This window comes from Cryobacterium sp. TMS1-13-1 (assembly GCF_004403125.1).
GTDB classification, from domain to species: domain Bacteria; phylum Actinomycetota; class Actinomycetes; order Actinomycetales; family Microbacteriaceae; genus Cryobacterium; species Cryobacterium levicorallinum.
On record NZ_SOGX01000004.1, the window covers coordinates 401261 to 441645 of the forward strand.

Sequence of the window (40385 nt, forward strand, 5' to 3'; positions counted from 1 at the left end):
CCGTGCCAGCCCAGCCGGCCCGAGATTGCTTAGACTAGTTCCATGACTGAATTTCGCGCGAGCATTGCAGAACCCGGCCAGCCCGGCGGCGGAACGTCCACCCTCGACCGTGAGCTCGAAGAACTCATCAAGCAGGAGCAGCTTGAACCGGGCGACCACGAACGGTTTTCGCACTACGTCCCGAAAGACAAAATCATGGAGTCGGCCATTTCCGGCAAGCCGGTCAAGGCGCTGTGCGGCAAGAAGTGGTTGCCGGGGCGCGACCCGGAGAAGTTTCCGGTCTGCCCGACCTGCAAGGCCATCTACGAAAAGATGAAGGCCAAGTAGCAGGTAGTCCGGCCGCAGCTAGCGGTACGAGGTCGGAATAACAGCTTCGCCGCGCCCGAGCCGAAACGCTTCAATCGGCAGTTCCTGCATAACGGATGCATTATGCGCGCGAGCGCGCAGGGTCCCGGCAGATCCGAGGTAGCGTTCGTCGACGGTGCCGCCTTCGATGAGGGGCACGAGGAGTGTTCGTTCCAGTCCGCTGCGGGAATCGAACTGGGCAGCGGGCCCATGGTCGAGCACGACGATTTCTTCCTGCGCGATACCGGCGCCATCCACTCGGCGCAGTGCGCTCTTGCGTCCACCGATGGAGAGTTTCGCGGTTGAGGTCTTGGCAACGGAAATCCAGTCATCGCCGTGACCCTTGTGCGCGACGAGCTTGTAGACCAGGCCGGCGGCCGGCTCGCCAGAACCGGTGACCACCGAGGTACCGACGCCAAAGGCGTCGACCGGGCTGGCCGACAGAGCAGCGATGGCGAACTCGTCGAGATCGCTCGTGACCGTGATCTTCGTGTTGACCGCGCCGAGCGCGTCAAGCTGGGCGCGCGCGGCGGCCACGACGGTGGGTAGATCTCCGGAGTCGATGCGGATTGAACCGAGGTCGGGGCCAGCGACCTTGACCGCCCGGGCGATGCCGGCGGGCACGTCGTAGGTGTCGACGAGCAGCGTCGTGGCCGCACCGAAGGCATCCACTTGCGCCTGGAATGCTTCTTCTTCGCTGTCGTGCAGCAAAATAAATGAGTGCGCGGCGGTGCCCATCGTTGGCAGGCCCCACTGCCGGCCGGCTTCGAGGTTGCTGGTCGAGGCGAAGCCGGCGATGAATGCGGCGCGGGCGGCGGCGACCGCCGAATGCTCATTGGTGCGGCGTGAGCCCATTTCGGCGATCGGGCGGCCGAGGCTGACCGAGACCATGCGCGCGGCCGCGCTCGCGACCGCGATGTCGTAGTTGAGCACGCTCAAAATGAGTGTCTCCAGAATGACGCCCTCGGCGAAGGTGCTTTCCACCAGCAGAAGCGGCGACCCGGGAAAGTAGGCTTCCCCTTCCTGATAGCCCCAGACGTTGCCGCTGAAGGAGTAATTGGCGAGATAGTCGAGGGTGGGCGTGCGCACGACCCCGTTCTGCTCCAGCCAGGTCAGTTCTTCGGTTTCGAAGCGAAACTGCCGAATCAGGTCCAGCAGTCGGCCGGTGCCGGCGACGATGCCATAGCGGCGGCCCGCCGGCAGGCGCCGGGCGAAGGCCTCGAACATGCACTCGCGATCGGCGGTCCCGCTTTGGATTGCGGCGTCGACCATCGTGAGTTCGTAGCGGTCGGTTCGCAGTGCCGGTGAGTGCAGTGCCGGCGTGCGGGCGGCCGGGTCGCCATGCGCAGGAACGGAGAAAGTGGGGGACGGGGTCACCCGGCACAGCTTATCCGCTCGGTCGGGCTAGGCTTGATCTTCGTGACGGATGCACCGATTGGTATTTTCGATTCCGGAGTGGGCGGCCTGACCGTCGCCCGGGCGATCAAGGACCAGTTGCCGAACGAATCCATCCTCTATATCGGCGATACGGCGCACTCGCCCTACGGCTCGAAGAAGATCGCCGATGTGCGCGGTTTCGCACTCGACGTGCTCGATGACCTCGTCGCCCAGGACGTGAAACTGCTCGTCATTGCCTGCAACACGGCGTCGGCGGCCATGCTGCGCGATGCCCGCGAACGCTACAGCGTGCCGGTGATTGAAGTCATCCAGCCCGCAGTTCGGCGTGCGGTCGTGACCACGCGTAACCAGCGGGTCGGGGTGATCGGAACGGTCGGCACCGTCAACTCCCGCGCCTACAACGATGCCTTTGCTGCGGCGCCCCAAATCTCCCTGTTCAGCCAGGCCTGTCCCCGTTTTGTGGAGTTCGTCGAGGCCGGTGTCACGACCGGCGCCGAGCTGCTCGCCGTCGCCGAGGAATACCTCGCACCGCTGCGCGCGGCCGAGGTCGACACCCTGGTGCTTGGCTGTACCCACTATCCGTTCCTGCGCGGCGCGATCTCATATGTCATGGGGGAGGGCGTGACTCTGGTCTCCAGCGACACCGAAACCGCCAACGACGTCTACCGGGTGCTGGTCAGCCAGGGGCTCGAACGTGGCCGCACGAGTCCGCCGACCTATCGCTACGAGGCCACCGGTGACAGCGCCGAGGATTTTCTGGCCCTCGCTCATCGCCTGATCGGCCCCGAAATCAACCGGGTGGAACTGATCGAAACCGGCGCGATCAATCTGAGCGCACTCGCATCGCCACCCTTTTCCGTCTTGAACCCGAACCACTAGGAGTACACCGTGACCGAAAACCTGCGCGCCGACGGGCGCACCAACGACGAACTTCGCCCGATCACGATCGAGCGCGGCTGGAGCGACCAGGCCGAAGGGTCGGCACTGATCTCCTACGGGCGCACCAAGGTGCTCTGCACGGCATCGTTCACCAATGGCGTTCCGCGCTGGATGAGCGGCAAGGGCAAGGGCTGGGTCACTGCCGAATACTCGATGCTGCCCCGCTCGACCAACAGCCGCATGGACCGCGAATCGGTCAAGGGCAAGATCGGTGGCCGCACCCACGAGATCAGCCGCTTGATCGGCCGCAGCCTGCGCGCTGTCGTCGATATGAAGGCGCTGGGCGAGAACACCCTGGTGCTCGACTGTGACGTGCTGCAGGCCGACGGCGGCACCCGCACCGCGGCCATCACGGGCGCCTACGTTGCCCTCGCTGACGCGCTCGAGTGGGGTCGCAGCAAGAAGTTCATCTCGCAGAAGGCGCAGCCGCTCATCGACAGCGTCTCGGCCGTGTCAGTTGGCATCATCGGCGGTGTCCCCATGCTCGATCTGGCCTACACCGAAGACGTGCGCGCCGACACCGACATGAACGTGGTCGTGACCGGTCGGGGCAAATTCGTCGAGGTGCAGGGCACCGCCGAGGCGGCACCGTTTGACCGCAGTGAACTGGACACGCTGCTCGATCTGGCGCTGAAGGGCGCCGTCACCCTGACCGAGTTTCAGACCAGCGCGTTGGGGAACTGACAGGTGCAGATCGTTCTCGCCACGCACAACGCCCATAAGGTTGAAGAGCTGCGGCGCATCCTGGCCCCACAGCTTCCGGGCGTTGAGGTGCTCGCCTACGACGGCCCCGAGCCGGTCGAAGACGGCGTCAGCTTCACCGAGAATGCCCTGATCAAGGCCCGTGCTGCCGCGGCGCACACCGGGCTGCCGGCCATTGCCGACGATTCCGGCATCTGTGTCGACATTCTCGGCGGAGCGCCCGGCATCTTTTCTGCGCGCTGGTCTGGCCCGGCCAAAGACGCTGGCGAGAATCTGCGCCTGTTGCTCTGGCAGCTCAGCGACGTTCCCGAGCAGCACCGCGACGCGCACTTCACCTGCGTGGCAGCCCTCGCACTGCCCGACGGCACCGAACGTGCCGTGACCGGCGAATGGCCGGGGCAGCTTCTGTTCGAACCGGCCGGCGAGAATGGATTCGGGTACGACCCGATCTTTCTGCCGGAGGGCTATGCCATCTCGGCCGCCGAACTCTCGGGGCACGTGAAAAACCAGGTTAGCCATCGGGCGATCGCCTTCGAGGGTCTCGTTCCGGTACTGCGCGAGGTGCTCGGCAGCTGATTCACCGCCAACTCGCCGGGCGGCTGGCGAGCAGCCCACCACGGCCCTAACCTTGTGCCATGGGCCATGATCACGCGCACGGCACCGGATCGAACCGGAGGCGTTTGTCGATCGCCATCGCCATCGTGGGTTCCGTGCTGGTGCTCGAGGTGCTGGGAGCCTGGCTGACCGGCTCACTCGCCCTGTTGGCCGACGCCGGGCACATGCTCTCCGACCTGTTCGGGCTCATCGTCGCGTTGACCGCCACACTGGTCGCGGCAAGGCCAGCCACGGACCGGGCCACCTTCGGCTTTCAGCGCGCTGAGGTATTCGGCGCGCTCATCAATGGTCTGATCCTGCTCGTGGTGGCCGGTGTCGTCTCCGTCGCGGCGGTGCTGCGGCTGGTGCGCCCGAGCGACACGGAGGTGCTCGGCACTCCGATGCTCGTCGTTGCGATCATCGGTCTCGCCGCGAACGTGGCGGCTATGGTGCTGCTGCGTCCGGCCGCCGCCGGGTCGATCAACATGCGTGGCGCCTACCTCGAGGTGCTCGGTGACGCTCTCGGGTCGGTAGCTGTGATCGTCGCGGCCATCGTCATCCTTTTGACCGGTTTTGCGGGGGCGGATGCTGTCGCCTCGCTGGTCATCGCCGGAATGATCGTGCCGCGCGCCTACTTCTTGCTGCGGGACGTCGTGCGGGTGTTCAGCCAGTCAACACCGGCCGACACGGACGTGTCCGAGATTCGGCGCCACCTGCTCGGTACCGCTGGTGTCGTCGCCGTGCACGACGTGCACGTTTGGGCCATTACGAGCGGCGCGCACGTGTTCACCGCCCACGTCGTCGTCGAACCGACGGTGCTCGCTGCCGGCACGGGCACCCTGCTCGACGAGCTGTCGGGATGCCTGGCGAAGCATTTCGACGTCGCCCACTCCACCTTTCAGCTGGAACCGGCCGAGCACGCCGAGCACGAAGACCAGCAGCACCGTTGAGCTGATCAGAACCAGCTGATCAGAACCAGCTGATCAGACCTCGTGCCGGCCGGAGTGGTTCGTGTTGAACGTGTCGGGGTCGAGCAGGTGGCTGCCGGTGGCTTCGCTGGGCCGATCGCGCAGGCGACGGGCCTTCACGACCGACTGCACGTAGTGGTACACCGTCGGGATCAGGGTGATCACGACGGCACCGATTAGGATCAGGTCGATGTAGGCCGTCACAAAGTCAGCGACCGGCGGAATGTAGCCGAGAAAATAGCCTGCAAGGGTCAGCCCGGTTCCCCAGAGCAGGGCACCGATCAGGTTGTACAGGGTGTACTTGCGGTAGTCCATGTGGCCGACACCGGCGGCGACCGGGGCAAAGGTACGCACGATCGGCACAAACCGGGCCACGATGACGGCGACGCCGCCGAAACGCACGAAGAATGCATTGGTGCGGTCGACGTTTTTAATGCTGAACAAGCCGGATTCCTTGCGTTCGAAGACGCGCGGGCCGAACTTATGACCGATGAGGTAGCCGACCTCGCCGCCGAGAAATGCCGCAAAGCCGATGGCCAGTGCGACCCACCAGATGTCGATCTGAATCACGCCGGCTGCGGGGAACGCGAGTAGGCCGGTGATGATCAACAGCGTGTCCCCGGGGAGGAGAAATCCGACGAGCAATCCGGTCTCGGCGAAGACGATGGCACAGACGACGAGCAGCGCCCACGGACCGGCCGATTCGATGATCTGGGTCGGGTCGAGCCAGGGAATCAGTGCGGTGGGATTCATGCAGGGAACTCCAGTTGGCGGCGGGCATTTATCGGGTGAGTGCAGCGGATACCGAGCCCAGAGTATCGCGCAATCGTGGGAAATTGCCCGGCCGCTCCGCCCCGGCATTAGGGGGACGTTACGCCCGATGACCGTGTGCGGGAGAGGGGACTTGAACCCCCACGCTCGAAAGCACAGGAACCTAAATCCTGCGTGTCTGCCAATTCCACCACTCCCGCCGGTGTGCTCCTAGTCTAGATGGCCAGTTGCGCGGCAGGATCTCGTTGGCCGTCGTGATGACCAAGCAACGCCGCGGCATACGATTCCATCTGGGCACGCAGGGCGCCCACCAGTGCCGCCACGGCGGGCAGCCGCAGCGATTCGGTGCGCAATACCATCCAGTACGGCAGTCGCTCCTGAAAACTTTGCGGCAGCACCCGCACCAGATCAGCGTGCTGATCGGCCATGAAACACGGCAGGAAGCCGATTCCAGCGCCGGCCCTGGTGCCCTCGACATGCACGAAGACGTTCGTCGAGCTGAGCGACTCCCGCATCTGCGGCACCAGCCGCCTGGGCGCGTCGAGATCGTCGACCTGCAGCATCGAATCCACAAAATAGACGAGCGGATGCTGCGTCAGCTCCTCCACCGTCGTCGGAGTGCCGTGCTCGGCCAGGTACGGCCGGGAGGCGTACATACCGAGGTGGTAATAGCCGAGCAGGATCGATTCGGCCCGGTGCACCTGCGGCTCACCGACCACGACCTCGATATCCAGGCCGGAGCGGTGCTGCAGGGCGCGACGTGTCACGGTGACGATTTCAACTCGCAGCAGCGGATGCCGTCGCTGCAGCGCTGCCACGGCCGGGGCGGCGATGTAGGCGCTGAACCCGTCGGTGGCCGACATTCGCACCACTCCGGACAGCTGCGGGGAATCTGTCGCGGAGCTGCGCAGCAGGGTGAGCGCCGATTCGACGCCTTCGGCCGCAGTCAGGGCTCGGTGTCCGAGCTCGGTCAACTCCCAGCCGCCGACAGCGCGGGCCAACAGACGACCGTCGAGCGCCTTCTCCAGAGCGGCGATCCGCCGGGACACCGTGGTGTGGTTGAGGCCCAGGCCCTCGGCGGCGGTCGTGAAGCGCCCGGTGCGGGCAACGGCCAGAAAGATCAGCAGATCATCGGGGTGTGGGTCGGTACCAGCCGGTTCAAAGGTCATATCTGCAATTATGCACACGCGCTCTGTCATTTTGACTCTTGTTGACCGGCCGTCCTGCGGGAATACTCAGTCAGGTCGTGCTTCAGCCAGGCGGCCGAAATCTTCCGCGCACTTCTCACCGCACAGTACGTGTCATTGACGACACAAAGGAGACAGACAATGAGTGTCAATCAACGCGTTGGGGCTGCCGGTTCCGGTAAGACCACGGCAACCGCCGGCAGCGAAACTGAAAAGTCCGGCCTCAAGAAGATCGTCGCCGCTTCGATGGTGGGCACGGTCGTGGAATGGTATGAGTTCTTCCTCTATGCCACGGCCGCGAGCCTGGTCTTCGGCACGGTCTTCTTCCCGAACGCCGGCAGTGAGCTGGACGGCATTATCGCCGCCTTCCTCACCTACGCCGTCGGGTTCATTGCGCGGCCTTTGGGCGGCATCGTGTTCGGCCAGATCGGTGACAAACTCGGTCGCAAGCACACCCTGCAGGTGACGATCATCATGGTTGGTGCTGCCACCTTCCTTATGGGCTGCCTGCCCGGCTTCGACACCATCGGCTACTGGGCCCCCGCGCTGCTCGTGGCCCTCCGCTTCATCCAGGGCTTCGCCGTCGGCGGCGAGTGGGGCGGCGCCGTTCTGCTCGTCGCCGAGCACAGCCCGAACGCGTCGCGTGGCTTCTGGTCAAGCTGGCCGCAGGCCGCCGTTCCGGTGGGCAACCTGCTCGCCACCATCGTGCTGCTGATCATGACCTGGATCCTTCCGCCCGAGCAGTTCCTCAGCTGGGGCTGGCGCGTGGCGTTCTGGCTCTCCGCGATCATCGTCGTGATCGGCTACTACATTCGCACCCACGTCAGCGAAGCCCCGATCTTTCTCGAGGCCCGTGCCCAGGTTGAGGCCGAGAAGGCCGTCAACTATGGCGTGCTCGAGGTCGTGAAGAAGTACCCCAAGGGAATCCTCGGAGCCATGGGTCTGCGCTTCGCCGAGAACATCCTGTACTACATCATCGTGAGTTTCTCGATCGTCTATTTGAAGACGGTGCACGAGTACGACACGGGCCAGCTGCTGATCGCCCTGCTGATCGCCCACGTCGTGCACTTCATCGTGATTCCCCAGGTCGGCCGCCTTTCGGACCGCCTCGGCCGTAAGCCCGTCTACCTCGCCGGTGCCGTGCTCGGTGCCAGCTGGGCATTCTTCGCCTTCCCCATGTTCGACACGCTGAACCCGGTGCTCATCATTCTCGCCGTCACGGTCGGGCTCTGCTTCCACGCCCTGATGTATGCCGGTCAGCCCGCGATCATGAGCGAAATGTTCCCGACTCGGATGCGCTACTCCGGGGTATCACTCGGCTACCAGGTCACGTCGATTCTGGCCGGGTCGATGGCGCCGATCATCGCCGCCGCGCTGCTGCAGCAGTACAACACGTGGGTTCCCGTCGCGATCTACATCATGATCGCCTGCGCGATCACCGTGGTCGCCGTCGTCACCCTGAAGGAGACCAAGGGGGCATCGCTGCGCGAGGTCGACGCGGTCGACGCCCGCAAGCATGGGCTCGAGCCCGCCTCCTCCGGCAACTGACCGGCTCAACTCATTCGATCGTCAGAGGCGGGGCGCCGTGGGTGCCCCGCCTCTGACCGACCCACCCCTGCAGCGATCGCGCAACCAAAAGGAACCAAATGACTGATCTCACCGACGCCGTCAGCGCCAGCACCTTCCTTGCCAGCAGCGTCTCCGTTCGAACCCCGAGCCAGCCTCTCGCCGGTCGTCGCGCCCTCGTCACCGGCGGGGCGAGCGGAATCGGCGCGGCCGTCGTTCGAACGCTCGCCGCCCGGGGCGCGCACGTCGTCGTCGCCGACATCGACACAGCGGGGGCGACCTCCCTGGCCGAGGAGGTCGGTGGATCAATTTGGACCGTCAACCTGATGGCCACCGAGGCCCTCACCGATAACGCTCTTGCCACTGCTCTCAACGGCGTCGACATTCTGGTCAATAACGCCGGAATTCAGCGGATCAATCCGATCCAGGACTTCAAACCGGCCGATTTTCACAACATTCTCACGCTTATGCTGGAGGCCCCGTTCCTGCTGATTCGGGCCGTACTGCCGCAGATGTACGCGGCGAACTTTGGGCGCATCATCAACGTGTCCTCGGTGCACGGCATTCGTGCCTCGCCGTTCAAGAGTGCCTATGTCTCGGCCAAGCACGGGCTTGAAGGCCTGTCCAAGGTGACCGCCCTCGAGGGCGGGGCGCACGGAGTGACGAGCAACTGCGTGGCTCCCGGTTACGTGCGCACCCCCCTGGTCGAGAAGCAGATCACCGACCAGGCTCTGGTGCACGGCATTCCGGAGGCCGAGGTGCTCAGCAAGATCATGCTCACCGAGAGCGCGATCAAACGACTGGTTGAACCAGCCGAGGTCGGGTCGCTCGTGGCCTGGCTCGCCTCCGACGATGCTGCCATGGTCACCGGGTCGAGCTACACGATGGACGGCGGCTGGTCAGCGCGCTGACGCTGGGTCGATCGCTGATGGTCGCAACGGATGCCCGGCATCCGTTGCGACCATTTTTGGGGCTCGGGGCACCTAAAAACAAGCCCTGTGGATAACTTTTACGCAGAACGGCAAATGAGGCCATCATACGGGGATGACCGAAGCCGTTCGTATCATCACAGAGCAAGTGCGATCGCGGGTGCGCCGTGAGGGCGTCGACCTGGCGGCCAATAACGCGCTGGTCGAGCAGTACGTGCGCGACGAACTGCGCCGGTACAGCGAGCGGGCGCTCAGCGGGCTCGCGCCGATGATCGCCGACGAGCACCAGGCCGCCCGCGAGGTTGTGGCCGCGCTGACCGGTTTCGGCGTCTTGCAGCCGTTTCTGGATGATCCGGAGATCGAAGAGATTTGGATCAATGGTCCGGCCCGGGTGTTCGTCGCCCGCGACGGGGTCCCAGAGCTGACCACGCTGCTGCTCGGCGAGCAGGACGTGCGCGACCTCGTTGAGCGGATGCTGCAGGCCTCCGGTCGCCGCGTCGACCTCTCGTCGCCGTTCGTCGACGCCTCGCTACCCGACGGTTCCCGACTTCACGTCGTGATCCCGGATATAACGCGAAAATATTGGGCGGTGAACATTCGCAAGTTCACCCGGCGCATTCGCGATCTGAACCAGCTCGTCGGGCTCGGCTCACTCACCCAGCAGGCCGCCGATTTTCTGCGGATCTGCGTGCTCGGCGGCCAGAATATTCTGGTCTCCGGCGCCACCCAGACCGGCAAGACCACGATGCTGAACGCCTTGCTCTCGTCGACGCGGCCGGGTGAGCGCATCGTGACCGTCGAGGAGACCTTTGAACTCGATCTGTCGGCCCGAGACGTCGTCGCGATGCAGTGCCGGCAGCCCAGCCTCGAGGGCACCGGCGAGATCACCCTGCGCCGCCTGATCAAGGAATCCCTGCGCATGCGGCCCGACCGGCTGGTGGTCGGTGAGGTGCGCGAGGCTGAAAGCCTCGACCTGCTGATCGCCCTTAATAGCGGGCTCCCCGGAATGTGCTCGATTCATGCCAACAGTGCCAGGGACGCGCTGGCCAAGCTCTCCACCCTGCCGCTGCTGGCCGGGCGCAACATCGACTCGTCGTTCGTGCTGCCGACGGTGGCCGGCTGCATCGACATCGTGGTGCACTGCGAGATTGATCGGCACGGCCGTCGCCGGGTCACCGAGATCATTGCGCCGAGCGGCCAACTGGCCGGCTCGACGATCGAGGCTAGCCCCCTGTTTCTGTCCCCGCACGGGCACCTCGAGCCGACGGGCTCGCATCCCACCAAGCTCGCCAAATTTCGTGCCGCCGGCGTCGACCCGGCGCTGGTGTTGCGACAGGGTGCCGCATGACTCTCGTGCTGGGGTGCCTGCTCGGAAGTGGGCTCGTGCTGCTGCTGGCGCCGTTTCTCTGGCCGGCCGGCGCTGTATCCGCGGGAGGCCGGGCGGGCGCCGGGGAGCGGATGCGGGTGCGCCTGGTTCAGGGCGGGCTGCGGTCGGTGCCGGTGTCGGCGTTCCTGGCGGTGTCGACGATCGTGGGTGTGGCATCCGCTGCCCTGATGCACGGCCTGTTCGCCGTACAGGCCCTGAGCGCCGTCGCCGGACTGGCCGGAGTGCTGCTGCCGTGGCTGATCGTCTCGTGGCGGGCCGCGGCCCGGCGCCGGGCCAATCGCACGGTCTGGCCCGATGTCGTCGATCATCTCGTGTCCGCACTACGTTCCGGGCTGGCCCTGCCCGACAGCGTGAGCAGCCTCGCCCAGGCCGGACCGGTGGCTACCCGCACGGCGTTTGCCCAGTTCGAGCGAGAGTACCGGGCCACCGGCAATTTCAGCTACTGCGTCGACGAACTCAAACGCTCCCTCGCCGATCCGGTCGCCGATCGCATCCTGGAAACCCTGCGCATGGCCCGGGAAGTGGGTGGAAGCGACCTCACCGTGGTGCTGCGCAGCCTCGCAGCCTGGCTACGACAGGATGCCGCGGTGCGGCTCGAAGTTGAGGCGCGGCAGTCCTGGGTCGTCAATGCGGCCCGACTGGGGGTGGCCGCACCGTGGATCATCCTGGTGCTGCTCGCGTCCCGCCCGGAGGCTGCCGTCGCCTACAACTCGCCGGCTGGCGTCGCCGTGATCGCGAGCGGCCTGGCCCTGTCAATCGTGGCCTACCGGGTCATGCTCGCGCTCGGCCGGCTGCCGGAGGAACGTCGATGGTTCGCGTAGCCGGCGGGTGCAGGCCATGAGCGCGAGCCTGGGCTGGGCCGTTCTCTGCGGCAGCGGTCTCGGTGTGGGGCTGTGGTCGCTCGTGAGCCTGACGCCGCGGCTGACCCGGCCCCGTCTGATCGATCGGGTCGTGCCGTACATTCTCGACGTCTCCGCCGAAGCCCGCAGCATCGTCGCCCGGAAAACCGTCAACCCGATTCCTGTGCTGGGCAGCCTGTTTGCGCCGCTGTTCGGAGCGCTCACCCGCGGGTTGTCGAACCTGCTCGGCGGCAGCGAGTTCATCGCGCGCCGGCTCCACCAGTCAGGCTCGGCGAAGACCGCGCTGGAGTTTCGCTCGGTGCAACTGGTCTGGGCGCTTCTCGCCTTTGCCGCCGGCACGGTGATCACCATCGTCACCCTTCCGGAACTGCCGTGGCCGGCGCGCGTGGTAGTGCCGTTCGTGGCGGGAATCGGTGGCGCCGTGTTGCGGGACTGGCTCCTGCAGCGGGCCGCCACCGCCCGGTTGGCCCGCATGCGCAGCGAGTTGCCGACCATTCTCGAATTTCTCACCCTGTCGCTGTCGGCGGGGGAAGGCATCCTGGATTCGATCCGGCGGGTGTCCCGCACGAGTTCGGGGGAGCTGTCGCGAGAATTCGCGGGGGTGATCACCGAGGTGCACGCGGGGGTACCGATCGGGGTGGCGCTCTCGGCGCTGTCGCGGAGCATCCAGTTGCCGGAGGTGACCCGATTTGTCGATCAGGTCACCGGTGCCCTCGACCGGGGCTCGCCGATCGCCGAGGTGTTGCGCGCGCAGGCTCAGGATTCCCGCGACCAGAGCAAACGCTCGCTACTCGAGATAGCCGGCAAGAAGGAAGTTGCCATGCTCATGCCGCTGGTTTTTCTGATTTTGCCGATGACCGTTCTATTCGCTGTATTTCCCGGCCTGGTTGTTCTGCAGGCCGGCTTCTAAACGCACTGCCCGGTACCGTTCCGCTCACCAGAAAAGAGAATGCCATGTCCCGAATCATGCTTCGCCTCAAGGGTCTGCTCCGCGACGAGACGGGTGACGTGCCCGGCTGGGTGCTGATCACGCTTATGACGGCCGGATTGGTTTTGATCATCTGGGGCCTTGCCGGTCCGGCCCTCAGCGGGGTCTTCCAGCAGGCCATGGATCGCGTCAGTAGTTTCTGACCGACCCATGCATAACCGGATGCGGCGGCTCGCCTGGTTGCGCCTTCACGAGTTGCGCGACGAGGCGGGTTCCGCCGTGGCCGAGTTTGTCATGGTGGTGTCGTTGCTGACCTTTCTCACGCTCATGGTCATGCAGCTGGCGCTCGCGCTGCACATTCGCAACACCGTGCTCGATGCGGCGGCCGAGGGCGCCCGCTACGCCACGCTCGCCGACAGCAGCCTGCCCGCCGGAGCTGCGCGAACGCGCGATCTGATCACGACCGCCATCGGAGCAACCTATGCCACCGATGTGGTCGCTCGCTACGGCCCCCGTGCCGACTACCCGAGCGTCGAAGTGTGGGTGGTGGCGCCGCTGCCACTGATGGGCCTGCTCGGTGCCCCGCGCGGACTGGAGGTGGTCGCGCATGCCGCGGTCGAAACGCTGGAGTAGTCGCTCCGGGGCTCCCGGAAGTGAGGCCGGTTCGGCCTCGCTGGAATTCATCACGGCGGGAATGATCCTGCTGGTTCCGCTGGTCTACCTCGTGCTCGCCCTGTCGTCGTTGCAGGGCGGTGCGCTCGCCGTGGAGGGAGCCGCGCGGCAGGCAGCCAGGGTCTACGTGCAGGCGCCGGACCAGGCCACGGCGACCGAGCGCGCTCGGCGGGCAGTGGCCTTCGCGCTCGAAGACTACGGACTGGATGCCGGAGATGCCGAGGTGCAGATCGAGTGCTCCGGTGGGCCGAGCCAATGCCTCACCCGCCAGTCGCTCGTGACGGTCACCGTGCGCATCGGCATCGCCCTGCCGCTCGTGCCCGACCTGCTCGCGCTCGAGCAGAGCGCGAGCGTGCCGATGACTGCGGCATCCACGCAGATCGTGTCCCGGTTTGGCAGCCTCGAATGAGCCGGCGCCTGCCGCACGCCGGGGCCGAGGACGGGTCGACCCTGCTGCTCATCATCTTCTACGGCTTCCTCGCCCTGAGCCTGGTGCTCGTGGCACTCTCAGCGACGTCGCTTTACCTCGAGCACAAGCGGCTGCTGAGCCTCGCCGACGGGGCGGCGCTCGCCGGGTCCGAGGCCTTCACTCTCGGCGAGGTGCAGGTCGGCATGGTGGGCCCTCGGCCGCAGCTGCGCTCCGGTGACGTGTCGGCTGCGGTGGATGAATACCTGCGACTCGTTCCCCATCCCTCGTTCGAGGCGCTCGGCGTGACGAGCGCGGCATCCGCTGATGGGCAGAGCGCGTCGGTGACCCTGCGGTCGTGGTGGCGCCCACCCGTGCTCACCCTCGTGGTTCCCGACGGGGTGCCGCTCGAGGTGACGGGGGTGTCCCGGGCTGTGTTCCATTAGCAGCATCCCCTTTCGCGAGAGAGCGGGATAATTGCTGCCTCAGCACCCGTGAAGCAACACATTTCTCGCTCTCGAGGGAGAGGGCCGGGGTAGGCGGGGAGCGCTCACAAAGGCGCACTAGCTTTTTCAGGATGGAAGCGTACTATGCACAGACACGTAGCCGACACGGAGGCCTCTTACCCGTAGGGGGCTTCACATTTTTACGCAGTCGAAACTCGTTCCAGCCCCGGTCCCCGGTTGGTAGTGCTGGCGACCTTGGGTCGTCGTTCAACCGGGCTGGTCGCCACCGGTTGACGTGGCCCAGCATGGCGGCTGAGAATCACCGAGAACGGCTGTTAAATCATGGATGCATTATTAGACCGACACGAAGTCGATGAGCACAGTGTGGAGCAGCTCGACTTCGAGTCTCTTCTCCCCTGCGAGGGAGTGCATCACTACCGCGGATTGAGCGGTCACGATCCGGCCGAATCGGGTGGCTTCATGGTGATCTCGCCGTGCTGTGGGCCCAAGGTCATCCAATGCTCCTCCCGGGTCGACGCGATGCGCGTGTCCGGAGTGCTCTACTGCGGTGCCTGCCAGCACGAACATTTGACCAGCGAATACACCTTCGTTCCGCTGCAGCTCTAGGCCGCGGTCGTCCGCGCATTCTCAGAGCGGATGCCGCGCGCGGTACCCTCGCTAGGTGCCCTGACGGCGCCGACAGGAGCAGTGTGCGTACCAAGCGGGGGCAGTGGAAGGGTGCGGGAGCTCAACTCGCCACCGAAGTCAGCATCAATTTCGGTTCGTCGCTGGCCGGACTGCTCATTCCCCTCGTCGGCTCGCCGGTCGTCGTCGCGGCCCGACAAATCGTCATGGTCATCGTCGTGCTGCCGCTGGCCCGGCCCAGGCTCAAGAACCTGACCTGGAGCCGCATCTGGCCGCCGCTCGCCCTCGGCGTCGTGCTCGCCGTGATGAATCTCAGCTTCTACCAGGCCGTGAGCATGCTCGGGCTGGGCATTGCGGCGACCATTGAATTTCTCGGCCCGTTCACTCTCGCCCTCGTCACCAGCCGCCGCATCCTGGACTTCGTGTGCGCCGCGGCCGCCGCCGGGGGCGTGTTTCTGCTGACCTGGTCGGACGGCACGCTCGACTTGCTCGGCATCGCGCTCGCCCTGACCGCAGCGGCCTCCTGGTTTTGCTACATCCTGCTGACCCGCAGGGTGGCGACCGAATTTGCCGGCCTCGAGGGTATCTCCATTGCCAGCCTGGTCAGCCTCGTGATCGTGGTGCCGTTCGCCGTGCTCACCCTCGACCTGTCGGCGTTCACCTGGGGCGTTGTCGGGTTGCTCCTGCTCGTCGGAGTGGTTTCGTCAGCCTTCCCGTACACACTCGACACTTACATTCTGCGGCGGATCAGCCCTCGGCTGTACGCGATCATTACGAGCTTCGGCCCGGTGATCGCGGCCGGGTTCGGCGCGCTCGTGCTCGGCGAGACCTTCACGCTGCTGCAACAGATCGCGATCGTCGTGGTCTGCGTGGCCGCCGGGGCTGCCATCGCGACGCAGCGCGACCAGCCGAAGTCCGACCTCGAGCTGACCGCGGTCGCGATTCCCTGACGGGGCGACCCCGCGCGGGCGGCCGTACCAGGCCGGCCCGGGCATCCGCTTATCGAGCGGCGCCGAGGCCCTGCCTATTCGACGCGCAGGCCGAGGTGGGCGGCGAGAAGCCGCGCCAGCAAGCTGAGCTGGGCATCGTCGATCGTGGCACCGCGCAGGCCGTCGAGGCCGTGGACGGCCGAGAAGTCGCTGGAGCGCAGGTCGACGTCCTTGAGCTTGGCGCCGCCGACATCGAGGGTGCCGATGCGGCAGTTCTGCAGTTCGAGGCGCTGCACGGTGGCGCTGCCGAGGTCGAGCTCGTCGATAATGCAGTTGCTCAGCAGCACATCGGTCAGGGTCGCGTTGCGCAGATTTACGAAATCGAGCTTCGACCCGTCGATGTGCACCGAGCGCAGCGTCGCCTCGTAGGCCTCGACCGAGCCGAGTCGGGCGTGGTTGATCTGCACGTCACGCCAGTTCGAGCGCGGCGCGCTGAACACCGGGGCGTGCAGATCGGTGGCGAGACATTCCGAGAAGGATGCTCCGCGCAGCTTGGTCTCATGCAGCGAGACTCCCGCAAATTCACACTCCCCGAAGGAGATACCGGTCAGGTCGCGGCCGTCGAGGTTCACGCCGGTGTAGCGCTCGGCCTCGCGACCGTCGCCGGAGCAAAGCTGCGCCCCGTCGACGTCGGCGAGGTCGGGCAGCGTTATGCGGTCGATCGACGCCTTGCGGGTGGCTGCTTTCGCCACCTTTATTCGATGGGTTCGAGCACGAAAACCGGAATCTCCCGCTCGGTCTTGACCTGGTAGGCGGCGTAGTCGGGGAACGCTGCCACGGCGCGCTCCCACCAGACGGCCTTTTCGTCGCCGGTGATCTCGCGGGCGCGCATGTCCCACTTCTCGGGCCCGTCTTGCAGCTCCACCTCGGGGTGCGCGATGACGTTGGCGTACCAGACCGGGTTTTTGGGGCTGCCACCGAGCGAGGCTACAGCGGCATAGTGGCCGTCGTGTTCGACGCGCATGAGCGGTGCCTTGCGTAACTTGCCGCTCTTGAGGCCGACGGTGGTGAGTACGATCACGGGCATGTCACGCAGAGTCGTGCCCTCGGTTCCGCCGGACGTCTCGTACAGGTCGACCTGGTCGCGCACCCACTGGGCGGTGCTTGGCTCGTATTCTCCGATGAGGGGCATATTTGGCCCAACGCGCGAGCCGCCGGGAACATTCCACCCGGACAGGTCCGCCCTGTCAGAGCAGGCGGCCGGGGCGATGCGGGGCGTAGCGCGGAATGTAGCGGCGCAGCAGCATCGCGCCGCAGAGGCCAATTGCCCCCATCACCCCGCTGGCGACCGAGAGCGAGACCAGGGCGGTGATGCCGGCGACCGCCAGGGGAGCTGCGGCGCTGCCGAAGTCGGCCGTGAACCGCCAGGCGCCCAGGAACGGTGCGGGATTCGGCCGCGGAGCGAGGTCGGCGCCGAGCGTCATCAGCAGGCCGCTGCCGACCCCGTTGGCGAGCGAGAGGAACATGGCCACGCCGATGAACCACTCCACGTTGCTCGGCAGGTCGTGGGTGAACGCGAGTGCCAGGTGGCCGGCACCGAGGCCGATCATCGAGGGCAGAGCGCTCCAGATGCGGCCGAACCGGTCCATGATCTGGCCGCTGACATAGAACAGGGCGAAGTCGATGCCGCCGGCGATGCCGATGATCAACGCCGTGTCGGGGGCGCTGATGCCGATACTGACCGCCCAGAGCGGCAGCATCACCGTGCGGCTGGCCCGCATCGCACCGATCAGACCGGCGCCCGTACCGAGCCGCAAAAGCACTCCGCGGTGACTCCAAATGGTCTGGAACAATCCCTGCACCGGCACGGCCGGTCGCGCCGTTCCGGTGCTGCTGATCGCGCCGGTGCTCGTGTCGGTGGCGTCGAATATGGTCGTATCAGCGGAGGGAGTGGCAAAGGGTTTCGACGGGTCTGGCAACAACAGCAGCGTCGCTGATGCGGCGACGCAGCAGATGATGAACACCCAGAACACGGCCTGCGTACCACCGGTGAGGTGAATCAGGCCGGCCGAGAGAAAGGGGCCGACAAACCAGCCGGCACGAAACACGCCGCCGAGGGTCGACAGCGCGCGGGCCCGGTAGACCAGCGGCACATAGTTGGTCATGAAGGCATGCCGGGCGAGCGCAAAAATGGCTGTGGCGAGGCCGACCAGAAAAATACCGAGACCGAGCACGAGTGGATTGGGAGCGACAATGCAGACGATCACGGCACCGATGGTGAGAGCGGATGCCCAGATCATCGCGTTGCGTTCCCCGATGCGCGAGACGATCCAGCCGCTGGGAATATCGCCGACCAGCTCACCGAGCATGACCATCGCTGCAATCACACCGGCAATGGCCAGGGATGCACCGAGGTCAGTCGCAACTAGGGGAATCAACGGGATAATCGCGCCCTCGCCGATCGAGAACAGCAGGGTCGGTAGGAACGCGACCAGGGCGACCGAGCGCAGGCTGAAGGGGCGCTCGTGGTTGCTCATCGGTTCGATGCTACTCGCAGTGCAATCCCGACCGTGCTATCCCGACCCGTGCTGCTCAGACCCGTGCGATCCCGACCATGTTTTCCGGAGTGCTGTTCGAGTGGTGCTCCCACCAGCCCGGCAGCACCGCGCCTTCGCCCGGTAGGCTGAACAGAACATGATTGACTTGGATTTCTCAGTACAGATCGCCGCGCTGCGGACCACGTTTGGCGACATCCGCTCGGTGATCGACATTGATCGACTGCGCGCGGAGATTGACGACCTCAGCGGCGAGGCCGGTATGCCCGACTTGTGGGACGACACCGAGCATGCCCAGAAGGTGACGAGCGACCTCAGCCACCGGCAGTCGCAACTGGCCCGCATCGAAAGCATCGGAGCCCGCCTCGATGACCTCGAGGTGCTCGTGGAGATGGCCAATGACGGCCAGGGCGACCAGGAACTGGCCGACGAGGCCGGCGTCGAACTCGCCAGCCTGCAGAAGCTGCTCGGCGAGCTCGAAGTGCAGACCCTGCTCAACGGCGAATTCGACGAACGCAACGCCGTCATCACCATTCGCGCCGGCGCCGGGGGAGTGGATGCCGCCGACTTCGCCGAAATGCTGCTGCGCATGTACCTGCGCTACGCCGAACAGCACGACTACCGCACGACCGTGCTCGACATCAGCTACGCCGAAGAAGCCGGCATCAAGAGCGCGACCTTCGAGGTCGATGCCGCCTACGCCTTCGGCACGCTCAGCGTCGAGGCCGGAACCCACCGCCTGGTACGGATGAGCCCGTTCAACTCGGCCGGCAAGCGCCAGACCTCGTTCGCCGCGGTCGAGGTGGTGCCTTTGATCGAACAGACCGAGTCGATCGAGGTGCCCGACGGCGATATTCGAGTGGATGTCTTCCGCTCGAGCGGCCCTGGCGGCCAGTCGGTCAACACCACCGACTCCGCCGTGCGCATCACCCACCTGCCCACCGGCACCGTGGTGAGCTGCCAAAACGAGAAGAGCCAGATTCAGAACCGGGCCGCCGCCATGCGCGTGCTGCAGTCCCGGCTGCTGGTGCTCGAGCGCGAGAAAGAGGCCGCGACCAAGAAAGAGCTCGCCGGCAACATCACCGCGAGCTGGGGCGACCAGATGCGCAGCTACGTGCTCGCGCCCTACCAAATGGTCAAGGACCTGCGCACCGAGTACGAGGTGAACAACCCCAGCAACGTCTTCGATGGTGACCTGGACGGTTTCATTTCGGCCGGCATCCGCTGGCGCAAGAAAGCCCCGGAAGACTAAACGGATGCTGAGCCTTCCCCCTCTCGGGTATGTCGCAGTAGGGAAAACGCCAGCGGGTGCCTAGGCTCTAAGAGCTATGATCCGCTTTGATCACATAACCAAGAAGTATCCCGGCACCTCTCGGCCGGCCCTGAACTCGATCGACGTCGAGATTTTGCGAGGCGAATTCGTCTTTCTGGTCGGCGCCTCCGGATCGGGCAAATCGAGCTGCCTGCGGCTCGTGCTCAAGGAGGAGAAGCCGACCAGCGGCAGCATCCACGTGCTCGGGCAAGACCTGCGCTCGATCTCCAACCGCAAGGTGCCCTATTTTCGCCGCAACATGGGCGTGGTCTTTCAGGACTTTCGGCTGTTGCCGAACAAGACGGTCTTCGACAATGTCGCGTTCAGCCTGCAGGTGATCGGCAAGAGCCGCGGCTTCATTCAGGAGGCCGTGCCCGACACCCTGAAAATGGTCGGCCTGGCTGAGAAGGCGCAGCGCCTTCCGCACGAACTCTCCGGTGGTGAGCAGCAGCGCGTGGCCATTGCCCGCGCCATCGTGAACAAGCCCCAGATTCTGCTGGCCGATGAGCCCACCGGAAACCTCGACCCCACCACGAGCGCCGAAATCATGGCGCTGCTCGCGAGCATCAACGCGGGCGGCACCACCGTGATCATGGCCACCCACGAGGCCGGCATCGTGGACAAGATGCAGCGCCGCGTGATCGAACTGGTCAACGGCGAGATCGTGCGGGATGAACGCCAGGGCGGCTATGCCACCGCGTCCATCCCGACCATCGTGCCGACGTCTGAAGCGGATGCCGCAGCGAGCGACCCCGTGCCGGTCGCATCGGCCGCCGTCGCAGCGCGGGCCGCGGCCCAACCCTCGTTGACGCATCCGTCGGCGCCGGTTCCCGAAACCTCCGTGTCCCTGCACCAGGCGGCGGCAGCTGCGGTTGCAGCGGCGGCCGCGTCGGTTGTTCCGACACCGATTGAGTCGGCTCCTGCGGCCGAATCTCCGGCTGCTGTGGAGGAGGCCGGTCCCGCCGTGGCCACGCCGCCGATGGCGCGCCCGGTTCTTCCGGTCGCCCCGAACGACGCCCCCGAACAGCTCACCCTCGCCGAGAAACTCGGCCTGCGGGCGCCGGGCGAGAAACCCGACCAAACCGGCGAACAGAACGTGGGGCCCAACCGATGAGGCTCGGACTGGTGCTCTCCGAGGCCGCGAACGGTCTGCGACGCAACGCATCCATGGTCGTCTCCGTGGTGCTCGTGACTTTCATCTCGCTGACCTTCGTCGGCGCGGCCGTACTGATGCAGATGCAGATCGGCCAGATGAAGAACTTCTGGTACGACAAGGCGCAGGTCGGCATCTATATGTGCTCCGACATCTCGCCGGGCGAAACCTGCACCGGCGGCGACGCCTCGGCAGAGCAGATCGCAGCCGTCGAGGCCCAGCTCGAATCGCCGACCCTGGCGCCGTTCGTAGACACCTACTATTTCGAGACGCACGAGCAGGCCTTCGAGAATTTCAAGAAGCAGTTCGCTGGCAACCCGGTGGCCGACTACGTGACCGCGGATCAGTTGAACCAGACCTTCTGGGTCAACCTCAAGGACCCGTCCCAGTCCGCCGTGCTGGTCGAGAGTTTGTCCGGGGTGGCCGGCGTAGAAAACGTCGCTGACCAGCGCAAATACCTGGACCAGATCTTCTCGGTGCTCAACGTCGCGAGTTACACCGCCATCGGCATTGCCGGGTTGATGCTGATCGCAGCGGCGTTGCTGATTGCCACGACCATCCGTTTGTCGGCGTTCTCGAGACGCCGCGAACTCGGCATTATGCGACTGGTCGGCGCGAGCAACCGGTTCATTCAAACGCCGTTCATTCTCGAGGGCGTCTTCGCGGCGCTGCTTGGTTCGCTGCTCGCCGGCGGCGCGATTCTGGCGCTGGTGTACTTCTTCGTGCAGGGGTATCTCGGGGCCAGACTCACCGGCTTTGCCCTGGTCGGTATGGATGATGCGCTCGTCGTGGTACCCATCCTGCTGGTGGTCGGCGCGGTGCTCGCCGCGTTCTCAGCCAACTTCGCGATCACCCGCTACCTCAAGGTCTAAGCGTCAAGCGGATGCCCGCGCGCAGCGACCAGGCGCGGGGCCGGTAGACTGGTGGGCTGTCTGCCGGATCTTTCGGCGGCATCCACTTGACGAATAAGAATTGAGGTGAACACATGCCTAGGGAACGTGGCGAAAAGGTCGTGGCGACCAACCGCAAGGCCCGACATGACTACCTCATTAGTGACACCTACGAGGCCGGAATGGTCTTGAGCGGCACCGAGGTCAAGTCGCTGCGCGCGGGCCGGGCCACCCTGGTCGACGGCTACGCCTTCATCGAGGGCGGCGAGGCTTGGCTGGATGCGGTGCACATTCCGGAGTATTCCGGCGGCTCGTGGACCAATCACCCGCCGCGCCGCAAGCGCAAACTCCTGCTGCACAAGAAGGAGATCATTAAGATCAGCCACAAGACCAAGGAGGGCGGTTACACGCTCATTCCGCTGCGGATTTACTTCGCGGATGGTCGGGCCAAGGTTGAGATCGCCGTCGCCAAGGGTAAGAAAGAGTACGACAAGCGTCAGACTCTGCGGGAACGCACCGACAAGCGCGAATCGGACCGCGCGATGTCGGCGCAGCGCCACCTCGGTGACTAGGCAACTTCTGTAGTAGTATGGAGGGCTGCACCGAAACTGGTGCAGATTGGTAACTCAACAGCGTGTGACACGAACCCATCGCATGAGCTTTCATTTGTAAAGCGTGTGATGTGTATGGGGATGATCGGTTTCGACATTGTTTGCGCAATTGTGAGAAGCGGGTCGAGGATGCAGGGTTATCTCGTAAACGATCTCTGCAAAACAATAAGTGCCAATTCAAAGCGCACTGACTTCGCTCTCGCTGCCTAAGCGAAAGCACTAAAGAAGTCCGCCAGACCGGGAATGCTCTCTACCCGGATCCTGACGCCATTTAGAGAGATTGCTTCTACATTGAGCCACGGGGTGTAGAGGGACTTAAACGAAGGCTGGGCCTGTCGGAGTAGATGCCAGTGGCAAATTCCGGGGCCGAGAAAGCGATTTCACTGGATACACCCGTAGAAGGCATATGACCACAGCAGTGGACCGGGGTTCAATTCCCCGCATCTCCACCATCGGTTCTGTCACACGCTGTTTTGTCCTGGATGAGGCCACCCGTGGGTGGCCTCATTTGGTTTAAGCGGATGCTATGGTCAGCGCAGGCGCAGGCGCAGGCGCAGGCCGACCGACGGGCGGATGGGTTCGCGCTGGCCGCCGGAGTGCACGATGTCGTCGCCGTCGACACTGAGCTGGCTGGCGTGGCAGCGCAGGGCGGCCACAACGGTGGTGCGCTGGGTCTCGAGATCGAACCATTCCGCATCCGCTTCGGGCGTGTCGAGAATTTCGGCGTAGCGAATGGCGAGTGCTTGGCTGGCGGCGAGGGCGGCGTCGTGCACGCGCACGTGGTCCGGGTGGCCGTAGCCCCCGGTGGCGTCGTAGCTGATGACGAGGCTCGGTCGCACGTGCTGGAGAACGGCGACGAGGTCGGTGGTGACCTCGTCGAGCGGAGCGCGGGCGAGGGCATCCGCTTCGGAATCGGCGGCCGGGCCGGCCAGGCCGGCCCGGATCCACTCCATGCCGGAGTCGCGGTAGTGGCGCGGCGCGAGCCCGGGCGCGCGGGCCGGTGCCTCGCCGAGCCAGAATCCCTCGTTGATGCCGAGCGTCCGGGCGGCGCGCTCGAGTTCGCGCTCGCGTTCCTCGGCCAGGGCGGCAGTGCCGACGAGCGCCGCGAGCGGCCCCGCGACGACTTCACCGCGTTCACCACGCGTGGCCGTGACCAGCGTGATGTGGATGCCGCGGCTCGCGAGATACGCGATCAGGCCGCCGGTGCCGATGGTTTCGTCGTCGGGGTGCGCGTGCACGAACAGCACCGAGGTGACGGAGTCGAGAACGCTCATCGGGCAGAATCTCGATCGCTCTTCGGCGTGACAGTCGGGGGGACAGCGGATTCGAGAGCCATCCGTTGAGCCTATCGCCGCCAGCCCGTGGCGCCCCACGTACGCCATAGGGCGAAAGGTGGCACCTCGCGTAACACGCGCGTCGAACTGCGCGCGCTGCCTGGTACAGCTAGCCGCGGAGGACCGTTCGTGAAATGGAAGCGCTCCCCGGAGCTTGACTCGATGGCGATGGGGCTGGCGGGTTGGGGTCGACGAGGTCGTCATGGTGGATAGAGTCGCCGTGGATGGAGTCGACGAGGGTGTGCAGGGGTTCGTTGCTGCCGCCCCACTGCAATGAGATGATCTCGGCCGCTATCGAGACCGCTGTCTCTTCGGGCGTGCGGGAGCCGAGATCGAGGCCGATCGGACTGCGCAGCCGGGCCAGCTCGCTGTCGGTCACGCCGACCGCCCGCAGCCGTTCCAGCCGGTCGAGGTGGGTTCGACGCGACCCCATGGCGCCGATATACGCCACCGGCGGGCCGTGCAGGGCGGCTTCAAGCAGGGGAACGTCGAATTTCGGGTCGTGGGTGAGCACACAGATGACCGTGCGGGGATCGATGAGGCCGGTCGCGATCTGTTCGCGCAGGTAGCGGTCGGGCCAGCTCACCACGACCTCGTCGACCCCGGGAAAGCGGGCGGCGGTGGCGAACACGCCACGGGCATCGCAGACCGTGACCCGGTAGCCGAGAAAGGTTCCGAGCCGGGCCAGAGCGGTGGCGAAATCGATCGCTCCGAAGACCAGCAGGCGGGGTCTGGGCGCGTAGCTCGCGAAGAACACCCGCATGCCCTCGCCGCGACGCTCGCCGTCTGGACCGTAGGTCAGCGTCGTGTTGCGGCCGGCGGCGAGCAACCCCTGGGTGTCGTCGCCGATGGCGTGGTTGGCGCGGTCCGATCCGAGATCGCCCTCGAATCCCTGCGGCCGCACCACGAGGTGGCGGCCGATCCAGCCGGCATCCGGATGCTCGATCACCGTGGCGACCCCCACCGGGCGCCCGGCGTCCACATCGTCGTGCACCCCCTCGAGCAGTGCGAAAGTGTCGCGGGAGACGGGTTCGATGAAGACGTCGAGGATGCCGCCGCAGGTCAGTCCCACCGCGAAGGCGTCGTCGTCGCTGATGCCGTAGCGCACGAGCACCGGTACGCCGTCCTGCGCGACCTGGGTGGCCAGTTCGTAGACGGCGCCCTCGACGCAGCCGCCAGAGACCGAGCCGGCGACCGTGCCGTCGGCGCTGACCAGCATTGATGCGCCGGCTGGCCGAGGTGCCGACTGGAAGGTGCGCACGACGGTCGCGAGGCCCGCCGTCGCGCCGCCCTGCCAGCCAGCGAAGAGGGTAGTGAGAACTTCACGCATGCCGGGCTCCCTTCTGTCGTCGGTCGACTCTAACGGCCGGATGCCCGTCGACCGATTCGGTATGCGATGAACGCTACCGTGGCCAGCAGACCCACAAGTTTCACCGGGTCGCTCAGCTGGTCGGCAATGACGCCCTTGACCAGGCTCAGAGCGTCGAGGCTCGGGGCCGGCGCTGCCCGATACGGCGCCCCGCGATGGCCGTCTGCCGGAGCCGCGCGCGGTGGCACTGGGCGCGGCGGCACGGTGCTGGGCCTCCGGGCGGGGGCATCCGGCGTGACGTCGGGGAGAGTGTCGGCGGCCGGAGCATCCCCGGATGGAATATCACTCATGTCGGCGACGGCTCGGGGGGAGCCCTGGACGAGGTCGGCCGGGTCGTCGAGGTGGTCGCCTACGGGGGTGGCAGCGCTGTCGGCGGCCCTTGCTGCGGCATCCGCTTCACCGTCTGAATCAGCAGCGGAACCGCCCTCGATCAGGTCTTGCAGATTGCCGGCGAACAGCCCCATCATCTGCTCGGTGACGCTGCTGATGACGCCCTTGCCCATGGCCGCCGCCTTGCCGGAGAGGGACAAATCGGCGCTGACCGTGCCCTGGGTGACACCGTCGGTTTCGACCAGAACGAGGGTGACCGTGGCCTGGGCTGTACCCTGACCGCGGGTCTCCTGAGCCTTGCCGGAGAACACGGCCCGGTGTGCCTCGGCGTCGCGCTCGTCGACGTTCATCTGCCCGCGGTACTGCATCGTGACCGGGCCAAGCTTGACCTTCATCCCCACCTGGTAGTTGTCATCGCTGAGTTGGTTGATAATCTGAGCGCCCGGCACACACCCGGCGACACGTTCGAAGTCCATCAGGGTGTCCCAGACCGTGTCGACGGGGGCGATAACGGTGAAGGTGCTGTCAAGTTGCATCAGGGTGTCCTCTGCTCGGTCAGGTCGGTTGGTGGGAGATTGCTCGTCGATCGGATGCTGGCGGGTCGCCGCGAATCGCGGCCGCCACCTCGGCCAGGGCGGCGTAGCTGTGGCCGCTGACGAAGGCGTCGCAGTAGGGGAGCGCGGCGGCCATTCCGCCGACGAGCGGCCGGTAGTCGACGGCGACTTTGCGCGGGTTCACCCAGATGATGCGGTGTGCGAGTCGGCGCAGGCGTGCCATCTGGGCGTCGACGTCGACCGGGTCGTCCTGCGCCCAGCCGTCCGAGAACACCACGATCACCGCTCCCCGGGCCAGACCGCGTCGCCCGAAATCGTCGATGAATCGACGGATGCTCACGGCCAGCCGGGTACCGCCGGCCCAGTCTGTCGCGGTGGCGGCCGCCTGCGCGAGTGCCTGGTCCGGGTCGCGGAGCGCGAGCTGACGGGTCAGCCGCGTGAGCTGGGTGGAGAACACGAACGCTTCGGCCCGCGCGCCGGACGCCGCGCCCTGAAGCAGCGACAGGAACACCCGGGTGTAGGGCTCCATCGAGCCCGACACATCGCAGAGCAGCACGAGTCGGCGCGGCTTCGACCGGCGGCGGGCGTGGTGCAGGGCGATCGGATCGCCCCCGGTACGCTGCGCTGACCGCACGGTGCGGGCCAGATCGAGCCGGTCACGGCTGTGCCGCGACGGATGCCTGCGGCGGGTCAGGCGGGTCGGCGTCGACAGCACGATGCGGGCAACGAGCTCGCGCAGGCGGGCGAGTTCGTCGGGGGCGAGGTCGGCGAACGCCACACTGTGCAGGTGTTCGTCGCTCGAGGCCAGGGCGAGGATGGCGTCGCGCTCCGGGGCCACGTTATCGCTGTCGCTCGAGTCGGTGCCGGGCAAGGGGGCCGGCGGGCGATCGGCCCCAGGCTCGGGAGCTGCGGCCGGACGATTGGTCGGCGGGGCGGCCTGGGAACGGGTTTCCGAGCCGATCGCCGGGGGAGCATTGGGATCACCGCGGCTTTCGGCCGGGTCGAGTCGACCGTCGAAGACCGCGCTGAACACGGCGTCGAACCGGGCAAGGTGCTGCTGCTGGGAGACGAACACGATCCGGCAGGCCCAGTACAGGGCGGCGCGGTCGGTCGGGGGGACGAGGCGGAGCGCCTCGGCCAGCCGGGCCGCCCGGTCGGGCGACACGGGAAGTCCGGCGCGGTGCAGGGCCGTGCTGAACCCGGCGGCGAGGGCCGCAGCTTCGATCGGCGGGATCCGGCCCTGGGCCGGCGGCTTCGGAAGCCTCGGTGAGGCCGACTCGGTGTCGGGCTGACGTGCGTCGGGCTTGCTGGTGCCGGGCTCACTTCTGCCGGGCACAGGTGCGCCGCGGTCAGGCACCGGCGGCCTCGACGACCCAGGCGCCCCCGCGCGAGGCCGCCAGATCGAGGTCGTCACGGTTCTTCAGCACGGAGCCCCAGGTCTGCTCGACCGCCCGGCCGCTCAGCTGCTCGATTCCGAGCATCCCGAGCGCGCCCACCCAATCGATGGCCTCGGCGATTCCGGGCGGCTTGACCAGGTCAAGCGAACGCAGGCGGGTGATGGCCTGGGCGGCCTCGGTCGCGATGGCCTGCGAACTGCTCGGTACCCGGCGGCGCACGATCTGCGCGATCCGCTCCGGACCCGGGTAGTCGATCCAGTGATAGAGACAGCGCCGGGTCAGCGCGTCGTGCAGGTCGCGGGTGCGATTGCTGGTGAGAATAACGATCGGCGGATGCGTGGCCCGCACGGTTCCGAGCTCGGGGATGGTGACCGCAGCCTCGGCGAGCAGCTCGAAGGTGAAGGCTTCGAACTCGGCGTCGGCCCGGTCGATCTCGTCGAGCAGCAGCACGGCCGGCCGCGGGCCCGCGTGCTCGATCGCCTGCAACAGCGGGCGGCGCAGCAGGTAGTCGCGGCCGAACAGCTCGGTCTCGGCCAGTTCGACCCCGTGCGCCTCGGCCAAACGGATGCCGAGCAGTTGCCGCGGGTAATTCCACTCGTACAGTGCCTCCCCGGCCGAGATGCCTTCGTAACACTGCAGGCGAAACAGTTCGGTGTCGAGCAGTCGGGCGAGTGCCTTGGCGATCTCGGTCTTGCCGACCCCCGGTTCGCCCTCGAGTAGCAGCGGCTGCCGCATGCGGACGGCCAGGAACACCGCGGTTGCGAGCCCTTCGTCGGCCAGATAGTCCTCGGCATCGAGGGCGCGCTGCAGCGCGGCGACATCGGGCACGATCTCGGGCAGAGTCACCAACGCAGCCACCCCCATCGTGAAGTCGGGCGGCTACCGCGCGGGTGCCTACCGCGCGGTCGCATACGGCTCCGGATTCGCCAGAAACGCCTTGCGGCAGCCCGTCGCACAGAAATAGACGGTACCGCCGTTGTGCTCGACCTGCAGCGTCGACGGCAGCGCGGCCACGGACATGCCGCAGACCGGGTCGATCGCGACGCCGGCGGCCGGCGGCTCGGCAGCAGGTGGGTCGGCAGCACGCGCTTTGGCGGCAGGCGGCTCTGCGGCGATCGCCGAATCCGCCGCTCCCGCCACCGCACCGGCACCAGCCGCGCCCACACCAACCGGATGTCCCCGCCCGGCCCGTTCCTGCACCAGCTGCGCCAGAATCGACACCGCAATCTCTCCGGGCGTTCGCGCCCCGAGGTCAAGGCCCGCCGGACTGAACACCCGAGCGCGCTGCTCCGGCGACACGTCGAGCGACGCCAGCACCGCCGCACCGCGCCGGGGACTGGCCACGAGCGCCACGTACGGCACTCCCACAGCCAGCGCCGCCAGCAGCGCGGACTCCTCGTCCCGGCCGTGGGACGCGACGACCAGCGCAGCGTCGCCGGCCTGCGGGGCGGCCGAGGCGCCATCCGTTTGCAGGAGCTCGAAACCGACGAGCGGTGCGAGGGTGGCAAGGGCCGCGGCGTCGGGCGTCGACCCGACCACGATCAGGCGCGGCAGGGGAAGGCGCGGTTCGAGAAAGATCTCGATCGCCCCGCCGCTGACACAGGGGTTGGAGACCTCGACCGCGCCGTCCTCCACCGTGCTCGACGGTACACCGGCCACGACCTTGAGCAGCAGCGGCTGGCGGCTTTCGAGCACCTGCAGGCTGTACAGGCGAACGGATGCCTCCACGCAGGTTCCGCCGACGAAGCCCTCGATCTCGCCGGTCAAGCGCACGAGCGCCGTGTCGCCCGCGTGCGCGCTCGTCGGGCGCACCGCGCGCACCACGGTCGCGTGCACGAACGGTTCGCGGCGCGCCTCGAGCTCCCGCTCCAGCACAGACTTCATCTCGGGCATGCTAAACCGGCGGTCTCGTGCGGCCCTGCATGGCCTCCCAGACCCGGGATGGTGTGCACGGCATGTCCATGTGCACCACGCCGAACGGGGCGAGGGCATCGACGACGGCGTTGACGACGGCCGGCGGTGACCCGACCGTGGCAGACTCACCAACGCCCTTTGCTCCGATCGGGTGGTGCGGCGACGGGGTCACGGTGAAGCCGGTCTCCCAGTCGGGTACCTCCATGGCGGTGGGGATGAGGTAGTCCATGAACGAGCCGCCGAGGCAGTTGCCCTCGTCGTCGAACTCGATGATTTCCATCAGTGCCATGCCGATACCGTCGGTGAGGCCACCATGAATCTGGCCCTCGATGATCATCGGGTTGATGCGGGTGCCGCAGTCGTCGACGGCGATGAAGCGGCGCACCTTGACATGGCCGGTGCCCGGGTCGACGTCGACGACGCAGATATAGGCGCCGAACGGAAAAGTGAGGTTGGGCGGATCGTAGGTGACCTCGGCGTCGAGATTGCCGTCGATACCCTCGGGCAGCGCGACCGTGCCGTGGGCGCCCATCGCGATCTCGGCTATGGTCTTGCCCACGCTCGGATCGCCCTTGACGAACCAGCGGCCCTTCTCCCACTCGAGGTCTTCCGGCCGGGTCTCGAGCATGGCCGCGGCGATGAACCGGGCCTTCTCCCGCACCTTGCGGGCGACGAGCGCCACGGCGGCGCCGCTGACCGGGGTGGACCGGCTGCCATAGGTGCCGAGGCCGAACGGCGTCTGGTCGGTGTCTCCGTGCACGACGTCGATGTCCTCCGGGGGGATGCCGATCTCCTCCGCAACGATCTGCGCGAACGTCGTTTCGTGGCCCTGACCCTGGCTTTGCACCGAGATGCGCACGACGGCCTTGCCGGTGGGATGGATGCGCAGTTCGGCGCCGTCCGCCATGCCGAGGCCGAGAATGTCCATGTCCTTGCGCGGTCCGGCGCCGACCGTCTCGGTGAAGAACGAGATGCCGATGCCCATGAGCTCGCCGCGTTCGCGTTTCTCCTTCTGTTCGCGGCGCAGTTCGTCGTAGCCGGCCATCTTCATCGACAGCCGCATGGTGGGTTCGTAATCGCCCGAGTCGTACTCCCAGCCGGTCTTGTTGGCGTAGGGAAACTGCTCCTTCTTGATGAAGTTTTTCAGGCGCAACTCGGCCGGGTCCATCTCGAGCTTGCGGGCCAGAATATCGACCATCCGCTCGACCAGGTAGACCGCTTCGGTGACCCGGAACGAGCAGGCGTAGGCCACGCCGCCGGGCGCCTTGTTGGTGTACACGCCGGTCACGGTGCAGTGCGCTGCCTGAAGGTCGTAGCTGCCGGTGAAGATGTGGAAGAACCCGGCTGGATACTTGGTGGGCTGGGCGGTGGCGTTGAACGCGCCGTGGTCGGCCAGCACGTTGGTGCGCAGGGCCAGGATCTTGCCGTCCTTGGTCGCCGCGATCTCGCCCTGCATGATGTAGTCGCGGGCGAACGAGGTGCTCATGAGGTTCTCGGAGCGGTCCTCGACCCATTTCACCGGTTTGCCGGTGACGATGGAGCCGACGACGGCGAGGATATAGCCCGGGTAGATGCCGACTTTGTTGCCGAACCCTCCGCCGATGTCGGGGGAGACCACCCGAATCTTGTGCTCGGGAATGCCGGAGACCATCGCGAACAGGGTGCGGTGGGCGTGCGGCGCCTGCGTCGTCTCGTACAGGGTGAGGCGGCCGTCGATGGGGTCGAAGTCAGCTACGGCGCCGCAGGTTTCCATCGGCGCCGGGTGCACGCGCGGGTAGACGATCTCCTGCTTCACCACGACGTCGGCGCTCGCGAAGACGGCATCCGTTTCGGCTTTGTCGCCGGCTTCCCAGTCGAAGATGTGGTTGTCGGTGCGGCCCTCGAGGTCGTCGCGAATGACGGGAGCGCCCGGGTCCATCGCCTTGCGGGCGTCGACGACCGGCGGTAATACGTCGTACTCGACCTGGATCAGCTCGAGCGCGTCGCGGGCGGCGTAGCGGTCGTCGGCGACGACGAACGCGACCTCCTGGCCCTGGAAGCGCACCTTGTCGGTGACCAGCACGGCCTGCACGTCCATCGAGAGGGTCGGCGCCCAGGCGAGGCCGAGGGCCTGCAGGTCGGTGCCGGTGATCACGGCCTGCACGCCGGGGTAGGCGAGCGCCGCGGTGGTGTCGATCGAGACCAGCCGGGCGTGGGCGACGGGAGCACGCAGGATGGCACCGTGCAGCATTCCGGGCAGCACGATGTCGTCGACATAGTGGCCCTTGCCACGCACGAACCGCGGGTCTTCCTTGCGTTGCATTCGTCCGTGGCCGATTGGCCGGTCGTGGTCGCCGGCCGCCGGGTTCGACGGGCGGTCTTCGAGGATGGTCATGCGCGCACCTCTTCATCTTCGGTTGTGTCAACGGCGGCAACGAGCGGATGCTCGGCGGCCCACTGAATCGACCGCACGATGGTGGCGTAGCCGGTGCAGCGGCAGATCTGCCCCGAGATGGCCTCGCGAATCTCGAGCGGTTCGGGGTGCGGATTGTGGTCGAGCAGGGCGCGGGCGGTGAGCATCATGCCGGGGGTGCAGAAACCGCACTGCAGGCCGTGCTCCTCCATGAAGCCCTGCTGCACCGGGTCGAGCGTGGCGCCGTCGGCGAGCCCTTCCACCGTCGTGATCGTGTGCCCGTCGGCCATGGCGGCCAGCACGGTGCACGATTTCACCGGCTGGCCGTCCATGAGTACCACGCAGGTGCCGCAATTGCTGGTGTCGCAGCCCCAGTGCGTTCCGGTGAGCCGCAGGTCGTCGCGAATGAAGTGCACCAGCAGCACGCGCGGTTCGATCTCGCGGGTGACATCGGTGCCGTTGATGGTCAGGCTGATTTGCATGAGGGCTCAACTCCTAGATCGTGATCTCAGAAACGGATGCCGCGGCGCGGCGGCAGGCCGCCCGCAGCACCCTGCGGGTCAGTTCGTCGGCGAGGTGCCGCTTGTAGTCGACCGGTCCGCGCTGGTCGGCGAGGGGGGCGCAGGCTAGCGACGACAGGCGGCCCGCCTGGGCGAAGAGCTCCTCGGTGGGGGCCTGGCCGACGAGCACAGCCTCGACCTCGGTGACGTTATGCTCCAGTCCGACCGCGGTAAGGCCGACGGCCACGTGGCTGATCGTTCCGTCGGCCGCGAGCGTCACGCTCGCACCGGCCGCAGCCACGGCCCAGTCTCCGACTCGTCGTTCGACCTTTTCGTAGGCGCTGCCGGAGCGCTCCCGAATCGGCACGCGCACCTCGATCAGCAGTTCGTTCTGGGCCACCGCGGTCTCGTATGGGCCGCGATGGAATTCGGCCATCGACAGCATCCGCTCACCGGACGGACTGCGAACGACGGCGACCGCTTCGAGCACGTGGCACACCGTGGAGAGATCTTCGGCCGGGTCCGCCTGGCAGAGCGAACCGCCGATGGTACCGCGATTGCGCACGATCGGGTCGGCGATGACCCGTTCGGCATCGGTGACGATGGGAAAAAGCCGCCGGACTTCGTCGGATTCGAGCAGCGTCGTGTGCCGGGTCATGGCGCCGATCCGCAACACACCCTGCTCAACGAGCAGGTAGTCGAGCTCGAACAGGTCGTTGATGTCGATGAGCCAGTCCGGCCGGGCCAGACGCAGTTTCATCATGGGCAGCAGGCTGTGACCGCCGGCGACCACCCGGGACTCGGGCCCGTGACGATCGAGCAGGGCCAGGGCATTTTCGACCGAACTGGCACGAACATAATCGAACGGAGCCGGAATCTGCACGGGCTTCTCCTCACGAAAGAAGGTTCCTTGGCCCCACGCATCATTGCGCGACACCGTTGTGTGCCACAGCTTGCTCCCCGCGCCCACCCGCTGTCAACAACGACCTCGGCGAAGTTAGGCGCTCCGGCGCGCTCTACCGGGCCAGATACTCGTCATGCTGCCGATGCGCCTCAGCTACCTGCTCTCGGATGCGGTCGATGTCCTTGGCCTTGTCGCGGTATTTCAGGTCCATGGCCAGGACCTGTTCTTCTTCCGCGGTTAGCATTCGGTAGATCCGCTCGCGCTCGGCCAGATCAGCGGTGTAATCCAGATCGAGGTAGCTGACCGCGTGGCGGCGCGCGTTGTTGATGGCGGTCTGGGCTTTGCCCGCCTTACTCAACAGCGAGGCCACGACGGTGATCGTGAGCGCTCCGATGATGACGCTCAGGGACAGCCCCGTGCTGATTTCCACGACCGGGACCGGTACACCACCGTTGATGAACGGCAGATTGTTCTCGTGGAGCGCGTGGAGCACCAGCTTGACGCCGATGAACGCCAGGACGAACGCCAGGCCGTAGGAGAGGTAAATCAGCCGGTCCAGGAGCCCGTCGATCAGGAAGTACAGCTGGCGCAGTCCCATCAGCGAGAACGCGGTCGCTGTGAAGACAATGTAGACGTTCTGGGTCAGCCCGAAAATCGCGGGAATGGAGTCCAGCGCGAACAGGATGTCCGTACCGCCGATCGCCACCATGACCAACAGCATGGGCGTGAGGGCCTTCTTTCCCTCGTGCATGGTGAACAGCTTGTCGCCGTCGTAGTGGTCGGTGGTGTGAAAGCTCCGCTTGGCCAGACGGATCATGAAATTATCTACCTGATTATCGCCGTGTGCTTCGGGCTTGAGCAGATTGCCCGCGGTGATCAGCAGAATCAGGCCGAAGATGTAGAACACCCAGGCGAAGGAATTGATCAGCGCCGCGCCCAGAAAGATGAACCCGGTGCGGGCAATCAGGGAGAAGACGATGCCGAACAGCAACACTTTCTGCTGGTCTTCGCGGGGAACCCGGAAGCTCGCCATGATGATCAGGAAGACAAACAGGTTGTCCACGGACAGCGCCTTCTCCGTGATGTAGCCGGCGAAGTATTCCGACCCCATCGTGCTGCCGCCGAAGACCAAGACCAGGATGCCGAAGAGGATGGCCAGGCCGACGTAGATGGAGGACCACACGGCGGCTTCCTTCAGCGAGGGAACGTGCGCCTTGCGAATATGAAAGAAGTAGTCGAAGGCGAGCAAAGCCAGGATGACAACGATGGTGATGACCCAGATGAGGGGTGTAACAGTCATGAACCCTGCTTTCCTAAGGTGGCGGCAGCGAGCCTAGCCCAGTTGCGGATGCTGCGTGACTCTTGGCGGCAAAGTGGCGGCTTGCGGTTGTCCTAGGTTAACCGCTTCGTCCGCGCCCGGGTAATCACGGGCGGTTCTTCCACTCCTGCCAAAACTTCGACTCGGCTACGGCTGCCTTCTGCTGCTCGAGGGCGTGCAGGCGGCCGTAGCTGAAGGTGTTCTCGCCGCGCAGGTAGGCGTCGACCGCGCCGCGCTTGAGCAGGCGCTCGCGGGCGATGACGCTGTCGTGTTGGTCGCCGAGAATGGTTTGAAGTTTCTGGGCGAAGGCACTGACCGTGGCGGCGCGCTTGCGGCTGAGCGGATGCGCCGTCTCAGCCGCATAGCGCAGCCGCTTGGCCCGCTTGCGCACCTCGTGCAGGGCGAGGTCGCGCTCGGCGCCCGGCGCGGTTTTCGTGGCGGCTCGCACCGCGCGGCGCAGTTTCTTCCATTCCTTGTTGATCAGTGCCGGCACGACCGTGCGTGCTTCCTGCCTGGCCACGGCGGTGAACGGCGGTGAGGTCACGAGCGCCGCGAGGGCATCGAGCAGCCGAAAGTAGCGGTGGCTGTTGAGGGCAGTCAGGAGCGCGTGGTGCGCCGCGTCGGTGTCAGTATCCGCGCGACTGCCGAGACGCTCGCGAATCGGGCCGAGCAGCAGCCCTTCGGGTTCGCGGTCGAGGTGGTCTGTGAGGCGGCGCTGCATCACGTCTTCGTCGCGGGAGCCGCCCAGAACGGCCCCGAGCCAGGCGAGCTCGCTGCGCAGGTGCGGCACAACGGTCGCATCGAGCAGGGAGTGATAGGTGGCGAGAACCGAGCGCAGCCGCCGAGTCGCGACGCGCATGGCGTGCACGCTTCCGGCTGTGGCCTGCCGTACCTGGGGATCCTGGGCGCGCAGCACCTCGTACTGTTCGTGCAGGTTCAACACCAAAACGTCGCCGGCCCACCCCGAAGACCGGGGCCGCCGGGGCGCCGCGTCCGGACGCTCGGGAAACCGGTCGCCGAGGGCGCGGGCCAGCTTTGACGCGTGCAGCGACAAGTGGATGCCGCTCGCCGCGAGCATGGACTCCCCGGCGTCGAGCAGGTCGTCCGGACCATCGACGAGTTCGAGCTCCCATTCACGCCAGGCCGCCGTTGCCGGATCGGGGGTGAGGCGCTCGGCCTGAACGTGGTCGTCGCAGAGCACCGCGAGGGTCTCGCCGCCCACGCCGATCAGGGCATGCACCACCCGCTCGGTGTTCAGCCGGGCCACGGGAACGAGCGGGGCGTCCCGCACGTGAAACCGCACGAGTTGGGCGAGCGTCTCGGGGACGGAATCCGCTTCGCTGTGCCCATTAAAAACGAGTACGTGCTTGCCCAGCGGTGCGTGAATTTCGCGCCGACGCCCGGCATCCAGCGGCAGTTTCAGGTGCCACCCGGCGTCGTCGCCGCCGGTGCGGCGACGCAGGGTGACGTGCTGGGCGGTGAGCACAAGATCGGCCGTGTCGAAATAGACGGCCTCGAGATCGTGGGTGACCGGCGCGGCAACCGTCTGCACCCCGGGAAGGTCGTACAACCGGGGCAGCGGCGCCGTTTCGTCGACGTCAAACTTGAGTTCTGTCTCGATGCCGCCGTTAGTATCCACGATTCAGCCTAGCGCGGGACCCGCGCCAGGCTGCCGAGGTCAGACGCCCGCGAGCCAGAGGTCGGGGCCGAAGATCTCGTAGTGGATGCGGTCGGCCGGAACGCCGGACTTTAGCGCCTGGGAGCGGAGGCTCTGCATAAACGGGAGCGGACCGCAGAGATACACCGAGGCGTCCTCCGGGATCGTCACGTTCTCCAGCGACATGAAGCCCTCGTGGTGGCCCTCACTCGGGATCTCCAGCCAGAGTTCGAGTTCGGCCGTCTCCAGCAGGGCGACGTCTTCGTTCATCTGGTCGCGCAGCGCCCAGCGCTCGAGGTTGCTCTCGGCGTGCAGTACGAGCACCTCACGCTTTGAGCCGGTGTCTACCAGAGAACGCAGAATCGAGGCGCTGGGCGTGCAGCCGATTCCGGCCGAGGCCAGGATCAGCGGGCCGGTGCCCGCATCGAGGGTGATGTCGCCGCACGGCACGGAGAGGATGAGCGTGTCACCGACCTGTACGTCGCGGTGCAGCACAGGGGAGACCTCGCCGTCAGCGTCGAGCTTGGTGGTGAAGACGCGGGTCGTGGCCGTGCCGGCCGAGAGGGAGTACTGACGCACCTGGCGGATACCGTCGGGCATGACGGCGGTGACGCTGACGTACTGGCCAGGCAGGGCTGGTGTCACGGGGGTGTCGTCGGCCGGTTCGAGGGTGAACGTGACGGCGTCGGTTCCGGCCGCTTCCTTTTTCACGACGATCCAGGGGGCGAGCGGCTTGTCGCTGGCGAGTCCGGCGTAGAGGCCCTTCTCCATCTTGATCAGGGCGTGGGCCATCAGCCAATAGACCTCGGTCCAGGCGGCGGCGATCTCGGCGGTGATGACGTCGCTGAGTTCGTCGGCGATGGCCTCGAACAGGTACTTGTAGACGATGTCATACTGCTCGGGCTGAATATCGAGGGAGACGTGCTTGTGGGCGATGCGGGAGAGCATGGCCTCCGGCGTGGTGTCGGGGTTTTGCACCAGGTGGGTCGCGAAGACGGCGATGCTGCCGGCGAGGGCCTGCTGCTGCGTGCCGTTCTTCTGGTTAGACCGGCTGAACAGCCCGTCGAACAATTCAGGGTGGGCGGTGAGCATGCGGTGGTAAAAGTTCTTCGCGATCTGGGGCATCCGCTCGCCGACGAGCGGCAGGGTGGCTTCGATGAAGGGGAGAGACTGGGGCGAAAGCATGAATACTCCTTCTGCGTGGCGACACCCGTTCGTGGGGTCTGCGTCAAAAGTAGCATTTGATATACCAATTAAACGGATGTTTTCTACAAGTTGTAGAAATTAGGGACTTTAGTCCTACCGCACCAGACCGAGTTCAACCAGAACCGGTCCATTCGGTTTTCCGTGTGGCAGAGCCGCGATGACGATGCCGTCGAGCTCGCGGTAGAAGGATTCCCGCGCCCGGCGCAGGGCGCCGCGGAGGCCGCATCCGCTCAATAACTGGCAGGGGCCATCGGGCGAGTCGCACGCTGCCAGATCGGTGCGGGTATCGAGCTGGCGTAGCAGCGCCCCGACGGTGGCTTCGCGGCCGAGAATGCTGATGCGCACGCCGCCGGTGCGTCCCCGGATGACCTCGACCAGACCGAGTTCGCGGAGCCGCATGATGGCCTTGGTGACGTGGTTGTAGGGCGTGCCGACCTCGGTGGCCACGACCCGTGAGGTGTACGTGACGCTCTCCGGCGCCGCTGCCAGCAGCATGACGACCCGCAGGCACACGTCGGAAAAAGCATTGATCCTCATTCCCTAACTGTAGGTGCGCGGCTCGCGCCCCGAGAGTAGGAGAGAATGGGGCAAGTGAACACTGAGTCGGAGACGCTGTTTGAGGTAATCCGCTTCGTGGACCTGGCGGGCGTGCTCGCCAATGCCATTCTCGGCGGCGTCGCCGCGCGCACCGCACGCCTCGACATTGTCGGCTTCGTGGTGCTCGCGATCATGAGCGGGCTTGGCGGCGGCATGATTCGCGACACGCTGCTGCAGCAGGGCACGCCGGCCGCACTGCTCGACCCGGCCTACCTGATCTGCGCCATCCTCGGCGGGGTCATCGCCTACTTCGTGACCTTCAACGGTCGCTGGACCCGCCGCGTGCTGCTGCTGCTCGACGCGCTCGCCGTGGGCTGCTGGTCGGCGGTCGGGGCGCAGAAGGCGCTCGAGGCCGGTCTCGGCTGGCTCCCGGCGATTCTGCTCGGCATTATCACGGCCGTCGGCGGCGGCATGGTGCGGGACATTATGCTGCTCAAGGTGCCGACGATCTTTGGCGGAAACACGCTCTACGCCACGAGCGCGCTGCTCGCGAGCACCGAAATGGTCATCCTAAGCAAGCTCGGGTTCGTCGCGATCGGCACCGGAGTCGCGATTCTCAGCGGCGCCGCGCTGTCACTGCTGGCCAAACGCTACGGCTGGATTCTGCCGACCGGCTACGCGCTGCGCATCCCCAAACCGATTCTGCTGCTCAACCCCCTGGCTTGGCGGCAGCGCCGCCTCGATGCGCGCAACGCCCGCAACGGTGTGAATCCCGACGATCCCGGTGCCGGAGTCTAGTTTCGGCGCCGTCAGGCCGGGTTCAGCACGGCCAGCGTCGCGGCGTGCAGCAGGCCGTTCGTGGCCAGGGCGCTGCCGTGCCACGGTCCCGGCTGGCCGTCGATCGAGGTGAACGTGCCTCCGGCCTCCTGCACGATCGGAGCCAGGGCAGCCATGTCGTAGGGCTGCAGGTCGAATTCGCCGGCCACGTCGAGGTGCCCCTCGGCGAGCAGCATGTACGACCACATGTCACCGTAGGCGCGCGTGCGCCAGACCTGGCGCGAGAGTGTGACGAGTTCGTCGAGGTGCCCGGCTTGATCCCACTGCTGCAGGCTGCCGTAGCTGATGGATGCTTCGGCGAGGGTCGCGATGCCGGAGACGCGCAGGCGGGTGGGGGCGGCATCCACTTTGCTGCTGCTGCTGGCGGCGGCGGTCGTATTAGTTGACCAGGCTCCGCTGCCGGTTGCGGCCCACCAGCGTTTGCCGAGCGCGGGGGCGCTGACCACGCCGAGCACGGGGACGCCGTCGATGGCGAGCGCGATGAGCGTGGCCCAGATCGGGATGCCGCGGAGGAACCCGGCAGTGCCGTCGATGGGGTCGATGATCCACTGGCGCGTGGTTGATCCGGCCGTGCCGAATTCCTCGCCGAGAATGCCGTCATCGGGGCGCTGTTTGGCCAGCCGGTCGCGGATAGCGCGCTCGACCGCCCGGTCGGCATCCGTCACCGGGGTGCGGTCGGGTTTGGTCGTGACGACCAGATCAAGCGCTGTGAAGCGGGCACGGGAGATCGCGTCGGCAGCATCGGCGAGGGCAAGAGCCAGCTGCAGGTCGTCAGAAAGGGCGTAGTTTCGCGGTTCGGTCACGGTCTCAAGGATAGTAATTTCACGAACGGATGCCGGTCATCGCCGCTTTTCGGCCTCGATTGGCATCATGCCCTCTTGGGGTGTTAGGGTTACACGTTGCCGCGGATAGTTCCGCTGCTTGACATGCACCTCTAGCTCAATTGGCAGAGCAACTGACTCTTAATCAGTGGGTTCCCGGTTCAAGTCCGGGGGGGTGCACCATCAATCCCCGTCGTCACTGCTTGACAGTGCGGCGGGGTTTTTTTGTGTCCGTTCGGGGTCTTCACGTCGGATTTGCGCTCGTGGCACGTGTTTGCGCTCCCCGCACTGGTTTGAACACGTGCCACGTTCTTGAACACGTGCCACGAGAACCCTACGTGTCAGGGTTGGGTGAGGCCAGTAGCTAACAGCAACTCCGCCGTGTGACGTAGGGCGAGAATCAGGAATCATCTCCATGTCCAGCCCGTCTTTGATCGCCGTGCGCGACGATAGTTATATGAGTAGTTCCGGACCGCGAGCTGGTGGTCCGACCTCGAGAAGGTCGTTCAGCCCAGCGCAGAAGCTAGCCCATTTGGCCGCGTATGACGCGGCGATCAAGGACCATGAGGGCGGCGCGTATCTGCGCACTGAAGGGTTGTACTCCTCGCAGATCACGGAGTGGCGCAAGCTGCGTGACGCCGGTGTTCTCGCGGGGAAGAAACCCGGCGAGAAGATTGGCCGGTTAACGCCGGAGCAAGCGGAAATCGCCCGGTTGCGCCGCCAGCTCGCGCAGACCGAGCAGCGGCTCGAAACGACGGGGGTGGCGTTGGAGATCATGTCAAAAATGCACGAGCTACTCGAAAGTCTTTCGAAGAGCTCGCGGGACGAAACACCGCGCGCGTTGCCGTAATGACCGCTTACCGCGAACTGGCCAGCCGAGGAATCTCGACTCGCGTCGCGGCTGACCTGGTCGGGATCCCTCGGGCGACCGCCACCAGGAAACCGCGCATCCCGGTGGCCGGGNAGCGACCGCCACCAGGAAACCGCGCATCCCGGTGGCCCTGCCGGCGCCGATCCCGGCGAACAGGATCGATGATGCCGACCGCCGGCAGATTCTCGACGTCGTCAATTCGGACTCGTTCGTGGATCTGCCGCCGATCCAGATTTACGCGCAGCTGCTCG

Annotated in this window: 42 protein-coding genes, 2 tRNA genes and 1 other RNA gene; 24 read left to right on the top strand and 21 right to left on the bottom strand. The window is 66.2% G+C overall.

Going from position 1 to position 40385, the window contains the following annotated elements; translation table 11 throughout:
- Window positions 1-42 precede the first annotated feature (42 nt).
- The gene (locus E3T31_RS03625) at window positions 43-327 is read left to right on the top strand and encodes a DUF3039 domain-containing protein (RefSeq protein WP_092449385.1); all 285 of its coding nucleotides are present in this window, start codon (window positions 43-45) and stop codon (window positions 325-327) included.
- A gap of 18 nt (window positions 328-345) precedes the next feature.
- Here the strand turns inward: E3T31_RS03625 and E3T31_RS03630 are convergent, their stop codons facing one another.
- Entirely contained in the window at window positions 346-1617 is a 1272-nt protein-coding gene (locus E3T31_RS03630) for a nicotinate phosphoribosyltransferase (RefSeq protein ID WP_241977625.1), read from the bottom strand.
- Window positions 1618-1764: 147 nt separating this feature from the next.
- Between E3T31_RS03630 and murI the strand changes: the two genes are divergently transcribed.
- The 4 genes from murI to E3T31_RS03650 are packed head-to-tail and all read left to right on the top strand — an operon-like array spanning window position 1765 to window position 4928.
- Window positions 1765-2622 carry a glutamate racemase gene (gene murI, locus E3T31_RS03635; protein WP_104132669.1) on the top strand — a complete coding sequence of 286 codons (858 nt, stop codon included), beginning with the start codon at window positions 1765-1767 and terminating at the stop codon, window positions 2620-2622.
- Between the two features lie 9 nt (window positions 2623-2631).
- Window positions 2632-3366 carry a ribonuclease PH gene (rph, locus tag E3T31_RS03640; RefSeq protein WP_134467488.1) on the top strand — a complete coding sequence of 245 codons (735 nt, stop codon included), beginning with the start codon at window positions 2632-2634 and terminating at the stop codon, window positions 3364-3366.
- A 3-nt stretch (window positions 3367-3369) separates the two neighbouring features.
- On the top strand, window positions 3370-3960 hold the full coding sequence (rdgB, locus tag E3T31_RS03645) for an RdgB/HAM1 family non-canonical purine NTP pyrophosphatase (RefSeq protein WP_092449379.1): 591 nt from the start codon (window positions 3370-3372) through the stop codon (window positions 3958-3960).
- Between the two features lie 59 nt (window positions 3961-4019).
- Window positions 4020-4928, top strand: coding sequence for a cation diffusion facilitator family transporter (locus tag E3T31_RS03650; protein WP_134467489.1), 909 nt, complete (start codon window positions 4020-4022; stop codon window positions 4926-4928).
- Between the two features lie 33 nt (window positions 4929-4961).
- On the opposite strand, the gene E3T31_RS03655 is transcribed toward E3T31_RS03650, so the two are convergent.
- From E3T31_RS03655 to E3T31_RS03665, 3 genes are all read right to left on the bottom strand, one after another.
- Window positions 4962-5699 (bottom strand): DedA family protein, encoded by a 738-nt coding sequence (locus tag E3T31_RS03655; RefSeq protein ID WP_134442688.1) that lies wholly within the window; start codon window positions 5697-5699, stop codon window positions 4962-4964.
- 136 nt (window positions 5700-5835) lie between these two features.
- A tRNA-Leu gene (locus E3T31_RS03660) sits at window positions 5836-5917 on the bottom strand.
- 15 nt (window positions 5918-5932) lie between these two features.
- The gene (locus tag E3T31_RS03665; RefSeq protein WP_198416965.1) at window positions 5933-6886 is read right to left on the bottom strand and encodes a LysR family transcriptional regulator; all 954 of its coding nucleotides are present in this window, start codon (window positions 6884-6886) and stop codon (window positions 5933-5935) included.
- Between the two features lie 159 nt (window positions 6887-7045).
- Here E3T31_RS03665 and E3T31_RS03670 point away from each other — a divergent pair, with 159 nt between their 5' ends.
- From E3T31_RS03670 to E3T31_RS03715, 11 genes are all read left to right on the top strand, one after another.
- A complete protein-coding gene (locus E3T31_RS03670) occupies window positions 7046-8452 on the top strand; it encodes an MFS transporter (RefSeq protein ID WP_134467491.1) in 1407 nt (468 codons plus the stop codon).
- A gap of 98 nt (window positions 8453-8550) precedes the next feature.
- Entirely contained in the window at window positions 8551-9381 is an 831-nt protein-coding gene (locus E3T31_RS03675) for a 3-hydroxybutyrate dehydrogenase (RefSeq protein WP_134467492.1), read from the top strand.
- Window positions 9382-9514: 133 nt separating this feature from the next.
- Window positions 9515-10747 (top strand): CpaF family protein, encoded by a 1233-nt coding sequence (locus tag E3T31_RS03680; RefSeq protein WP_134442692.1) that lies wholly within the window; start codon window positions 9515-9517, stop codon window positions 10745-10747.
- On the top strand, window positions 10744-11607 hold the full coding sequence (locus E3T31_RS03685; protein ID WP_134467493.1) for a type II secretion system F family protein: 864 nt from the start codon (window positions 10744-10746) through the stop codon (window positions 11605-11607). Before E3T31_RS03680 ends, E3T31_RS03685 begins: the two co-directional genes overlap by 4 nt.
- A gap of 16 nt (window positions 11608-11623) precedes the next feature.
- Window positions 11624-12556 (top strand): type II secretion system F family protein, encoded by a 933-nt coding sequence (locus tag E3T31_RS03690; RefSeq protein WP_134467494.1) that lies wholly within the window; start codon window positions 11624-11626, stop codon window positions 12554-12556.
- Between the two features lie 44 nt (window positions 12557-12600).
- The gene (locus E3T31_RS17635) at window positions 12601-12777 is read left to right on the top strand and encodes a hypothetical protein (RefSeq protein ID WP_166787485.1); all 177 of its coding nucleotides are present in this window, start codon (window positions 12601-12603) and stop codon (window positions 12775-12777) included.
- A 19-nt stretch (window positions 12778-12796) separates the two neighbouring features.
- Window positions 12797-13207 carry a TadE/TadG family type IV pilus assembly protein gene (locus tag E3T31_RS03695; protein WP_166788375.1) on the top strand — a complete coding sequence of 137 codons (411 nt, stop codon included), beginning with the start codon at window positions 12797-12799 and terminating at the stop codon, window positions 13205-13207.
- Window positions 13182-13655, top strand: coding sequence for a hypothetical protein (locus E3T31_RS03700; protein ID WP_134467495.1), 474 nt, complete (start codon window positions 13182-13184; stop codon window positions 13653-13655). The genes E3T31_RS03695 and E3T31_RS03700 overlap by 26 nt, the downstream gene beginning before the upstream one ends.
- Window positions 13652-14098, top strand: coding sequence for a pilus assembly protein TadG-related protein (locus E3T31_RS03705; RefSeq protein ID WP_134467496.1), 447 nt, complete (start codon window positions 13652-13654; stop codon window positions 14096-14098). The genes E3T31_RS03700 and E3T31_RS03705 overlap by 4 nt, the downstream gene beginning before the upstream one ends.
- A 342-nt stretch (window positions 14099-14440) precedes the next feature.
- The gene (locus E3T31_RS03710) at window positions 14441-14725 is read left to right on the top strand and encodes a hypothetical protein (protein ID WP_134467497.1); all 285 of its coding nucleotides are present in this window, start codon (window positions 14441-14443) and stop codon (window positions 14723-14725) included.
- Between the two features lie 83 nt (window positions 14726-14808).
- Window positions 14809-15693, top strand: coding sequence for a DMT family transporter (locus E3T31_RS03715; protein ID WP_241977586.1), 885 nt, complete (start codon window positions 14809-14811; stop codon window positions 15691-15693).
- 74 nt (window positions 15694-15767) lie between these two features.
- Here the strand turns inward: E3T31_RS03715 and E3T31_RS03720 are convergent, their stop codons facing one another.
- From E3T31_RS03720 to E3T31_RS03730, 3 genes are read right to left on the bottom strand one after another with little or no spacing between them, the layout of a single operon-like run.
- Complete coding sequence (locus tag E3T31_RS03720; RefSeq protein WP_134467499.1) at window positions 15768-16424, bottom strand: pentapeptide repeat-containing protein; 657 nt, start codon at window positions 16422-16424, stop codon at window positions 15768-15770.
- A gap of 2 nt (window positions 16425-16426) precedes the next feature.
- Window positions 16427-16864 carry a nitroreductase family deazaflavin-dependent oxidoreductase gene (locus E3T31_RS03725; RefSeq protein ID WP_134467500.1) on the bottom strand — a complete coding sequence of 146 codons (438 nt, stop codon included), beginning with the start codon at window positions 16862-16864 and terminating at the stop codon, window positions 16427-16429.
- Window positions 16865-16919: 55 nt separating this feature from the next.
- Window positions 16920-18209: an MFS transporter gene (locus E3T31_RS03730; RefSeq protein WP_134467501.1), complete on the bottom strand. Its 1290-nt coding sequence runs from the start codon at window positions 18207-18209 to the stop codon at window positions 16920-16922.
- A gap of 157 nt (window positions 18210-18366) precedes the next feature.
- Here E3T31_RS03730 and prfB point away from each other — a divergent pair, with 157 nt between their 5' ends.
- The 5 genes from prfB (at window position 18367) to ssrA (ending at window position 22645) form a co-directional block, all read left to right on the top strand.
- Window positions 18367-19479: a peptide chain release factor 2 gene (gene prfB / locus E3T31_RS03735; protein WP_134442700.1), complete on the top strand. Its 1113-nt coding sequence runs from the start codon at window positions 18367-18369 to the stop codon at window positions 19477-19479.
- 76 nt (window positions 19480-19555) lie between these two features.
- Window positions 19556-20653: a cell division ATP-binding protein FtsE gene (ftsE, locus tag E3T31_RS03740; RefSeq protein ID WP_134467502.1), complete on the top strand. Its 1098-nt coding sequence runs from the start codon at window positions 19556-19558 to the stop codon at window positions 20651-20653.
- Window positions 20650-21564, top strand: coding sequence for a permease-like cell division protein FtsX (gene ftsX, locus E3T31_RS03745; protein WP_134467503.1), 915 nt, complete (start codon window positions 20650-20652; stop codon window positions 21562-21564). Before ftsE ends, ftsX begins: the two co-directional genes overlap by 4 nt.
- Window positions 21565-21677: 113 nt before the next feature.
- Window positions 21678-22154 carry an SsrA-binding protein SmpB gene (gene smpB / locus E3T31_RS03750; protein WP_092449344.1) on the top strand — a complete coding sequence of 159 codons (477 nt, stop codon included), beginning with the start codon at window positions 21678-21680 and terminating at the stop codon, window positions 22152-22154.
- 116 nt (window positions 22155-22270) lie between these two features.
- Window positions 22271-22645, top strand: a transfer-messenger RNA (tmRNA) gene (ssrA, locus tag E3T31_RS03755).
- Window positions 22646-22723: 78 nt separating this feature from the next.
- On the opposite strand, the gene E3T31_RS03760 is transcribed toward ssrA, so the two are convergent.
- The 13 genes from E3T31_RS03760 to E3T31_RS03820 form a co-directional block, all read right to left on the bottom strand.
- Entirely contained in the window at window positions 22724-23467 is a 744-nt protein-coding gene (locus tag E3T31_RS03760) for a PIG-L family deacetylase (RefSeq protein WP_134467504.1), read from the bottom strand.
- Between the two features lie 169 nt (window positions 23468-23636).
- A complete protein-coding gene (locus E3T31_RS03765; protein WP_134467505.1) occupies window positions 23637-24857 on the bottom strand; it encodes an XdhC/CoxI family protein in 1221 nt (406 codons plus the stop codon).
- A 29-nt stretch (window positions 24858-24886) separates the two neighbouring features.
- A complete protein-coding gene (locus tag E3T31_RS03770; protein WP_134467506.1) occupies window positions 24887-25762 on the bottom strand; it encodes an SRPBCC family protein in 876 nt (291 codons plus the stop codon).
- Between the two features lie 19 nt (window positions 25763-25781).
- Entirely contained in the window at window positions 25782-27116 is a 1335-nt protein-coding gene (locus E3T31_RS03775; RefSeq protein ID WP_241977588.1) for a VWA domain-containing protein, read from the bottom strand.
- 13 nt (window positions 27117-27129) lie between these two features.
- The gene (locus E3T31_RS03780) at window positions 27130-28023 is read right to left on the bottom strand and encodes an AAA family ATPase (protein WP_370304235.1); all 894 of its coding nucleotides are present in this window, start codon (window positions 28021-28023) and stop codon (window positions 27130-27132) included.
- A 48-nt stretch (window positions 28024-28071) separates the two neighbouring features.
- Entirely contained in the window at window positions 28072-29061 is a 990-nt protein-coding gene (locus E3T31_RS03785) for an XdhC family protein (protein ID WP_241977592.1), read from the bottom strand.
- A gap of 10 nt (window positions 29062-29071) precedes the next feature.
- Entirely contained in the window at window positions 29072-31465 is a 2394-nt protein-coding gene (locus E3T31_RS03790) for an aerobic carbon-monoxide dehydrogenase large subunit (RefSeq protein ID WP_134467509.1), read from the bottom strand.
- Window positions 31462-31965: a (2Fe-2S)-binding protein gene (locus E3T31_RS03795; protein ID WP_092449329.1), complete on the bottom strand. Its 504-nt coding sequence runs from the start codon at window positions 31963-31965 to the stop codon at window positions 31462-31464. The genes E3T31_RS03790 and E3T31_RS03795 overlap by 4 nt, the downstream gene beginning before the upstream one ends.
- Window positions 31966-31978: 13 nt before the next feature.
- A complete protein-coding gene (locus E3T31_RS03800) occupies window positions 31979-32866 on the bottom strand; it encodes a xanthine dehydrogenase family protein subunit M (protein WP_134467563.1) in 888 nt (295 codons plus the stop codon).
- Between the two features lie 133 nt (window positions 32867-32999).
- Window positions 33000-34187 (bottom strand): TerC family protein, encoded by a 1188-nt coding sequence (locus E3T31_RS03805; RefSeq protein WP_134467510.1) that lies wholly within the window; start codon window positions 34185-34187, stop codon window positions 33000-33002.
- A gap of 124 nt (window positions 34188-34311) precedes the next feature.
- Entirely contained in the window at window positions 34312-35844 is a 1533-nt protein-coding gene (locus tag E3T31_RS03810; RefSeq protein WP_134467511.1) for a CYTH and CHAD domain-containing protein, read from the bottom strand.
- Between the two features lie 39 nt (window positions 35845-35883).
- Entirely contained in the window at window positions 35884-37047 is a 1164-nt protein-coding gene (locus tag E3T31_RS03815) for a globin domain-containing protein (RefSeq protein ID WP_134467512.1), read from the bottom strand.
- A gap of 114 nt (window positions 37048-37161) precedes the next feature.
- Window positions 37162-37605 (bottom strand): Rrf2 family transcriptional regulator, encoded by a 444-nt coding sequence (locus E3T31_RS03820; RefSeq protein ID WP_134467513.1) that lies wholly within the window; start codon window positions 37603-37605, stop codon window positions 37162-37164.
- A gap of 54 nt (window positions 37606-37659) precedes the next feature.
- Between E3T31_RS03820 and E3T31_RS03825 the strand changes: the two genes are divergently transcribed.
- The gene (locus E3T31_RS03825; RefSeq protein WP_134467514.1) at window positions 37660-38403 is read left to right on the top strand and encodes a trimeric intracellular cation channel family protein; all 744 of its coding nucleotides are present in this window, start codon (window positions 37660-37662) and stop codon (window positions 38401-38403) included.
- An 11-nt stretch (window positions 38404-38414) separates the two neighbouring features.
- Here E3T31_RS03825 and E3T31_RS03830 read toward each other — a convergent pair whose 3' ends face one another.
- Entirely contained in the window at window positions 38415-39245 is an 831-nt protein-coding gene (locus E3T31_RS03830; protein ID WP_134467515.1) for an inositol monophosphatase family protein, read from the bottom strand.
- Between the two features lie 125 nt (window positions 39246-39370).
- Here E3T31_RS03830 and E3T31_RS03835 point away from each other — a divergent pair.
- A tRNA-Lys gene (locus E3T31_RS03835) sits at window positions 39371-39446 on the top strand.
- A 232-nt stretch (window positions 39447-39678) separates the two neighbouring features.
- Entirely contained in the window at window positions 39679-40113 is a 435-nt protein-coding gene (locus tag E3T31_RS03840) for a hypothetical protein (RefSeq protein ID WP_134467516.1), read from the top strand.
- Window positions 40114-40385 lie beyond the last annotated feature (272 nt).

Bases quoted from the DNA above. Each gene is read 5' to 3' on its own strand.
- E3T31_RS03680 (WP_134442692.1), top strand. From the start codon at position 9,515: ATGACCGAAGCCGTTCGTATCATCACAGAGCAAGTGCGATCGCGGGTG.
- E3T31_RS03690 (WP_134467494.1), top strand. From the start codon at position 11,624: ATGAGCGCGAGCCTGGGCTGGGCCGTTCTCTGCGGCAGCGGTCTCGGT.
- smpB (WP_092449344.1), top strand. From the start codon at position 21,678: ATGCCTAGGGAACGTGGCGAAAAGGTCGTGGCGACCAACCGCAAGGCC.
- E3T31_RS17635 (WP_166787485.1), top strand. From the start codon at position 12,601: ATGTCCCGAATCATGCTTCGCCTCAAGGGTCTGCTCCGCGACGAGACG.
- E3T31_RS03700 (WP_134467495.1), top strand. From the start codon at position 13,182: ATGCCGCGGTCGAAACGCTGGAGTAGTCGCTCCGGGGCTCCCGGAAGT.
- E3T31_RS03730 (WP_134467501.1), bottom strand. From the start codon at position 18,209: ATGAGCAACCACGAGCGCCCCTTCAGCCTGCGCTCGGTCGCCCTGGTC.
- E3T31_RS03785 (WP_241977592.1), bottom strand. From the start codon at position 29,061: ATGAAGTCTGTGCTGGAGCGGGAGCTCGAGGCGCGCCGCGAACCGTTC.
- E3T31_RS03710 (WP_134467497.1), top strand. From the start codon at position 14,441: ATGGATGCATTATTAGACCGACACGAAGTCGATGAGCACAGTGTGGAG.
- E3T31_RS03765 (WP_134467505.1), bottom strand. From the start codon at position 24,857: ATGCGTGAAGTTCTCACTACCCTCTTCGCTGGCTGGCAGGGCGGCGCG.
- E3T31_RS03705 (WP_134467496.1), top strand. From the start codon at position 13,652: ATGAGCCGGCGCCTGCCGCACGCCGGGGCCGAGGACGGGTCGACCCTG.
- E3T31_RS03670 (WP_134467491.1), top strand. From the start codon at position 7,046: ATGAGTGTCAATCAACGCGTTGGGGCTGCCGGTTCCGGTAAGACCACG.
- E3T31_RS03795 (WP_092449329.1), bottom strand. From the start codon at position 31,965: ATGCAAATCAGCCTGACCATCAACGGCACCGATGTCACCCGCGAGATC.
- E3T31_RS03675 (WP_134467492.1), top strand. From the start codon at position 8,551: ATGACTGATCTCACCGACGCCGTCAGCGCCAGCACCTTCCTTGCCAGC.
- E3T31_RS03820 (WP_134467513.1), bottom strand. From the start codon at position 37,605: ATGAGGATCAATGCTTTTTCCGACGTGTGCCTGCGGGTCGTCATGCTG.
- E3T31_RS03805 (WP_134467510.1), bottom strand. From the start codon at position 34,187: ATGACTGTTACACCCCTCATCTGGGTCATCACCATCGTTGTCATCCTG.
- prfB (WP_134442700.1), top strand. From the start codon at position 18,367: ATGATTGACTTGGATTTCTCAGTACAGATCGCCGCGCTGCGGACCACG.
- E3T31_RS03725 (WP_134467500.1), bottom strand. From the start codon at position 16,864: ATGCCCCTCATCGGAGAATACGAGCCAAGCACCGCCCAGTGGGTGCGC.
- E3T31_RS03685 (WP_134467493.1), top strand. From the start codon at position 10,744: ATGACTCTCGTGCTGGGGTGCCTGCTCGGAAGTGGGCTCGTGCTGCTG.
- E3T31_RS03815 (WP_134467512.1), bottom strand. From the start codon at position 37,047: ATGCTTTCGCCCCAGTCTCTCCCCTTCATCGAAGCCACCCTGCCGCTC.
- E3T31_RS03760 (WP_134467504.1), bottom strand. From the start codon at position 23,467: ATGAGCGTTCTCGACTCCGTCACCTCGGTGCTGTTCGTGCACGCGCAC.
- E3T31_RS03665 (WP_198416965.1), bottom strand. From the start codon at position 6,886: ATGACCTTTGAACCGGCTGGTACCGACCCACACCCCGATGATCTGCTG.
- E3T31_RS03695 (WP_166788375.1), top strand. From the start codon at position 12,797: ATGCGGCGGCTCGCCTGGTTGCGCCTTCACGAGTTGCGCGACGAGGCG.
- ftsX (WP_134467503.1), top strand. From the start codon at position 20,650: ATGAGGCTCGGACTGGTGCTCTCCGAGGCCGCGAACGGTCTGCGACGC.
- E3T31_RS03650 (WP_134467489.1), top strand. From the start codon at position 4,020: ATGGGCCATGATCACGCGCACGGCACCGGATCGAACCGGAGGCGTTTG.
- E3T31_RS03630 (WP_241977625.1), bottom strand. From the start codon at position 1,617: ATGGTCGACGCCGCAATCCAAAGCGGGACCGCCGATCGCGAGTGCATG.
- E3T31_RS03625 (WP_092449385.1), top strand. From the start codon at position 43: ATGACTGAATTTCGCGCGAGCATTGCAGAACCCGGCCAGCCCGGCGGC.
- E3T31_RS03655 (WP_134442688.1), bottom strand. From the start codon at position 5,699: ATGAATCCCACCGCACTGATTCCCTGGCTCGACCCGACCCAGATCATC.
- E3T31_RS03790 (WP_134467509.1), bottom strand. From the start codon at position 31,465: ATGACCATCCTCGAAGACCGCCCGTCGAACCCGGCGGCCGGCGACCAC.
- E3T31_RS03840 (WP_134467516.1), top strand. From the start codon at position 39,679: ATGTCCAGCCCGTCTTTGATCGCCGTGCGCGACGATAGTTATATGAGT.
- E3T31_RS03770 (WP_134467506.1), bottom strand. From the start codon at position 25,762: ATGCAACTTGACAGCACCTTCACCGTTATCGCCCCCGTCGACACGGTC.
- ftsE (WP_134467502.1), top strand. From the start codon at position 19,556: ATGATCCGCTTTGATCACATAACCAAGAAGTATCCCGGCACCTCTCGG.